We start from the raw sequence: 55,491 nt of genomic DNA, 5'->3' as shown, positions 1-55,491 counted from the left end.
TTTCGGCCAGCGCCTCCGGCGCATTGGCCAGCAGTTGCTCGACCACCTTGTCGCCGGCGCTGTCGAGCTCGGCGAGACTGACCACCTCGTGCACGAGGCCGATGCGGCGCGCCTCCTCGGCGCCAAAGCGTTCGCCGGTCAGCGCGTAGCGGCGCACCTGGCGCACGCCGATGGCGTCGCAGAGCTGCGGGATGATGATCGCCGCCGTCAGGCCCCAGCGCACTTCCGTGATCGAGAACATCGCGTTGTCCGCGGCGATCACGATGTCGCAGGCCGAGATCACGCCGGTGCCGCCGCCGAAACAACCGCCCTGCACCAAGGCCACCGTCGGCACCGGCAGCGTATTGAGCCGCTGCACCGCCTCGAAGGTCGCGCGTGAAGCCGCCTCGTTCTCTTCAGGCGATTGCGGCCGCACGCTGTTGATCCACTTCAGATCCGCGCCGGCCTGAAAATGCCGGCCATTGCCCTTGAGCACGACGACGCGCAGCGGCCTGGTGCCGAGATCGTCCATCGCCGCCAGCACGCCCTGGATCAGAGCGCCGTCATAGGCGTTGTTGACCTCCGGCCGGTTGAGCGTGACGGTGGCGACCCCGCGGTCGCTCAGACTCCACAGGACGGGCTTGGCCGGCATGGACGTTCCTCTCGTTCGGCTGATATTGTGCGGCACTATGGCGTAGCGCACGCCGCGCCATCCATCCCTTTCTGCCGATACCGACCGCGCCAGCCGCATGCCGCGCTGTTGCGCCCCGGCGCAAGGATGTGGAAACTGTCGCTCCATTCGCGAGCGGGACATCCCATGCGCATCTGCATCTTCGGCGCGGGCGCCGTCGGCAGCCATCTGGCATTGCGGCTGGCGCGCGCCGGCAACGAAGTTTCCTGCGTGATGCGCGGGCTGCATCTGGCCGCCGTGCGGCGCGACGGCTTGACGCTGCGCGTGGGCGGCGATGAATTCGGCGCAAAGGTCAAAGCCTCCGACAATCCGGCGGACCTCGGGCCGCAGGACCTTGTCATCAGCACGCTGAAGGCGACCGGCGTCGCCGCGCTCGCGACCGGCCTGAAGCCGATGTTGATGGATGACACCGCCGTGGTGTTCGCCCAGAACGGCATTCCCTGGTGGTATGACATCGGCCTGCCCGCCGGTCATCCCCCGACACCCGATCTGTCCTTCCTCGATCCCGGCGGCGCGTTGCGCGCGGCGATCCCCCGGGAGCGCATCGTCGGCGGCGTGATCTTCTCCTCCAACGAGGTGATTGCGCCCGGCGTGGTGGAGAATCTTTCCCCCGAGCGCAACATGCTCCTGATCGGCGAATGCGACGACCGCGAGGGTGAGCGCATCGCGCGGCTGCGATCCGTGCTGGAAACCGCACAGTTTGCCTCCGCGGCCGTGGCGCAGATCAGGGAGACGATCTGGTCGAAGCTGCTCACCAACATGTCGATGTCGATCATGTGCCTGCTCACCGGCCAGACCGCGCGCGCGGTGCGGGACGATCCGGCACTGAAGGACGTGATCCCGCAGCTGCTCGACGAAGCGAATTCGATTGCGCAGAGCTGCTATCCCGACGTCAAGCGCGTCACGCGCACCGGGCCGGCGCCGAACCACAAGCCGTCGATCCTGCAGGATTACGAGCTCGGCCGCGCCATGGAGATCGACGCGCTGGTGCGGGCACCGGCGGCCTTCGCGCGCAAGGCCGGCCTCGCGACGCCGATGATGAATCTGATGGGCGCGCTCGCCATCCAGCGCGCGCGGGACAAGGGGCTGTATGCGCCCTGACCGGCAGGCAACAGGAAACACGGGGAAGCAAGCATGCAAGTGAAGGGAAAAGTCTGTGTCGTCACCGGCGGCGCCAGCGGCATCGGCGAAGCGGTGGCGCGCGCCTATGCGGCATCAGGCGCGCGCGGCGTCGTGGTCGCGGACCTCAAGACGTCGCGGGAGCGGCTGGCTGCAGTCGCCGGCGATATCGACGGGCTTGCGGTCACCGCCGATGTCGGCCTCGAGGAAGACGTCAAGGCGCTGATCGCGGCGGCCGAGGCCAAATACGGTCCGGTCGATGTCTTCTTCTCCAATGCCGGCCTGTCGCGCAAGGGACAGGAGACGGCGTCCGATGCCGATTGGGACGTGAGCTGGCGCGTGCATGTGATGAGCCATGTGTTCGCCGCGCGCGCGCTGGTGCCCGGCATGCTGGCGCGCGGCTCGGGCTACCTGCTCAACACCGCGTCGGCCGCCGGCCTGCTCGCCTCGCTCAACTCGATGCCTTACGGCGTGACCAAGAGCGCCGCCGTCGCGCTCGCCGAACATCTTGCGATCCAGTATGGCGACCGCGGCATCCGCGTTTCCGTGCTGTGTCCGCAATCGGTGCAGACCGGCATGACCACGCCGGGCCCGAGTGCGGCGCGCGTGGACGGCGTGATGCAGCCGCCGGAGGTCGCGCGCATCGTTCTTGAGGCGATGGACGAGGAGCGCTTCCTGATCCTGTCGCACCAGCAGGTCGACGAATATTTCAAGCGCAAGGCAGCCAACCGCGACCGCTGGCTCTCCGGCATGCGCCGCCTGCGCGACAAGATCTACGGGGCGCGCTCAGCCTAGCCGTCGTCCCGGACGAGCGAGCGAAGCGAGCGCGATCCGGGACCCATAGCCACCGCTGTACATGGCTGAAGAACGCTGGAGCTCCAGCTCACTTCAACAAGCAATCCTGTGGTCATGGGTCCCGGCTTTCGCCGGGACGACTCGCGGAGGCAGTTAGCGCATGACCGCATCCACCCACGTAGCGAAGGCATCGAGAATTTCCGCCAGCACATCGCGGTCGTTGCGGCCCGAGCTCTTCAGCACGTGGAAGGAATGATCGGCGCCCTCGGCCAGATGCATCGTCGCGCGGTTGCCGAGGCCTTTCACGACCGGCTCGAGCAGGCTCACCTCCGCCAACGCATCCCGCGTGCCTTGCAGAAAAAGCATCGGGATTTTGACATCGGCGAGATGCGTTGCCCGGTCGGCCGACGGCTTCCCCGCGGGATGCAATGGGAAGCCGAAGAAGGCCAGCCCCCTCACGCCATCGAGCGGGCTCTTGGCCTGCGCCTGCGAGGTCATCCGGCCGCCGAAGGATTTTCCACCCGCGAACAGCGGCAATCCCGCGCACGCCTTGGCAGCTTCCGCCACCGCCGCGCGTACCGCGGCGTGCGCCAGCGCCGGCGGGTCGGGCCGCTTGCTGCCCTTCTCCATGTAGGGAAACTGATAGCGCAGCGTCGCGATGCCGCGCTCGGCGAGGCCCGCCGCAATGGCTTCCATCGAGGCGTGACGCATGCCGGCGCCGGCGCCATGCGCCAGCACGTAGCAAGCCCGCGCATCGGCGGGCCGCGTCAGCAGTGCCGAGACCTGCCCGGCACTGCCGACCTCGAACTTCAGTTCCTGCGACGATGTCATCCGTCCGTTCGCGGCTGCATCGGCACAGCCGCCCGCCTACGCCCTGATATTGTTGTCGCGGACGACCTTGCCCCAGAAATTGAGCTGCTTTGTGAAGAACGCGTTGAATTCGGCGCCCTCGGCGAGAATCAGCGTCATCATCTGGGTTTCGCGCAGCTTGGTGCTGGCTGCGGGCTCGCTGAGGATTTCACGGATTTCCTTCGCCATCTTGCCCGTGACATCCGCGGGCGTGCCCTTCGGCGCAAACACGCCCCACCAGGCCAGCGTCTCGAAATCGGGGAAGCCGGCTTCGATCGCGGTCTGCACGTCCTTCAGCGCCGGCAGCCGCTCGCGGCCGAGCTGCATGATCGGCCTGAGCTTGCCGCCCTCGAGCTGCGGCGTGATCAGCGCCGCAGAGCCTGCAATGAGATCGACATGGCCGCCGATCACGTCGTTCATGGCGGGGCCGCCGCCGCGATAGGGCACATGCTGCAGGTCGACGCCGGCCTTGCTGCCGAGCAGGGTCATGGCGAGATGGCCGAGCGTGCCGATGCCGACGGAGGCATATTTCACCGAGCCGGGCTTGGCCTTGGCGGCGGCAACGACATCGGCAAACGTCTTGTAGGGCAGATCGGCATTGGCCGCGATCACGTAAGGCGCGGTGCCCACCAGCAGCACCGGTACGAGATCTTTCTCGACGTCGACCGGCGGCTTTTCCAGGATAGTGGGGATCACCGCATGCGAATCGAAGGTGACGAGCCAGGACGATCCGTCCGGCGCGGCTTTCGCGACCTGCGCCGCGCCGAGCGAGCCGGCGGCGCCTGACTTGTTCTCGATGATCACGACGCGGTTGAGCCGTGTTTGCAGCGGCGCCTGCAGCAGCCGCGCCAGCGCGTCGGTGGAACCGCCCGGCGGGAACGGCACCACCAGGGTCATGGTATTGGATTGTGCCCAAACCGGCGCCGGGGCAACAGCCATCGCCGCCGCGCCCGCGAGCACGTCGCGTCGTGTAACCTTCATGGAAGTCTCCTCCTGATACCGCCGCGCTTTTTTGTCTTCGGCGTTAGCTTGTCCCAAAGCCCGAACCCGGCTTCTTGTACTCCGGCCGTGGCGGGCTGAAGATGTCAAGCACACGGGCGCCTTGCGGTCCAGCCCGCATGGTGTGCGGGACATTCCCCGGCGTGCGCCAGAAATCGCCCTTCTTCACCGCGATCTCCTCGTCGCCCTGGACGCGGATGGCCGAGCCTTCCAGCAGCACGCCCCATTGCTCCTCGGGGTGATGATGCAGGGTGCCTTGCGCGTTGGGCGCGATCGTCACCACCGAGAGCATCGCCTGCTCGCCGGCGAAGATGCGGGTCGTCACGCCGGCCGCGAGCTCGCGGAGCAGGCCGTCGGCGGGATTGTCGATATTGTGGAATTCGCTGCGCTGGCTCATCGCTCTTCCTTCTTTGTCCGTTGCTGTCGATCAGGCCTTGCCGTAGCTGCCCTGGTAGCGGCCCTCGCGGATCGAAAGCAGCGTCGCCTCCTCGCGGGCGACCTGCGCCTTGACCGCCTCCAGCAGCGCTGGCGCGGAGCTTTGCGAAAACGACACCACGCCGTCCTCGTCGCCGACCACGATATCGCCGGGCGATATCACGCAGCCCCCGATCGAGACCGGTACGTTGATCTCGCCCGGGCCGCTCTTGTAGGGACCGCGGTGAATAACCGAACGCGCAAAGCACGGGAAGTCTCCGGCGGCAAACGCCGCTACGTCGCGGATCGCGCCGTCGATGACGTAGCCCTCGGCGCCGCGCCATTGCGCGATGTTCTTCATGATCTCGCCGACCAGAGCGCGCGTCTCGTCGCCGCCACCGTCGACCACGATCACGTCACCGGGACCCACCATCTCCAGCGCGCGGTGAATGGCGAGATTGTCGCCCGGACGGGTCTTGACCGTGAAGGCGGTGCCGACCAGCCGGCCCGACCGATGGAACGGTCTTAGCCCAACGGAGCCCGCGAGCCGCGCGAGGTTATCGGAGATGATCGACGTCGGCGCATTCCGAAAGGCCTCGATCAGCGCCGCCGGCGGCTTGGCGACAGTACTCGCCGCAATGGTCACACTCATGCCGATCGATCCCCCTGGACTCCAGGCGCTTGCCGCCCGCGCGTTTCCTTACCGGTCAGGATTGCACGACGAGGGGCCGTTTGCCCATCGCATTCCCGTCAATCAGCCATAACGGAATTGGATGGCGGGAGGCGCCGCGTGCGACGATGTGAAATGCGCGCGAGGCGGAAATGGCGATCCCGGCATGACTCGAACATGCGACCTACGGTTTAGGAAACCGTCGCTCTATCCAGCTGAGCTACGGGACCGCGAACCCGCGTGGGGTTTCAGTGCCTCATACCAGAGCGGGAGGGCAACCGGAAGCCGGACGGAACGTCATAATTCCGCTTGCCGCCGCGGCGGCTCAGGCCAGGAACCGCAGGTCGGGCCTGGCGAACGCGCGGATGTCGGCGGTGCCGTCCTTCCTCGCGGACTTGAGCTCGATCGACAGCGCCAGGCATCGCCGCAGGGCGGCGTCGGCCTGCTTCATCTGGTTCCGCAGTTCGCGCTTGTCGAACAGAGTGAGCGAGGGATCGCCGAGGCGGCGCCATGCGCCGGCCAGCCACCGCTGCAAGGTGGCGATGTGATTCTGGATTTCCGGTTCGGTCATTTCCCGCTCGGCCAGAAGATCAAGGTGCTCGCGCGAATCGTAATGCTGATTCGGCTTTTGCCAAACAAATGATCGCAATCATCCGTAGTGATACGCAATCAACGCAGCGTCTTTTGCAGCGCGGCAGCGATTGCACGCGCGGCCCTGCCGGTTTCGGCGTGACAAGCGAGCCGGGAATGGCGACAATCTCCGTAAGAATACCGGGGGCGATACGCTCACCATTGCAACGCCCCGCCGGAACAACGGCGGGCCATCACAGGGAGAGGAACCCATGAAGCGCAGGACAGTACTCACCGGCCTCGCAGCAACGGCCGCCGCAGGTGCCCTGGGAATGCCGTCGATCCTAAGGGCGCAGGCGCCGGTCACGCTGAACGGCGCCGTGCAGTTCAACGACGACCACGCCTTCACCAAGGCGCTGACCCGGTTCGAGGAACTGGTGAAGAAATATTACGGCCAGCCCGTCAACTTCACCCTGCACAAGAACTCCTCGCTCGGACTGGAGAAGCAGTATTTCGAGTACATGTCGCAGGGCAAGGCCGTGGACTACGGCATCGTCTCGCCGGCGCACATGTCGACCTTCGCCAAGGCCGCGCCCTTCATCGATGCGCCCTTCGTGTTCAAGGGCATCGAGCACATGAACAAGGTGGTGGAAGCCGGCATTCTCGCGCCGGTCGCCGACGAGATCGCGACCAAGGCGGAAGTCGTGCTGATCGGCTATGCCGGCGGCGGCGTGCGCAACATCTTCGCCAACAAGCCGCTGAAGAACCTCGCCGACCTCAAGGGACTGAAGGTGCGCGTGCAGGGCGCGCCGATCTGGTCGAAGACGTTTGCGGCCGTCGGCATGAGCCCGACCGTGATCGCCTATAACGAAGTGTACAACGCCATCCAGAACGGCGTGATCTCGGCCGGCGAGAACGAGGCGGCCGGCGTGGAAGCGATGAAGTTCTACGAAGTGGCGCCGCATCTCAACCTGACCCAGCATGCAGTGTCGATCCGCCCGATCTGCTTCTCGGTGAAGACGCTGAAGACGCTGCCAAAGCCCCTGCAGGACGCGATCATGAAGGCCGGCAAGGAAGCCGGCGATTTCGGCCGCCAGCTGGAATCGAGCGAGGAAGCCGTCAAGCTCGATACCCTGGAAAAGGCGGGCAAGCTCAAGCGCGTGCCGTTCGAGGAGCGTGACGCCATGAAGAAGCTCGCCGATCCCGTGATGGCGACCTACGCCAAGGAAATCGGCGCCGAAGGCATCTACGAGAAGATCAACGTCGCCTGACGTGGGATGAGTTTGGGTTGAACTACCGCGAGATCAGAATTTCACCTCTCCCGTCGGGAGAGGTCGGCGCGCAGCGCCGGGTGAGGGGTTACGGTCTCTCGTTGAGCGCCGCCCCCTCACCCGATTTGCTGCGCAAATCGACCTCTCCCCGCTGGGGAGAGGTGCACCGAGTCCGCCAACGAGCGGCGCTTGCCGCTCCCAGTCTTGCTGCCCGCCCGGAGCGCCAATGACCGACATCCCGACGCCGTCCAGCCCGTCGCTCTGGCGCCGAGTGACGGCCCTCTATGCCAGGCTGCTCGAATTCCTGCTCGCCACCTGCCTGGGCATCCTCATCATCCCCGTCACCCTGCAGATCGTCTCGCGCTACACCGCGCTGATCCCGTCCTACATCTGGACCGAGGAGATGGCGCGCTTCCTGTTCGTCTGGACCATCATGATCGGCGCGATGGTTGGGGTGCGCGAAGCCCTGCATTTCGAGGTCGACGTCTGGCCCGAGCTGTCGCGGCGGGCGGAGGCGGCGGTGCGGATCGCAGGCCGGCTCGGCATCCTGGCGCTGGCGCTGGTGTTCGTGATCGCCGGCATCGAATTCACCCGCTTTGCCTGGAACCGCACGTCGGAGCTCGCCGACCTGCCGCTCTGGCTCATCCACGTCGCCTGGCCGGTGGCCGGATTCACCTGGATCGTGTTCGCGGGCGAACAGATCGTCGATGAGACCAAGATCCTGTTCAGGAGGGCGCCATGACCGGCACCGTGCTCTCCGCGGGCCAGGCCGCCGCCGTCCTGTTCGGCACCTTCGTTGCGCTACTGATCGCGCGCGTGCCGGTTGCCTTTGCGCTCGGGCTTGCCTGCCTGCCGATCCTGCTGATCGAGCCGCGGCTGTCGATGATGATGCTCGCGCAGGAGACCTTCAACGCCTACAACTCCTTCATCCTGCTCGCGGTGCCGTTCTTCCTGCTGACGGCGAACCTGATGAGCATCGGCGGCATCACCGATCGCCTGGTGGCGCTGTCGCGCTCCATCGTCGGGAGCTGGCCGGGGTCGCTGGCGCAGATCAACGTCGTGCTGTCGGTGTTCTTCGCCGGCATCTCCGGCTCCTCGACCGCGGACGCCGCGAGCCAGTCGAAGATCTTCATCGATGCGCAAACCAGGGAAGGCTACGACCTCTCCTTCTCCATCGCGATCACGGCGGTCTCCGCGGTGCTCGCGGTGATCATTCCGCCCTCGATCCTGATGATCGTTTGGGGCGGGCTGATCTCGACCTCGATCGCCGCGATGTATCTCGCCGGCATCGTACCGGGGCTGCTGATCGCGGGCGCGCAGATGGCAACCGTGCACGTCTACGCCGTGCGGCGCGGTTATCCGACCTATCCGCGCGAGACCTGGCGCGAGATGGTGTGTGCGGCCTGGCGGTCGCTGCCGGCCATGATGACGCCGTTCATCATCGTAGGCGGCATCCTGCTCGGCTGGTTCACTGCGACCGAATCCGCTTGTGTGGCCGTGCTCTATTCCATTGCACTGTCGACCTTCTTCTACCGCGAGACGGGCTGGCGCGAACTGTACAAGGCGCTGCTCGATACCGGGCGGCTCGCCGGCGTCGCGCTGTTCTGCGTCGGCACCGCCAGCGCGTTCGGCTGGCTGCTCGCCTACTACAAGATTCCGCAGGAGCTGCTTGCCAACGTCTCGACCTGGGGCATGGGGCCGATCGCGGCAGGCTTCTTCATCGTGTTCTGCTTCCTGGTGGTCGGCTGCTTCCTCGACGCCATCCCCGCCATCATCATCGTCGGCACGGTGCTGGAGCCGCTCTCCAGGTCGGTCGACCTGCACCCCGTGCAGTTCGCCATCATCTCGATCGTCTCGCTGGCCTTCGGCCTGGTGACGCCGCCGTATGGCTTATGCCTGATGATCGCCTGCGCGGTTGCCGGCGTCCGGCTGCGCTATGCGCTGAAGGACACGGTCATCATGCTGATACCGATGATGCTCGTGCTGGCCGCGCTGGTGATCTGGCCGGAAATCTGCCTGTTCCTGCCGCGCCTGATCGTGCCGGAAATGCTGAAATAGCCGCACCCGATTGCGCCAAGGGCTCGCGCGCAAGCGACCTTGTTGCCTGGGGCCTTACGTTGCCGCCTCTCAGGCTTTGGGCAACTATCCATTATACTGGATCGACCTGAAGAGATCGCGATGAGGATCTGCATCATTCCGGGAGTTCTGGCCTCTCTTGCCGCTACCGTCTTCGCCGCGGAAGCCGCGCCGGAACAACTCCGAGGCAAGTCTGTTGTCATCAGCTGGACCGAGCAGCGGCTGGAGCGCAATCCCGGCACCGGCCAGGAACAGACGAAATCCCTTCCGTTCGTATTCACGGCCTATGTGAGCAGCGCCGACCGGGTCTTCAATCGGCTGAGCGTGGGGCGGGGCGGCTCGTCCGACCAGGTTGGCGGCTCGAGGGACGCGACCGGATTTGCACCTCGCGCGGTTGCATTCTCCGGCCAACGGATAACGGCCACCAACACCTTTATCAGCGGTGGTGCCCGTCAGATTTCCGCCAGCTTCGATGCAGCGTTTTCGAGCTGTTCCGCAACCGTCGTCATCGGCAAGGGCGGCGGCAACAAGCCTATCCGGCAACGAACGATCGCCGGCGGGACCGTCGATGTCCTCTCGGTGAACGCCGGAGCAGCCAGCTGCGCCGTATCGCAAGGCAATGCGCTCGGCAATTGATCGTGACGCGAGAGCTACCATCGACTCACCGCGATCTCGGAAATGGTGGGTCGAGGGCTGCCGATCGCAACGCCCGGCGTCAGCCCGTTCCTGCCGCGTCGGTTATGCCGGAGATGCAAGTGAGTCGGAGCGATCGCCGCCCGCACCTCGACCCTTAGCCGCGAACGATAATCATTGTCAGCTTCCGCCTGTCGTCGGACGCGGCGAATGACAGACCTGCGGCGCCGTTCTCTAGACATCAGCGAACATTCACGTTTGAATGGCCGCTTCCAACGCCATCCGGCCAAGAACTGCAGGCGTGCATGCGGCGAAATCCTTTAGAGCAAAGCTGCCATTTCCTTCGAGAAGCATTGCCGCACCGAAGTGCCCTCGGCGAGGCCTGATACCTCCATGCTCGTCCCGAACCACAACGTACCTTTGCCGCAGTGTCTGGTATCCGCGAGGGACAAGGCTGCGGCGCCGATCTCGTGCGAGCCATGCAGTGCCGGGCTGCGCTGCTCGCTGCGCGAGCTGGAGAAGGGACAGTATCTTTTCTTCCAGGGCGATTCGCAGACCTATGTCTATAGAGTGCAAACGGGCGGGCTGGTCGCGTTCCTGAGCCTCGCCAGCGGCCGCCGACAGGTCGTGGATTTTGCGTTGCCGGGCGACCTGATCGGGTTCGGCTCGGATCATCAGTTCCAATTCACGGCCCAGGCCATTGCGCGCACCGAACTGCGCTGCATTCCAAGAGACGAACTCAAGCGCCGCTCGCTGGAGGATCCAAGGCTTGCCTGGACCTTGTACGAGGCCTCCGTCTCCCAACTGCATGACACCTATGAGCAACTCCTGACCACCGGGCAGCGGGCCCCGGAAGAAAAACTGGCGGCCTTTCTCGTTGCGATGGCACGGCGCAACGCGCGCCACGGAGGCGACCCGGCGATCATCCCCCTGCCGATGATGCGCACCGACATTGCCGACTATCTCGGACTGACATCCGAGACCATTTCGCGAACATTCACGCATTTCAGAACGAAGAAATTGATCGAGATCCGCTCGTATCGGCGCATCCGCCTGATCCAGCCGGAGCGGCTCGCGCAGTTGGCGAGTGGAATGCGGCTCCCTCAGACCCGTATCGGCCTGTTGCAGGCAGGACACAGCGCCAACGAGCGCGAGCTAAACTGATTGTAATCAGTTCGTCGCTCGTCGCGACGGTCGATACTTCCCGCAGAGTACCTGGCGGCCCACGCGGCGATCACCGTTCGCAGTGATCGGTGGCGCGGCTGCCCGAGTTGATGACCGAAGGTTCGGGGATGACGACTGGCGCGGTCGATCACAATGCAATCGTGCCGCGATGGTCGGTCGCGCAAGAGCGAATCAGTGACCATCTGGCACTGGTAAAGCCTCGCGTGATGGCGCTCGTGGTGTTCACGGGTGCGGTCGGCTTCGTGCTCGGCCGCGATCCAGTCGACTGGTTGGCGTTGGGCCCGATCCTCGGCGCCATGGCCGCAGGTGCCGGTGCCTGTGGCGCCCTCAACATGTGGTACGATGCCGATATCGACCAGCGGATGACGCGCACCGCATCACGGCCCATCCCGCGCGGCAGCATCGTGCCTGCCCAGGCGCTCGCCCTCGGAATCGTTCTTGCACTGGCGTCGACAACGGCCCTGGCCGTCATGGCAAACGGCCTTGCCGCCGCACTGCTCGCATTGACGATCGCGATCTATGTCCCCCTCTACACCATCTGGCTGAAACGCCGCACGCCGCAGAACATCGTGATCGGCGGGGCCGCGGGGGCGCTGCCGCCCGTGATCGGATGGGCTGCCGCAACCGGAAGCATCGGCCCCGGCGCAATCGCCCTGTTCATGCTGATCTTCTTCTGGACCCCGCCGCACTTCTGGTCGCTCGCCATTTATCGTGCGGACGACTACAGGCTTGCCGGAGTGCCGATGCTGCCGGTGGTCCGGGGCGCGCCGGAGACCTGTCGTCAAATCCTCATCTATGTCCTGCTGCTGGTCCCGATATCGTTCGCGCCGCTGGTGAGCGGCCGGCTTGGCATGACTTACGCCGCCGCTGCCGCAATCTGCGACGCGATCCTGATCTGGCGCGCCACTCTCTTGTTCCGGCTTCGTGCGGCACAGCAGGACCAGTTACGCAAGGCGGCGATGCAGCTGTTCCGGTTCTCGATCCTGTACGTGCTCGCATTGTTTGTGGCCATTCCGGTTTCGGTTCTGGTGTGGTGACGCGATGACCACGACAAGATCGCCGCGGCGCGCAGGGCCGCAATTAACAGACTTGAGGAACTAAGGGCGGGAGAGGAAATATGCAGGAGCACATTGGCGAAGTCACTCACGACCCGCCTCCGCATCACTGGGAGGTGAGCTGGGCGCCGATGGCGGCGGGATTCGGGGTCATGTTCCTCGTCGCGTTGCCGTTCTCCTCCTATTTTGTCTATCACAACCGGCTGCTGGCGGTGCTGTTCGCCGGCATCGGCGCCCCCCTTGTCCTGGCCGGCATCGCCAAGTGGATCCAGGAAGGCGCAAGCCAGAAGATGGCGATCGAGAATGTTTCGCCGATCGGCATCGGCGTCTTCATCATCGGCGAAATCCTGATCTTCATCGGACTGTTTGCAAGCTACTGGACGCTGCGCCTGAGCGCCGCGGGAGCATGGCCGCCGGCGGGCACGCCCCACATCGACAAGCTTCTGCCCCTGGTCATGACGGTCCTGCTCGTCGCATCGAGCCTGACCTATCACGCCGCCGAAGCCAGGCTCGATGCGGATGACAAGGCCGGCTTCATCAAATGGCTCGTTGCCTCGATCGTCCTCGGCGTCCTGTTCATCGGGTGCACGACCTATGAATACAGCCATCTGAGCCAAGCCGGATTCAATCCTGGCACCAACCAGTACTCGGCCGCCTTCTACACGCTGACGGGCTTCCACGCGGCGCATGTCCTCCTGGGCGTGCTGTCCTTTGTATCGATCCTTGTCGCCGTCACGCGGATAAGGATCAACCCGCTCTTCGTCACTGTCGTCGGCATTTACTGGCACTTCGTCGATGTCGTTTGGTTCTTCGTGGCGTCCCAAGTCTACTTCTGGTGAACAGGGATGGCGATGCCGCGTATTGGATGGAAATGCGTCGCGTTCGCGCTCCCGGCGTTGCTTCTCGCGCTGGGAGCCGCGGATGCGGCTACGCCGTATTTCCGCCGCGCGCCATCCGACCTCAATGCCTCGATCCTCCAGATCGACGAAAAGTCATTTCTCGGGCGTTCGATGGACGCCGAAACTCCGCTGATCGATCATACCGGCAGGACCTTCCTCTGGCGCGATATGTTCGGCAAGCCGACGATCCTCGTCCTTGCCTACTACACCTGTGACGGCAGCTGCGCGGTGGTGAACATGGCGCTGCTCGACCTGCTGAAGCAGGCGAAGCGCCTGCAGGCGGGGGTGGATTTCAACGTCGTCACCCTGTCGTTCGACCGTCACGACACGCTCGAGACAACCGGCGCCTTCCGCAAGCATCTCGATCTCACGCGCGAGCTTGCCGCGAACTGGACTTTCGCGACATTCAGCAATGAAGCGGATCTCACGACACAGACCGAGAAGATCGGCTTCAAGTTCTTCTGGTCGCCGGCCGATCGCATCTTCCTGCATCCCGGCGCCTATCTCTTCTTCTCGCCCGAAGGCAAGCTGGCACGCGTCCTCTATCAGCAGGAGATCGAGGGAAAGGACATCGAGCTCGCCGTACTCGATGCGCGCCAGGGACAATTCGCCCCCCGCGAGGTGATCAATTTCGCGCTGAGCCTTTGCTACAGCTACAACTATCAGGACGGTCACTACTCCCTGAACATGCCGCTGCTCATCGGGCTCGGCGCACTGACGAGCGGGCTGGTGACGTTCCTTGTGTTCATCCTGGTCTTCAAAATCACGAGACGCAAACGATTGATTGGAGCTTGAGCATGCGGATCTGGCTTGGCCCTGCCGCGGGGTTTATCGGCACGGTTTCCACCAATGCGGCCCTCGCGGAGGCCGCAAAGGAAACGATCATCAACAACCCGACCACTGCGTGGGACCACGCCTGGACCGAGGTGCTGATAGATCTGTTCATCATTGGCGGCATATTTGCCGCCGTGGCGGTCTATCTGCTGATCCGCTATCGCACGAGGGACCCCGATGCAGTCGGCACCGCGGCGCCGCTCAATCTGGAGAAGGCGCTGGCCTGGGCGCTGGTGCCCGCCGCCATCTTCATGGCCGACGATTTCCTGCTTTCGGCGAAGGGCTGGTCGTTGTGGAACATCCAGCGCACCGTTCCGCAGAATGCAATGGAAGTGAAGGTCACCGCCTATCAATGGTATTTCGAGTTCGACTACGGCAATGGCGTGACCGCGACCGACCTCGTCGTTCCCGTCGGCAAGCCCGTGGTCATGCGCATGACGTCGAATGATGTGATCCATTCCTTCGGGCTGAACGAGTATCGGCTCAAGGAAGACATCGTGCCGGGCCGCATCACGCATTTGTGGTTCTTGCCCGACCGGCCACGCGAGACGGACCTGATCTGCGTCGAATTCTGCGGCAACAGCCATTCCGAGATGACGAGCAAGGTCAAAGCCGTTTCGAAGGCGGATTTCGATGCCTGGATGACCAAGAGCCTGAAGAAGGCGGAAGACCGCCGGCATCTGAAACTTGCGGTTTCGAGCGAAACTGCGCCAGCACAACAGTGATTCCGGGGAGCGCGATGTCAGCAATAGCAGAAATTGAAACAGCAACGGTCAAGTCCGGATTCAGACTGAGCGAGTGGGTCTTCACCACCGATCACAAGCGAATCGGGATTCTGTATCTGATCGGCTCGATGGCCGCCTTCCTGGTCGCGGGCCTGATGGCGCTCGGCATCCGTATCGAGCAAACGGCGATCGGCGAATCCGGTCTGATCAATTACTTCGTCCTGGATTTCTCCAGGTCGATCTCGACCGGCACGGCATACAACGTGGCCCTCTACTTCCACGGCGCGGCGATGATCCTCGCCTTTCTCATCCCGGGCCTCACGGGCTTTGCCGCGAACTATCTGGTGCCGCTGATGCTGGGTGCGCGCGACGTGGCTTTTCCGCGCATCAACGCGCTGAGCCTGTGGCTGTTCTGGGCCGCCATCGTCGTGGCTCTGCTCACCTTCCTGGTACCGGACAAGCCGGACGTGCTGTGGACGGGTTATCCGCCCTATTCGATCACCACGCCCGGCAACACCGCGTTGTACGTCTTTACCGTCCACCTCATCGGCTTCGCCTCCATCCTCGGCGCGGTGAATTTCCTGGTCACGATCATCTACATGCGCGCGCCCGGCATGGGCTGGAACCAGATGAACATGTTCGTCTGGACGACCTTCGGGGCCTTCATGATCCAGATCGTCTTCGTCCCGGTGCTGGCCGCGGCAGTGACGCTCCTGTTGTTCGACAAGTATCTCGGCACCGGATTCTTCGACGCAGCCCGCGGCGGCGATCCGCTGCTGTATCAGAACCTGTTCTGGTTCTATTCGCACCCTGCGGTCTACGTCATCTTCCTCCCTGCCATGGGATTGCTGTACGAGATTGTCGCGACCCAGGCCAAGAACCCGATCTTCAACTACAAGGCCGCCGTCTATGGGGGCATCATCGGCATCCTCGTCATCACAGGCGAGGTCTGGGTACATCATCTCTACATCGCTGGAATGCCGGATTGGCTGCGTATCGGCATGATGGTCACGACCCTGCTGATCTCGGTGCCGGTCGGTCTGATGGTGATCTCGCTGTGGGGCACGCTCTACAAGGGAGCGATCACCTACAACATCGCCATGCGCTATGTGGTCGTGTGCATGTTCCTGATCCTGGTGGGTGGCCTAACCGGAATTCCCCTGGCCATCACGTCGCTGAACCTGCACCTGTCGGAGACGAGCTTCGTCCATGCCCATTTCCACTTCATCATGGGACTGATGGCGACCTACTCGCTGTTCGCCGCGATCTATTTCTGGTTCCCGAAGATGACGGGACGGTCCGCGGATGACGGGATCGCCAAGCTTGCCTTCTGGTGCAACGTCCTGGGCACCCAACTCACCTTCTGGCCGCTGTTCATCATCGGCGTGGAAGGCATGCCGCGCCGCTACTGGGACTACGCGATGTATCCGCAGTTCCAGCCCTATCACAAGGTGGCGACCATCGGCGCGCTGATCACCGCCGTAGGGATCGTGCTGATGATGGCCGGCTGGATCCATGCGGCCATTCGCGGCCGCAAGACGTCGACGAATCCGTGGAAGTCGCGCTCGCTCGAATGGACGAACACCGAGAGCCCTCCCGGACCAGGCAACTTCCCGAAACCGGTTCAAGTAGGCAAGGACTGGACGCCCTATGACTATCATCGCTGAAACCCCGGGCCGAGGCGGCGACCCGGCAGAGACCGCCCGCGCGGACGTCTCGACACGACAGGACGGCAGGCCCGGTTCGAAGGTTTGGACGGCACTCGCCTTCTTCGTCGGACTGGCACTGCTGATGTACGTGAGCATCATGTTCAAGATCATGAAGTTTGGACCGTGACCTGACATGATTGCCCACGCGGACCTGATCCATGTGCTGGCGCTGGTGAATGCGTCGATCTTGGCCACACTTACCCTTGGGTATGTGTGCATTCGCCGGGGGAGCCGCGATGGACATCGCCGGGTGATGTCCATCGCGATCGCTCTCGGGTGCGGCTTCCTGGCGATCTATTTCTACTATCACTTCAGCGCGGGAGTGGCGAAGTTCGGCGGCCAGGGAATGATCCGGCCGGTCTATTTCTCACTCCTCACGGTGCATACCTTGATGGCCGCCATCGCAGGATTGCTGATTCCGGCGGCGTTCTTGCACGCCATTGCCGGCCATTTCGTTCAACACCAGCGTCTGGCGCGATGGGCGTTGCCGATCTGGCTGTTCGTCGCGGCGTCGGGTTTGGCCGTCTACGCCATGGCGGTGCACCTGTTCCCGATTGCAGTCAGCTAGCCTGGACCTGATCATGTCAACGCGGCAGGCGATCCCACTCTCTCCGGTCCGGGCCATGGCCAGGCCAGGCATTGCACGCAAGGCGCTCGCCGCCGCGCTGGTCGCAGCCGGCATTTTCGCCGTGCTGGCCTATCTCGCAACTCCAGGCGTTCCGCGCGGCGTCCGCAATCTGTCGGGTGGTCCAGCGAAACTCAGCGCCTTCGCCGACGAGAATGGCGCCTCAGTTTCGATCGAGGCGTTTCGCGGCAAGGTCCTGGTTCTGAATTTGTGGGCGGCCTGGTGCGTCCCGTGCATCCAGGAAATGCCGTCGCTCGACCGTCTTGCAGCCCGCATGCCTGCAGAATCCTTCGCGATCGTCGCAGTGAACCAGGACAAGGGCAGCGAGGCCACAGCCAGACACGCATTCAAGCGCATGAACCTTCAAACATTGAAGCTCTATCTCGACCCATCCCGTGCGCTTTCGCGCGAGATCGGTACGCGCGGCATGCCGACGACCGTCATTTTCGGTCCGCTGGGAGAGCCGCTCTCCTACCGCGAAGGCGCCGCCGAATGGGACAGCGAGGATTTCGTCCGCTATCTCGAATCGCTGTCCCCACGCGCGCCGGGCCCGAGACGAACCGCGGGAGCATCCGACTGAGACCATCGGACGCCACGGCATGGGTTCGACGCGGCGGCACAAGATCGCGGGCGCTACTGCGCCTCGCTCGGCTTGGCGCCGGACGCTTCCACCAGCTTCGCCACCCGCGGCAAATCCGTGGCGAACAGCTTCGCATGCGCCTCCGCCGACAGCTCCTTGTCCGGATAGGGCACCGTGCCGAGCTGCTTGAACTTGGCGACGACCTCGGGATCGGTGACCGCCTTGCGCAGCGCGTCATTGAGGGCTGCGACGATTTCCTTCGGCGTGCCCTTCACCACGTAAAGCCCGTGCCACATGGTGTAATTGATCTCGGGCATGCCGAGCTCGGCCGTGGTCGGCACGTCCTTCAGTTCGCGGAGCCGCGTTGTCGAGGTGATCGCGATGCCGTGCAGCATCCCGCCCTGCACCTGCTGGATCGCGTTGGTCACCTGGTCCCACAGCAGGTCGATCTGTCCGGCCAGCAGATCGGTGATCGCCGGGTTCGAGCCGCGATAGGCGACGAAGGTCGGCTTGAAGCCGAGCACGTTGCCCATCATCACCCCGCAGAGATGGCTGTTGGTGCCGATGCCGCCATGGGCGAAATTGGCCTTGCCGCCCTGCTCCCTGATCCAGGCCACGAAGTCCGATGGCTTCTGCCCCGGGATCGACTTGCGTCCCACCAGCAGCATCGGCGCGTTGTTGACGAGGCCGACCGGCTCGAAATCCTTCTCCGTGTCGTAGCGCAGATTGGTGAACAGGCTGGGAGCGGCGAGCAGCGCGACGTGGTTGATCAGGACCGCGGTTCCGTTCGGCTCGGAACGCGCGACGCGCTCGTTGGCGCGCGTACCGCCGGCGCCGACCACGTTCTCGATCACCACGGGCTGCCCCAGCGCGCGCGACATTTGGTTGCCGATCAGGCGCGCAACGGTATCGGTGCCGCCGCCGGCCGAATACGGCACAACCAGCGTGACCTGCCGCGTGATCGCCTGCGCCGAGACATCGTCGATGCCCATGACTGACAGCAGCCCTGCCACAAGCCACGCGATACAGCCGCACCGCCAAATCATGGTCGCCCTCCCTGCTTTTCTTTTGGGCGAATCGTATCGTTCCGATGCAGCTCGAGGCAACTGGCAAGACCTGATGATCGCAACCAAATGCAGGCGCGACGTCCGAAAAAGCAAAGCGAATTCAAGCCCTCGCCCGCGCAATCCGGGCAATTCTGGGGTTTGCCGGAAAAATGCCCGGTTCCGGGGTGACAAGCCGCTCGGGAATGGGCGACAATCTCTCGGAAATTGTGGTGTGAGAATTCTACCCTTGGGAACCGCGTCAGGCGCGTTGCTTTCTATTGCCGCGATCGGGGGCCTGCTGGTGCTGGCGCCGCCGAGCGCGCATGCCCAATGGTGGCGCAGCGCGCCGGCCGATTTCGAGGACTGCGCCGCGCTGGCCGAAAAGGCGGCGACCAGGGAAGAGAAAACCGCGAAACTTTCCGAGTGCAACGCCAAGTTCGCCGGCCGCCGCAAGCCAGGCGGCGGCTACACCTATTTCGACTTCATGCAGAACCGCAATTTCGACATTGCGGGACCGAATCCGACGCCGGAAGAGCAGAAGAAGATCGACGAGGAGTACATCGCCTATCTCGAGCGCGAGCGCCGCAACAGCGCTGCCGCCGCGTTCGCGGCGAAGCACCAGGAGCAGAAGCAACAGCAGTTGCAGCGGGTTTCGCTGAAGAGCGACGAAAAGGTGCCGGTTCCGGTGGCAAGCCCCGCAAAGCAGCCCCCGCGCGCCGCGACCGATCCGCCGCGCACGCGCTCGATGAGCGGCTGCGCCAAGGGCACCTTCTCCTGCGACTGGCCGCGGATCTCGGAAGGGATCAACGACATCAAGAAGCTGTTCGGCGCGACGCCGAACAAGGGCAAGAAGAGCTGACGCGGGACGATCTCCTCCACGTCATTCCGGGGCATGACAGTGTGACATCAGTCCGTGATCACCATCGCCCAGAATTTCCGGTACGGTGATTTGGGATTGTCGGCATAGGCGACGCCGACGCGGCGCGCGCCCTTCATCAGCAGGTTCTCGCGATGGCCGCGCGAATCCTCCCACTGCTTCAGCATCTCCTCGAATTTCAGGAAACCGGCGCCGATGTTCTCGGCGGCCAGCCGCCGCTTCAGCGGCGCCACGCGGGTGCCGAAAAAGCCGGCCGCGTTGTGGCTGACCGCGCCTGACTTCGCCATCGCCGTGGCCTGCTTCAGCGCGAGCTCGTTCAGCTTGCCGTCGAGCTTCACCGCCGGCAGGCGATGCTTGCTGCGATAGGCGCTGATCGCGCCGGCATAGTCGGCGGCGCGGACTTCGGCCGCAAAGCCGAGCAGGACGCAAAGCACCAGAAAGAGCCGCATGCCGCGCCGTTACTGCGATGGCGACTTCTTCGGCTTCGGCTTTGGCGGACGCGGCGCCGGCGTGTAGATCCTGTTCGAGCTTGCACGGCTCTCCTGCAGCCGCGCGTCATAACCGGGTGACGGCGTCGCCGTCGGCGGAACGGCATGCGCGGGCGACAAGAGCGCGCCGATCGCGAGCGCCGCAAGCGCTGTCCACATCTGCTTCATGTCGATCCTCCAGTGGGCGGGAGATTCGTCCCGCATCGGCGCAATTTCAAGGCAATTGCGCGGGCATGCCAGTCATCCGGGTACCTCTCGCCCGCGCAACAGGCCGATTGCAGGCGCCGCGCCGGCTACCCAATGAAACGGGTTCCGGCCCTGCCTTGTAACCATCATGGGGCACCGCTATCTTTTCGCCGCGGGGCGGAAGTATTTGCGGGAGACCACCATGGGTTTGCTCGACATCTTGAACGGCATGCAGAACGGCCCGCGCGGCCCCTCCAGGCCAAGCACGGATACCAGCGGCGGCGGCATGTCGCCGATGACGATGGCGATCCTGGCGCTGCTCGCCTGGAAGGCGATGAAGCATTTTGGCGGCAGCAAGCCGGGTACCGCGCCGGGCTCCGCACCGCCGCCGATGCCCTCGCCCAAGACTATCAATGCCGGCATGCCCGGCGGCGCGGGCGGCGGCCTGAGCGATCTCATGAAGGGCGGGCTCGGCGGCCTGCTCGCGGGCGGCGCAGCCGGCAGCATCCTGTCCGGCGGACTCGGCGATCTCGTGAAGCAATTGCAGCAGGGCGGCCAGGGCGAGGTCGCCAATTCATGGGTCGGCAAGGGCCAGAACAAGCCGATCGCGCCCGGCGATCTCGCCAGTGCGCTCGGCGCCGACCAGATCGATGCGATCGCCTCGCAAAGCGGTATGTCGCGCGACGAGTTGCTGCAAGGGCTCAGCCAATACCTGCCCGACGTGGTCGATCAGCTCACGCCGGATGGGCGGCTGCCGGATGAAAAAGAATTGTCGAAATGGATCTAGAGCATGATCCCGACCCGAAGGGCCGCGTTAGCGCAAAGTGGGAACCGGCTTTCGGAAGAGATCATGCTCAAAATATAGGGCGCGGTTTATGAAAAGGGGCTCACCATGAGCGGCATCATCTGGATCATCGTCATCGGCTTCGTCGCCGGCATCATCGCGCGCATGCTATCGCCGGGGCCGAACAACCCGAGCGGGTTCATCCTGACCACGCTGCTCGGCATTGCCGGCGCCTTCCTCGCGACCTGGATCGGTCAGATGGTCGGCTACTATGACACCGGTCCGAGCGCCCAGGGCGCCGGCTTCATCACCGCCACCATCGGCGCGCTGGTGGTGCTGTTCATCTGGAACCGGCTGGTCGCGCGCGGCACGATACCGGACTGGAATAAATGACGGCGTAGCAGTCATCCCGGGGCGATGCGAAAGCATCGAACCCGGGATCTCGAGATTCTCAGGGGCGCAAGGGCGCCCCAGAGTTCACGCTTCGCGTGCCCCGGAATGACAGTCCTCACTGAATCAAATGCATCCCCGCATCCATGCGCACGTACTCCCCGGTCATCTGGCCGGACTGCGGCAGCGCGAGGAAGCAGACCAGCTGCGCAATATCCTCGGCCGTTGACGCCGACTTCAGCGGCACCCGCGCAATCACCATGTCGCGCACCTGCTTGGCGCCGGCCTCGCCGCGGCCCTTGGTGAACCAGGGCGTATCGATATAGCCGGGACACACCGTGTTGACGCGGATCAGCGGCGCCAGCGCGCGCGCCAGGGATTGGGTCATCGTGTTGAGCGCGCCCTTGCTCGCGGCATAGGCCACCGACGAGCCGCCGCCGGAAATGCCGGCCACCGACGAGACGTTGACCACCGCAGACGAACGGCCGCTTGCCTTGGCGCCCGCTTCCAGCAGCGACCGCGCGGCGCGGATCATCTGGAACGGCCCGATGGTGTTGACGGCATAGATGCGCTGAAAATCCTCCGCCGACAGCCCGTCGAGATCGTGATGCGGCACATGTTTCGTGGTGCCGGCATTGTTGACGAGAATGTCGAGCTTGCCCCAGCCGTTCGCAGCGGCCGCGATCTTCTTGCAGTCATCGTCGCGCGAGACGTCGCCCTGCACCACCAGCACCTCGGCGCCGGCCTTGCGGCAGAGATCGGCGGTTTCCTCCGCTTCCTTCTTGCTGTTGGAATAGTTGACGACGATCTTGCCACCGCCGGTGGCCAGAATAGCCGCGGTCGCGGCTCCCAATCCCGAAGCCGACCCCGTCACGATCGCGTACAAGCCATCCCTGGACATTCGTTTCCTCTTGTTGTCTTGAGCTGAATTTCAGCCGGTGGCATACCATACCGCGCGGCAAAGTCAGGGCAAATCGATACTCCGCTCGATGGAATAAGAGCAGCCCCGCGCGGCATATTCCAACGGTGCAAGCGGCCCTGCTTCCGGCGCTTGTCAGGCCTATGGCTTTTCCTCATCATAAAGCGCAAGAAAAGACCGCACCCGGCCGGCGGAAACGCTGGCCGCGGAGCCAATCAACATCGGGGAGCGCCGTGGCGGAGAGTGAGAACATTGTCGTCGAGACCGCGGAGAAGATTTTCGCCGATCTCGCCGACGCCCAGACCATCAATCACGACAAGAAGGGCGCGTGGAAAGCGCCGCTGTGGCAGGCGCTGAGCGAGGCCGGCCTGCCGCTCGCCTGGGTAGCCGAGGATTGCGGCGGCTCCGGCGCGAGCCTGGCCGAGGGTTTCGCCGTGCTGAACGCCGCCGGCCGCCACGCCATCGCAGTCCCCCTGGCCGAAACCATGCTTGCGGGCTGGCTGCTGGAGCAGGCCAAAATCTCCTCGCCCGAAGGCGAGATGACGCTGGCTCCCGCCACGCCAAAGGACCGCATCGCCCTCAACGCCGACGGCACCCTCTCCGGCCGCGCCCGCAGCGTGCCGTTTGCCAAGGCCGCAAAGCACTTCGCGGTGCTGGCCGGCAACTCGATCGCGCTGGTCGATGCCGCCAAATGCCGGATCGAAGCCGGCATCGGCCTTGGCGGCGACAACAGCGACACCGTCGTGTTCGACAAGACCGAGGCGCTGACGGTGAAGCCGGCGCCGAAAGGCTTCGACCAGGCCCAGTTGATGCTGATGGGCGGCGTGGTGCGTAGCTTGCAGATTGCCGGCGCGCTGGAGGCGATGCTGGAGATCAGCGTGCGCTATTCCAACGAGCGCGTCGCCTTCGAGAAGAAGATCTCGAAATTCCAGGCGGTGCAGCACAATCTCGCGAGACTCGCCGGTGAATCCGCCGCCGCGCTTGCCGCTGCAACGTCGGCCGCCGATACCATCGCCAACTCGAAGGGCTTTGACGACGCTTACTTCCTCGAAGCCGCCGCGGCAAAAATCCGCTGCTCGGAAGCGGCCGAAAAGGGTGGCGCCATCGCCCATCAGGTGCACGGCGCGATCGGCTTCACCATCGAGCACATCCTGCATCGCTATTCGCTGCGCGCGCTCGCCTGGCGCGACGATTTCGGCTCGGAAAGCTACTGGGCCGTCGAGCTCGGGAAACTGGTCGCCGACCGCGGCGCCGATGAATTGTGGCCGCTGGTGGCCTCGCGCTGATCCCTGATACGAGACACACAATGACCGCTGCCCTCCGTTTCGATCCGATCCGCCTGCCGGAAAAATGCGAACAGCTGCGCAAGGAAGTGCGCGCCTTCCTGGCCGAGGAAATCGCCGCCGGCACTTTCGATCCGCACCAGCCCAACCGCGAAGACACCGACGCCCCGGAATTCTCCCGCCGCGTCGGCGCCAAGGGCTGGCTCGGCATGACCTGGCCGAAGAAGTACGGCGGGCAGGAACGCTCCTTCCTCGAGCGCTATGTCGTCACCGAGGAAATGCGCGTGGCCAATGCGCCGACGCGCCGCTTCTTCGTCGCCGACCGCCAGAGCGGCCCGGTGTTGCTGAAATACGCGCCCGAGCACGTCAAGATGGACATCCTGCCGCGCATCTGCCGCGGCGAGATCTGCTTTGCCATCGGCATGAGCGAGCCGAATTCCGGCTCCGACCTGTTCGCGGCGAAGACCCGCGCCACCAAGACCGACGGCGGCTATCTCATCAACGGCACCAAGATCTGGACCTCGTCGGCGCATATCGCCGACTACATGATCGCCATCTTCCGCACCTCGCCGCCGACCAAGGAAAACCGCCGCCACGGTCTCACCCAGTTCCTGGTCAAGATGAAGCAGCCGGGCATCCAGGTGAACCCGATCGGCCAGATCACCGGGCAGTATGAATTCAACGAGGTCGTCTTCACCGACTATTTCGTGCCCGACGATCACGTGCTCGGCGAGGTCGACGGCGCCTGGAAGCAGGCGACCTCGGAGCTCGCCTACGAACGTTCCGGCCCCGAGCGTTTCCTGGAAACCTATTATGTGCTGACCGAACTGGTCCGCGCCGTCGGCAAGAATCCGGATACGCGTTCCGCCGAAGGCATCGGCCGGCTGGTGGCGCAGGTGCACACCATGCGCCGGATGTCGGTCTCGGTGGCCGGCATGCTGCAGGCCGGCAAGGAGCCGGTGGTGGAGGCCTCGATCGTCAAGGATATCGGCACGATCTGGGAGCAGCAGTTGCCGCACCGCGTGCGCGATCTTGCCGCCTTTGTCGAGGAGACAGCGACCAACCGCGAGACGCTGGAAAAGCAGCTCTCGTTTGCGATCAAGACCGCACCGAAGCTCACCATCCAGGGCGGCACCACCGAGGTGCTGCGCGGCATCATCGCCCGCGGACTTGGTTTGCGCTAATTCAACGAGGAAACGTCATGACCAAATACACGGATGTCGGCGTCGAGAAGCACGGCCATGTCGGCCTGATCGAAATCAGGAAGCCGCCGCTGAATTTCTTCGACGTGTCGCTGATCAACCAGATCGCGGACGCGCTTGAAGAGTTCGATCGCGATGTCGAAATCCGCGCCTCGGTGCTGGCGGCTTCCGGCAAGGCATTCTGCGCCGGCGCCGATTTTTCCGATCCGAAGCGCAAGGAACAGGAAGAACAGGCGGAGCGCGATCCGGCGGCGAACCTGCCGATCAACCATCTCTATGTGCAGGCGGTGCGCATCTTCCGCAACAAGAAGCCGATCGTCGCGGCCGTGCATGGTGCCGCCATCGGCGGCGGCCTCGGCCTTGCCGTCTCCGCCGACTTCCGCGTCACCTGCCCGGAAGCGCGGTTTGCCGCCAACTTCACCAAGCTCGGCTTCCATCCCGGCTTCGGCCTCACCACCACGCTGCCGGAGCTGGTCGGCAGGAACAACGCCGAGCTGATTTTCTACACCAGCCGCCGCGTCACCGGCGAGGAAGCCACGAAGATGGGCCTTGCCAATGTCTGCGTGCCGCAGGACCAGGTGCGGGCTGAAGCGATGAAGCTGGCCAACGAGATCGCCGAATGCTCGCCGCTCGGCCTGATCTCCACCCGCGCCACCATGCGCGCCGGCCTCGCCGACCGCGTGCTCGCCGCCACCAACCATGAGCTGGCGGAACAGACCAAGCTGCGCGCCACGGAAGACTTCAAGGAAGGCGTCAAGGCCACCGCCGAACGCCGCGTGGCGAACTTCAAGGGGCGTTAGGTCCACGCAGCATACCGGGCATCCTCCGCCGGCTGCTGAGCAGCCGGTTCCCGGTCTTGCCGTGCGAGGATGAGGTGCCGCCGCGCGCTAATCATGCGCCGCGCGTCTTGCGTCAATTTTACGACAATCGGGCATTCTCTTCACAACGCCGGCGGCAGCGGGTCAATGCGCCGCGGAAAGTCCGGCCGCGAAAACGCTTGCAACTTTAGATGTTTCACAAGAGGATACGCTCGTTCATTTTGGCGCGCCCCGCCGGGGCCGGATTTTCATCGTCATTTTTGCGTGCTGCCTATTGAAGGAGCTGGCCATGAGTTCGTCCAGGCTTGAGCGACTGCGCACCTACAATGCATTCATCCGCGGCCTGGATCCGGAACTCGCCCAGGAAGGCGTCGATGTGGCGCGGAGCACTCCGGTCCCGGAGTCGGCGGGGCCCGCGGAGCCGGGCGCGTCGGACGTGGTCCAGGAAAGCATTATCCTCAGGACCACGCGCCCGGTGCTGGAAATTCGCGAGAACGAGACTGTCCTCAAATTCGAGGACCAGGCTGACAGCGCGATCTGGACCGACCGCCTGACCAAGGCAAAGCCATTTCTCGACAAGGCCATACGCGCCGTCGGCCGCATCAATCTGCAGGGAGCGCGCCTCGACTGGGTAGGCACCGGCTGGCTCGTCGCCCCCAACATCATGGTCACCAATCGTCACGTCGCACGCGAGTTTGCCGCCCGAAGAGGTGACGGATACACCTTCCAGGTCGGTCTTGACGGCCCGATCGGCGCGGATGCCGATTTCCTCCAGGAGATCCGCAATCCGGCCAGGCTGGTCTTCAAGCTGGTCCGGCCGTTGTACATCGAGGACGAGCCCGGCCCCGACGTGTCGTTTTTCGAGATCGAGGTCACCAGCGGCAACGCCAGGCTGGCGGATCCCATCGCGCTCGCAACTGAAATCGCGGCCACCCAGAACGTGGCCACCATCGGCTATCCCGCCTATGACAGCCGGATTCCCGAGCCGAGCCTGATGGAAGAAATCTTCGGCAAGACCTACAACAAGAAGCGGCTTGCGCCGGGGGGCATCACCGAAGTCAGGCCGACGCTCCTGCTGCACAATTGCACCACGCTGGGCGGCAATTCCGGCTCGGCCGTCGTCGATCTCGACAGCGGCAAGGCGCTCGGACTGCATTTCAGCGGCAGCTTCCTCGCAACCAACTATGCGGTACCCGCCGACGTCGTGAAGCGCCTGCTCGACAAGGTGCGCAGCGGGCGCACCGGCCGTGTCGAGGCGCCGAGGCCAGCGCCACTTGCCGCCGCCCCGGCGGCCGGCCGCGTCCCTGCCCCGAGAATCGCGCGAAGCGCCGGTGGCAGCACCAGCATCACCATTCCCCTGACGGTGACGGTATCGCTGGGAGACGCGGCTGCGCCCGCCCCCCGCAACGTCAGGGCAATGCCTGCCGTGCCGGCCGATGGCGGCGACGGCGCGGTGGGAGGCGACGAAGCCGTTGCCGAGGACTATCGCGATCGCGAAGGCTACCAGCCTGACTTTCTCGGAGACGGCAGTTCCAAGGTCGGCCTGCCCTCGGTAACGCGGGCTGCGGACGATGTGCTCGAATTCGCGTTCGAAGGCGATACGCTGACCGAGCTGAAATATCTGCACTATTCGGTCGTGATGAGTCGCAGCCGCCGGATGTGCTTCTTCAGCGCCGTGAACATCGACGGCAATCTGTCGAAGAAGAGCGCACGCGTCGGCTGGAAATGGGATCCCCGCATTCCCAAGGCGCAGCAGATCATGAACGAATGCTACGGCAGTCCGCCGAAATTCAGCCGCGGTCACATGACCCGGCGGGAGGATCCCGGCTGGGGAAGGACCGCGAGCACGGCCAAGAAGGGCAACGAGGATTCGATGCACGTCACCAACACGACGCCGCAAATGCAGGCGTTCAACGCGCCGATCTGGCTGGCGCTGGAGGACTACGCGCTGCAGCATGCGCGTGAGGACGAAATGAAGATTTCGGTGTTCACGGGCCCTTACTTCGACAGGCGCGATCCGGAGATGTACGGCGTGCGTATCCCGCTGGCGTTCTGGAAGATCATCGCGTTCATCCACGACGAAACCGGCAAGCTGTGCGCGACCGGCTACGAAATGAACCAGGAGTCCAATCTCCAGCCGGAGGAGGAGTTCGTGTTCGGCCAGTTTGTCTCGCCTCAGCTCAAGGTCGCGACCCAGGTTTCGATCCGGTCGATCGAAGCGCGCAGCGGCATCAGCTTCGGCCGGCTGGCGAGCGTCGATCCGCTGGCCGGCGGCGAGGAAGGACTTGGCGAAGGGCTCGCGATCTCCCTGGAAGCGCTGGAGCAGATCAGGTTCGTGCGCTGAGAGGCGATGCAAGATGCCCGTCGTCGATGAATCGCCGTTTCCCTTTGCAAAGCCCATGGCGCTGGAGCTGGTCCGCGTCATGGCGGGAATATTCCGGACCGAACGGGAGGCGGTGACGTTCACCGCGCCGTTCGGGATCGATGAACTCGACGTTCCGCCCGGGCTGAGCCCGATAGATCTCTGGTATCACCTGCTCCGCAAGCTCGCGGTGGCTGGCGCCGTACGCCGGGTCGTTGGTGCGACGCGCGAAAAATTTCCCAACAATCCGCACGCCTCGTTTCTCGATGCATTGCTTGCCGACAGGCTCGCACCCGTCAGCGCGGAGCCGATGCCCGGGGAAGGGACTCCCGGTGCCGTGTTCAACGACAGCGTCACCGAACCGGAAGCATTGCTGTTCTTCGACGACCTGACCATTCCTGTGGGCCACGTCGTGAACCTGATCGCCACCCTGACAAAGGTGACGGCGATGGCCCCTGCCGTGTGCCTGCTGCGGGTCCAGAATCCGTTTGGATCGTATTTCGGCACCGGCTTTCGCATCGGCGAGCGGCTGATTCTCACCAACCATCATGTGCTGTTTCCGCGCGACACTGTCGCCACCAGCGTGCAGGCGGATTTCGGGTTCGACGTCGCGGCCGACGGCGCGGCGCTTGCCGTAACTTCGCTTGCGGGGATCGTGGGCACGATCAAGGGTGAGGCGCAGGATGACTGGGCCGTGATCGAGGTCGCCGATATGCGCCCGGAATGGCCGAAACTGCCGCTCGAAGCAGCGCCTGCTCCGCAAATCGGCGACCTTGCCTATATCCTGCAGCATCCGGGCGGCCACCAAAAGCGACTCGGCTTCGTCCGCAACACGATCAGCAACGTCAATGACGGCGTGGTCCGCTACCTCACCGATACGGAACCCGGTTCGTCGGGCGCACCCGTCTTCGATACGGCAGGAAGGCTGATTGCGCTGCACCATGCAGGAGGCCGTCCGGTCGAGATCGCCGGCAAGCCGCCCGTGGCAAAGAACGAAGGGATTCGTATCAGCCGCGTTGCCGAGCGATTGAGGAGCAGCGGCATTCTTGCTTAAATTGCAGGTGTCGCAGATCCGCAACCGAAATTGCCTGTTCGGACGATAGCGGAAACAATGCCTGATCCGCGGGCATGGATCGCGCGATCGGGGCTGATGTGAGGGCGAGCAAGATGTCGATCATCGACAAGTCTCCATTTCCCTTTTCCGAGCCGGACGGCGAAAAGCTAACGCGCGTAATGGCCGGCATTTATACGGACTACGACGATGCGGTGACGTTTGCTGGAAAATTCGAGGTCGATGCATTGGGCATTCCGGCCGGTCTGGCACCGCTGGATATATGGCGCGAGCTGCTCGAGCGCCTCGCGCGATCGGGCAAGGTTCGCGCAGCGGTCGAGGCCACGCGCAAGAAATGGCCGGGCAACGAGCATGCACCGTTCCTGGATGCCTTGCTGGCACAGAAGCCCAGCCGCATCCAGATCGTACTCGACAGCAGGCCGTTTGGCTGGCTGAAGACAAGCGGTCAGTTCCTGGCGGCACAAGCGAAGTTCTTCGCAGGGCTTCTGGTTTGCATGATCCTGGTTGCCGTGTTCTTCATCCTGGTTCCCGACGATGAAATCGCCATAAAGCCCGTCGATGAGGGCGGCGCGCGTGCGCGATTCGTCAACCTGCAATATGAACCGCGAAAGGGCGGTCCCTCCGGTCAAAGAAAGCTGTTGCAGGCTCCGGACGAGGATGGATTCTTCCGGATTCAGCATGGCGACATAGCCGAGCCACCCCAGATCGAACTTGTTCTCGACGAAGCCAGCCTGCCGCCGCGATGGGTAGGCAACAGCAAGGAGACGGTGCTCAAGGTCGTGAAGGTCAACTACGAAGAAGTCGGAGTTCCACTCTGGAACAAGACCCGCAAATTGTTCTTGTATGTGAAGCTTCAGTCCTATTGAGGCAACGTTCGAAGGAGACCCGCAATGAGACCGCAGGTATTCGTTATCGTCGTCTCTCTGGCTGCAATCGAGCCGGCGACAGCAGGCGGCCTGCTGGACAAGGTGCAGGACAACATCAAGGGTCTGGTTGCGAAAGATCTAGACGCCAGGACCGGCGCGCGCGACATCATCAAACAGCAATATGAACTTTCGCCGGTTCCGGAACAAACTGCGGTAACTGACGCGTTGCTCCAGAAGGTACAGTCGTCCCCCAACTCCGACGACAGGGCGGGGGCTGCCATTGCCTTGTCGAAGTTGACGTCGCCCTGGGTGGCCAGCGATCACGACAATAAGCTGAAGGCCCTCTACCAAACGTACCTGGACACGCAAGATCCTAGCTTGCGTCGATCTATCGACGACGCGCTTTCGAACGCGAAGGGCCTGTATCTCGACGCCATCAACGATTTCAACAGCGACAACGTCGCGAATCCCGCAGGAACCGCCGCAAAATTCCAGCGCATGCCCGACAACTTCCCGAAAAGCCGCTACGCGGCCAGTTCTGCCTACTACCTAGGGCAATATTGGACGCGCGTCGGGTTCATCCGGTCGAATTTTGCGGACAACATTCCCAAGTCCGACACCGCGTTCACAAGCTTCATCCAGCGTTCAAACAACGGAGATTTTGCAAGCCAGAATTTCCTGACCGACGCCTATTTCTTCAAGGCGCTGAACAGGATTCTCGTCGGCAAGGAGAATGAGACGCTGGCGCAGCTTGCCGACATGAAGGGGGGGCTCGGCACGCGCAATCCCAACATTTACGTCTATCAGCTGTTCTACAAGACCAGGGACAAGACGACCGAGGTCGACCGGTATATCCCCGCGCAAACCCTCATCGAAGCCACCGTGAAATTCATTCAGGCCAACCCCGGCCGGCTTCCGGAAGCGCAGAGCGAGTTGGCAAAGCAATTGCAGTCGCTGACCAAGAGCTGAGCACGGAGCGAACCGGAGACGGCGCACTCCCTCCCGATCCGGACCGGCGACGACGGGTTCAAGCGGCCAATCTGAACGTTACCCCGCACAGATCGAACGCATCGCCGTCGACCTTGCATCCCCTGGCTTTCGCGGCTTCGCGCACTTTGGCGACATCGGCGACGCGGAACGTCAGTCCCGTCATCAGGTCGACCGGCCCCTTGACGAAGCGGAACGTCGCATTCGGCAATTTGAGGACCGGGCCGTCCGCGCCCCTGGTCACGGCCACGCCGACGATCCTGCCCCAATGCTCGGCCAACGCCTGCGGATCGGGGCCCTGCATCTCGACCTCGGTCAGCGCGACCGTCGTATCCTTGCGGATGTGCTTCTGCCAGTCCGGCCCGGCCGGCGGATAGGTCCCGAGCACGTCGTCGCTGCCGTCGGTGTGGTTGAACTCGATGAAGGCGGCGCGGCAGTCGCGCGGGTGCAACTGCACGCCGTGATAAGGCACGTGCGTGATGACGTTTGCCGTGCGCACGCCCATCGCATTGGCTTTGGCGCCGCGCGCGTCCGGGTCTTCGCAGCAGAAGATCGCCATGTAGCCGCCGCGATTTCCCGTCTTGTCCAGGAAGCGGCCGGCAGCCGTACCTTCCTTCGTCGGCGCGACCACCTCCAGCAGGATGGTGTCGACCGGCAGCAGCGCGTTCTCCAGCCCGTATTTCGCGACGTTGCCGTCGCGATAGCAGATGGAGAGGCCCATAATGGCGGCGATGTCGGAGATCACGGGCTCCAGATGCGGCGCCACCAGGCAGATCTGCCGCAGGCGCATGTACTCCGCCATCGTCACGCTCCCTGGAATGCCGGCTTGCGCTTCTCGACGAATGCCTTGGCTGCCTCCTTGTGATCGGCGGTTTCGCCGGCGCGGGTGTGATGGAATGCTTCGCCGTCGAAGCAGGCCTCCAGCGACATGCTCTCGGCATTGTTGATGTTGCGCTTGATGAAGCCAAGCGCAATCGACGGCCCATGTGCCAGCGACATCGCCAGCTCCCGCGCGGCTTCCTCAATTTCCGCGTCCGGCACGACTTTGGTCACCATGCCGAGATTGAAGGCCTCCTGCGCGGTCAGGACCGGCGACAGCAGATAGAGCTCGCGCGCTTTGGCGCTGCCGAGCAGCTGGGTCAGGAAATAGGTGCCGCCGTAATCGCCGGAGAAGCCTACCTTGGCGAAGGCGGTGGTGATCTTGCAGGAGGCGCTCGCCACCCTGAGGTCGCAGGACAGCGCAATCGACAGTCCCGCGCCTGCCGCCGCACCGTCGAGTTGCGCCACCACGGGCTTCGGCATCTGGTGCAGGATGCGCGAGACCTCCATGCCCTTGCGCAGGTTTGCCAGCTTGGCCTCGAACGGCAGCGGCGCGCGCCCCTCCGCCATCGACTTGACGTCGCCGCCGACGCAGAAGGTGCCGCCTGCGCCCTTGATCAGCACCGCGCGCACCTCGTGGTCGTCGGCCGCGCGGCGCGCCGCCTCGACCAGTCCGTGTGTCATGTCGGGATTGAGCGCGTTGCGCCGCTCCGGACGGTTCATGGTGATGGTCAGCAAACCCTTGTCGAGATTCTGGAGGACCATTTCGTTTGCGCTCATGGTGTGGCTTTCGTTGTTGCAGGAAATTCGTCTTTCGTCATCGCGAGCGACTTGTCCGCCGTAGCTCGAAGAGCGAAGGCGGAAGCGAAGCAATCCATCTTGCCGCAAGGAAGTATGGATTGCTTCGTCGCTTCGCTCCTCGCAATGACGGTCGGGCGGGTCGCCCTGATGCTATTTCTTCACCAGCGGACAGCGCGACAGCTCCAGCGGCTGGAACGCCTGGTCGCCTGGAACCGTGCCGACCAGCTTGTAGTAATCCCAGCGCGCCTTGGACTCGGACGGCTTCTTGACGTCGAACAGGTACATGTCGTGCACCATGCGGCCGTCCGCGCGGATCTTGCCGTTCTTGGCGAACATGTCGTTGATCGGCGTTTCCTTCATCGTCTTGATGACGGCATCGGCCTCCGTGGTGCCGGCGGCCTTCACCGCTTTCAGATAATGCGTCACCGAGGAATAGACGCCGGCCTGCGCGGTGGTCGGCGGCCGCTTGACGCGCTCCATGAAGCGCTTCGAGAACGCGCGCGTCTCGTCGTTGAGATCCCAGTAGAAGGCCTCCGACAGCAGCAGGCCCTGCGCGGTCTCGAGGCCAATGCTGTCGATGTCGGTGATGAAGACGAGCAGCGGCGAGGCCTTCTGGCCGCCCTTCATCAGGCCGAACTCGGCGGCCTGCTTGATCGCGTTGATGGTGTCGCCGCCGGCATTGGCAAGGCCGATCACCTTGGCCTTCGAGGCCTGCGCCTGCAGCAGGAAGGACGAAAAGTCGGACGTGTTGAGGGGATGGCGCACGCTGCCCAGCACCTTGCCGCCGTTCTTGGTCACGACGTTGGTGGTGTCCTTTTCCAGCGCCTGTCCGAAGGCATAGTCGGCGGTCAGGAAGAACCAGGTGTCGAGGCCGGACTTCACCGCCGCAAGCCCGGTCACATTGGCCTGCCCGAAGGTGTCGTAGGTGTAGTGCACGGTATAGGTACCGCAGGCCTCGTTGGTGAGCGCGATGGTGGCGGGGCCGTTGAAGATGACGATCTTCTTCCGCGCCTTGGCGATCTCGCCGGCGGCGAGCGCGGTGGCGGATGCCGCGACGTCGAACAGCATCTCGACGCCCTGGTTGTCGAGCATGTCGCGCGCGAGGTTGGCGGCGACGTCGGCCTTGTTGAGGTGGTCGGCGACGACGATCTCGACCTTGCGGCCCAGCACCTCGCCGCCAAAATCTTCCACCGCCATTTTCGCCGCGGTCTCGCTGCCGGTGCCGGTGATGTCGGCATAGAGACCGGACATATCGAGGATGCCGCCGAGCTTGAGCGGCGCCTTGGTCTGCCCCAGCGCCGCTGTTGCCGACATCGCCAGCGCGCAGGCGAAGGCGCCCGCAAGAATCCGTTTCATGAAAGCCTCCCTTTTTCTTGATTTTCTTGCCGCTTGGCGTTGCGGCTTCGCGTTGCCGCGATCATGCCGCATGGTTCTGGGGGCAGCAACCCACGCACCTGCGCATGCCGTCATGCGTGCAGCCGCTATTTCCGCTTAGCGGAATGGATGGGCGGGGCTTCATCCTTCGAGACGCGGCTAGCGCCGCTCCTCAGGATGAGGTCTTCCGCCCGAGCAAGCTGCCAAACCTCTTCGCACAAGCAGCCAGACCCTCATGGTGAGGAGCGGCGCAGCCGCGTCTCGAACCATGAGGCCATAGGCGCATCAGCCTAGGTCAGCAGCCCCTTCCCCGGCACGTGGTTGATCTCCAGGCGAATGCCGTCGGGATCCTCGAACAGCATCGAGTAATAGCCGGGCGCCCACTGATCCTCGCGCGGCGCGCGCACGATCCTGGTCCCGATCGAGGCGAGAAACGCGTGCAGTTCGTCGACATCGGCGCGCTCGCGGGCGCGGAAGCAGAGGTGGTGCAGCCCGATGCGGTTCTGGTCGAAGGCCGCGCCCGCGTTCTCCGGCGACGGCGCGCGAATGGCAACCGCGGTGCGGCCGCCGACGCAATAGAAAACCTGGTCGGAATCGATCATCGGCTTCATCCCGAGAAACGGCAGCAGCTTGCGATAGAATTCGCGCGCGCGCTCGAAATTCGCTGCAGTCAGGAAAATATGCGCGATGCCGTTGATCTCCATCGTCTCCCCCTTCGATGCAATTTGGGATAGCTTTGCCCGCCAGTATCGCCAGCATACAGGAACAGACCGTACCTCGTGCGAATCCGAGCCGCCCTCCTCGCAGTGCTGGCATGCGCAACGTCAGCCGCAGACGCAGCCGGCGCTGCGCCCTGCGCCTTCGAGGTGCAAGGCGAAGGCCGCGTCGCCTCCGTGATCGATGCGCGCAGCCTGCGCCTCGCCGACGGCCGCGAGGTCAGGCTCGCCGGCATCGAGCCGGTTTCGGCGGAAGCGGCCAAACGCACCGCCGCGTTGTCGGCGATCGTGGCCGGCCACGACATCACGCTGCGCGCCGATGACGACGCGCCGGATCGCTATGGCCGCCAGGTCGCCTTCGTGTTCGTCGCGGGCGAGGAACATCCGGTGCAGGCGGCACTGCTGGCACAGGGCGAAGCGTTTGCCGCCGCCGACATCCCGGACAAGGCGTGCGCGGCCGCCCTGCTGGCGGCCGAATCGGCCGGGCGTGCGGCCAAAATGGGCATCTGGGCCAGTGGTTCGGCCACAAAAAACGCGGAAAGTACCGGCGATATCCTGGCTGGGAATGGGCGCTTTATGCTGGTGGAAGGCAGGGTTCTGTCGGTCCGGCAGGCCGGGGCAACGACTTACCTCAACTTCGGCCGCAACTGGACACGGGATTTCGCTGTGACTATTTCACGGCGCATGTTACCGTCTCTCGAGGCGGCCGGGATGGCGCCTAAGTCCCTCGAGAATCGACGGATTCGGGTTCGCGGCTTCATCGAGACGCGGACCGGGCCCAGAATCGAATTGCTCCGGGCGGGGCAACTGGAACTGCTTGTGAACTAGACGGCATGACCCCGAAAAGTGGATACCGGTTTTCGGACAAGATCATGCCCAAATAACAAGAGCGGTTGTGGTGACAGGGACGCGACGGCAAATGGGACGAAAAGGCCGCAGCCTTTGGGCGGCGTCCGCGCTGGTGTGCGCCGCGGTCGGCCTGTCGGCGTGCGGCGACATGAGCCGTTTTTCGACCCCGGGGCCGACGCTGTCGGGGACACCGTCGAAGCCCAACCGCACCGTGGCGCAGACGCCGGCCTCCGAGCGCGAGCACGAGCGCATCCTCGCCTCCTATGGCGGCGTCTATGACGACCCGAGGCTCGAGGCGCTGATCGGCAAGACGGTGGACCGGCTGGTGGCGGCTTCCGACCGCCCCGAACAGGCCTATCGCGTCACCATCCTCAATTCCGGCGCGGTCAATGCCTTCGCGCTGCCGACCGGCCAGCTCTATGTCACGCGCGGCCTCGTCGCGCTGGCGAGCGACACGTCCGAACTGTCTTCCGTGCTCAGCCACGAGATGGCGCATGTGCTGGCCAAGCATGCGGCGATCCGCGAGGACCAGGCGCGGCAGGCGGCGGTGGTGACGCGCGTCGTCACCGACATGAGCAACGATCCCGATCTCACGGCGCTGGCGCTCGCCAAGACGAAGCTGACGATGGCGAGCTTCTCGCGCGCCCAGGAATTCGAGGCCGACGGCATCGGCGTCGGCATTTCCGCCCGCGCGCAGTTCGATCCCTATGGCGCCTCGCGCTTCCTGTCCGCGATGGAGCGCAATGCCGCGCTGAAGGCCGGCAAGACCTCGCTCGATCCGCGCGCGCAGGACTTCCTGTCGTCGCATCCGGCAACGCCCGAGCGCGTGCAGAACGCGCGGGCCAGCGCCCGGCAATACACCTCGCCGCAGGGCGGCGAGCGCGACCGCGAAGCCTATCTCTCGGCGATCGACAACATCGTCTATGGCGAGGACCCCAGCGAGGGTTTCGTGCGCGGCCGCCGCTTCCTGCATCCGAAGCTCGGCTTCACCTTCGCCGCGCCCGAGACCTTCACGCTCGACAACACCGCACAGGCGGTGATCGGCGTGCGCGAGGGCGGCACGCAGGCGATGCGCTTCGACGTGGTGCGCGTGCCGGCGGAACAATCGCTTTCCGCCTATCTCGTTTCCGGCTGGATGGAGAATGTCGACAAGGCCTCGACCGAGGAACTGACGCTCAACGGCTTCCCCGCGGCGTCGGCCACCGCTCATGGCGACCAGTGGCACTTCAAGGTCTATGTGCTGCGCTTCGGCGCCGACGTCTACCGCTTCATCTTCGCCTCGCGGCAGAAATCGACGGAGAGCGAGCGTAACGCGCGCGAGACCGTCAACTCCTTCCGCCGCCTGACCCTGGAGGAAATCCAGGCCGCGCGTCCCCTGCGCATCAAGGTCATCACCGTGCAGCCCGGCGACACCGTGGAGTCGCTCGCCCACCGCATGAGCGGCGTCGATCGCCCGACCGAGCGCTTCCGCATCCTCAACGGCCTCGATGCCCACGCGCAGGTCAAGGTGCGCGACAAGGTGAAGATCGTGGTGGATTGATCTTCGTAGGATGGGTAGAGCGAAGCGAAACCCATCGACTTCCATCCGCGCCGCCAAGTGATGGGTTTCGCTTCGCTCTACCCATCCTACGTTCTGACACACGCCTCACGGATCGATCAGCACACCCGGATTCAACATCCCCTTCGGATCGAGCTCGCGCTTGGCGCCGCGCAGCGCTCGGGCGAACAGCTCGGGCCGTTGCCTGTCGTAGAACGGCCGGTGGAAGCGGCCGACGGCGTGGTGGTGGGTGGTGGTGCCGCCATGCTCCACGGTCGCAGCCGTGCAGGTCGACAGCACCTCCATGAACTGGTCGAGCATGATCCGCTTGTCGAGCAGGCCTCCGAACGTGAAATACAGGCATGGGCCGTCGGGATAGACATGCGTGAAACGGCAGGTGACGGTGCCTTCGCGCCCGGTCACCCGCTTGATGGTGTCGTGGGTGATTTTCGTGATCTTGCCGTGGAAGTCGCGGAAGCGTTCCCACGTCATCGATGTCTCGAACGTCGATGACAGGATGCCGCGCGCCACGGCGTGCTCGCTGTAATGGGGTGCGCGGATGAACTTGTTGCGCCAGGCGCCGGCAGCGCCCGAGCGGTGCGAGTTCTCGTCCTCCAGCGCAGCCGCATCCGGCACACCGCCGCAGTCACGGCAGATCTCGAGCGCGCGGGCCATCCAGGCATCGAGCGGATGATCTGATGACTCGAAGGTCAGCATCAACACCGCCTCTTCATTCTCCCAGGGGATGTCGGGCAGCGCCTCGCGCGCTTCCAGCAGCCGGCAGTTGGCGGGATAGAGGCCGGCCTGGGTAATGCCGCGCACGGCATCGGCGCCGGCATAGAAATCCCGGAAGCGCACGCTGGTTGCCGCGCGAAAACCCGGCTTCTTGCGCAGCCGCATCCAGGCTTCGGTGATGATGCCCAGAATGCCCTCCGAGCCGATGAACATGCGGTCGGGGCTGGGGCCGGCACCGGAGCCCGGCAGACGGCGCGTCTCCAGCGTACCGACCGGCGTCACGACGCGCGTGCTTTCGACGAAATCGTCGATGTGGGTGTAGAGTGTCGCGTAATGGCCGCCCGAGCGGGTCGCAATCCAGCCGCCCAGCGTGGAGCAGCGGTAAGCCTGCATGTAATGACGCATCGTGAACGGCGTATCGCGCAATTGTTCCTCGATGTGCGGCCCGTATACCCCGCCCTGGATGCGCGCGGCCTGGCTGACGGGATCGACTTCCAGCACCTTGTCCATGTGACGCATGGAAATCGTCACGACCTTCTCGAAGGCAGCAGAGGGTTCGATGCCCTTCACCACCGACGAGCCGCCGCCATAGGGGATGGCCTTGGCACCGGTCTGGTCGCACCAGTCGAGGACGCGGACGATGTCCTCTTCGCTTTCGGGGAAGGCGACCGCGTCGGGCGGATTGGGAACGGAGCGCATGAACATCCGGCAGGTGTCGAACCACGCCTTGCCGTAGGAATGCTCCAGCCGGGTGAGCTGGTCGGTGCGAACGATCGATTGCAGCGCCGCGGGCACGGCGACGCGCGATGCGCGTAGCGAAATCTGGTCCGCCTTCGGCGGCGGCGTGACGTCGAAGCCGGACACCCCGTATCGCCGAGCGATGCCCGCTTCCCAGGGCTTGATCTCCTCCGGCGTCAGATCTTCGTCGGCGTAGCCCCACGCATAGAATTTCTTCTGCCGCCTCATCGTCGGATCCCCCGATGAACCCTGCACCGGGCGCGATGGTAGCGGCTATCGCGACAGGCCGGAAGCGGAACGCGTTCCGCTCACGCGACGGCGATGCGGCGAGAGGGCGTCGGCAATATCTTGCGCATCAGCAGACTGCCGCCCCGGTGCGGCAGCCTGGGAGCGACAGCCAGCTCGGCGATCCCGACCTCGACAAATCCGTGACGCTTGTACAGCCGGATCGCCGCGACATTGTCGACCCACACGTGCAGGCTCAGGCGGGATAATCCGGCTTCCTGGCTCGCAGCCTCGGTCAGGGCGATCAAATGCGTCCCGACACCGTTGCCGCGATAGTTGCCGGCAACGGCAATGGCATTGAGGAACATGCTGCCCCGGTCGCGCAACCGCAGCATCGGTCCGATGTGATCGAACCGGTCCGACACCAGGGAAAGAAAGGTTTCTTCCGCGAGCGAGTCGGCCGGGAAGAAGTTCGCCACCCCCACTATCCCGGCCGATGCGCTGCTCGCGACCAGGCAGTTCTCGTAAGACAGCGGACCGCCGCTCATGCCCACGCCCGCAGCGACGATATCGGAGGCAGTGACGAATGGAATCAGGTCGTCGAAGAGAAACTCGTAGAGACCGCCTCCGGCCTGGCAGATCAGGTCGGCAATCGCGCGGTTGTCGTCCGGCACCGCAGGCCGGTAGACGAGTTGTTCGTCGCTTGGCGAGAACTCGCGTGAGATCTTATCCATGGCGGCCAGAGATCTGTCAGCGAAAAATGGAGCAATCGTCGGCCTGCGCGGGCGAGTCGCCTGCAAGCAACAGCCCGGCGTCGCCGCCGGGCCTACTCAGTATTCTTCATTCGTCGCTCCAGGGCCAGCGCCAGTGGCGCCATCCCCACCTGCGCGGGCCTGCCGCCTCGAGCATCGCCTTCTGCTTGTCGTCGAGCGCGTCGTAGAATGCCTGGAAGGCGGGCCGCACGGTCTTGATCGCCTGCTGCATCGCCTCGAGCCGCTTTTCGGCCAGTGCCAGCCGCTCGGTCGGCTTGGAAGGCGGCGTGGCCGGGCAATCCTTGGTGATGATTTCCGCCGCTTTCGCCGACGCGGTCTTGAGATCGTTGAGCAGGCTTTTCTGCGCGTCAGTCGGCTTGAGGGTGTCCTGGAACTGGGAAATGCGCCATTCGGCAAATCCGGCCATGCGCGGGTTGCAGAAGAAGCCGAAGCCGCGCCCTCCCATCATTCCCGGGCCCATCATCATGCCGGGTCCCATCATGCCCGGTCCCCCTCCGGGCCCGCCGGGACCGGGTTGGGCGGCTGCGATCGAGCCGGATGCTGTCGCCATCAGTAGAGCTGCAATCACGGACTTTGCTTGATTTCGCATCGCGACGCCTCCTTGAGGTTGAGCGCAGCAGGCTATGCCGGCGCAAACCGTGGCGTTCTGATCTGGGTCAAGCCGGTCGAGGCAGCCGATCTCGCCGTCCTTTCCGATCGGCGGCGCCCGCGGCATACCGATCCGGGTTGGCGATGCGATGTTGATATGTGTCAAAGGGCCCTTTCGCCCCGGTGCTCCAATGCAGCCATTCAAAGGCAGAAGGGGACCTCTGCCATGGAACGCAGCGACGACATCTGGTTCACGGCATCTGTCGCCTGGCTTTGCACATCCGTGCTTGGCGCGTGCGCAGTTTTCGTACTGGGCTGAAGCTGGAGGACAGGGCGGCTGGGCTGCCGGTCCGATGATGCTGCCCGTTGCCCGGCGTTCCCCATGGAAGGTGGGATGCGCCGGTTCCGCGGGGGACACTGGTGTTCCGGCTGATTGAATCGCAGATGCCCTGCCGGGCTGCAGGCTCCCACAGGGCAAACAAAAAGCCCGGCATCACTGCCGGGCTTTTCGTTTCAGGTATTGCTTTCGCCATTCTTTCAGGCTGCCTCGTCCTCGACGGCGGCATCGTCACCCTCCGCGTCGAGATCCTCGCCGTCGGCATCGCCCTCGGCGGAACCTTCGGCTTCGGTCTTGGCGCCGCGGCGCGGGCTCTTGGCGAGCTGGCTCTCGATTTCCTTGACCGCTTCGGTCTCGGTCGAGTGCTGAACCACCGCGATCTCGCGGGACAGGCGATCGAGCGCCGCTTCATAGAGCTGGCGTTCGCTGTAGGACTGCTCGGGCTGCGATTCGGAACGGTAGAGGTCGCGCACGACTTCCGCGATCGCGACGATGTCACCGGAATTGATCTTGGCTTCGTATTCCTGGGCGCGGCGCGACCACATGGTGCGCTTGACCCGGGCACGGCCCTTCAGCGTCTCCAGCGCCTTCTTGACCAGCGCGGGATCGGACAGCTTGCGCATGCCGACATTGGCGACCTTGGCGGTCGGCACGCGCAGCGTCATCTTGTCCTTGATGAAGTTGATGACGAACAGCTCGAGCCGGGCGCCCGCGATCTCCTGCTCCTCGATGGCGAGGATCTGGCCGACGCCATGCGCCGGATAGACCACGAATTCGTTGGTCTTGAAGCCCTGGCGCTGGGTCAGCGGCTTCTTCTCTTCCACGCGCGGCGGAACCGCCGGCTTCGCGGCAGCCTTCGGAAGGACAGCCTTGGGGGCGGCGGCAACCGGCTTCGCGGCGGCAGCGGCAGGCTTCACAGCAGGGGTCTTGGCGACAGTTTTCGCGGCAACTTTAGCGGTAGGCGCCTTCGAAGCAGACGACTTCGAACCAGCCGCTTTCGCGACAGTCTTGGCATTCTTGGATGGCATTGCACTTCTTTTATTGGAGGACTTCGCAGCCGCGGCCTTTTTCGGCTCCTTCACGGACGCCTTGGCACGGCCCTTGGATGCGCTGCGGCTCGCCGCAGCGGCTTTCTTGGTGGTCTTGGAAGCACTCTGTTTACGCGTTTTCTGTGACACAGCCTGCGCGCGGGAAACTGCCACGCCCCTGTTGCAAGGTTTTTGACGGGAACCCATAGGGGCCAAGCGGGGCTGACGGGTTCGGCTTGAATGTGCCCAATATAGCACATTTTCCGCAAAAATCAATGATTTACGCCCGATTCCGGGCGCATCCGGGGCGGTTTTGACACTCTGTTACGGAATTAGGGTTAAGCGGACCCCTTTTATTAGGGCCGATTCGGACCTACCTGGGGATTTGGGGCAACCCGCGAATCAGTCGCCGGTGCCGGGGCCCGGAGAAAAATATTTCTCGAATTTGCCTTCCATGCCCTCGAATTCCTTCGCGTCGGCAGGCTGGTCCTTCTTCTGGGTGATGTTCGGCCAGCTCTTGGCGTATTCGGCGTTGACCTCGAGCCACTTCTCCAGCCCCGGCTCGGTGTCGGGCTTGATGGCGTCGGCCGGGCATTCCGGCTCGCACACGCCGCAGTCGATGCATTCGTCCGGATGGATCACCAGCATGTTCTCGCCCTCGTAGAAACAATCGACGGGGCAGACCTCGACGCAATCGGTGTACTTGCACTTGATGCAGGCTTCAGTGACGACGTAAGTCATCCAAGGCTCCGGAACGGTCTTGTTTTGATGGCAGTTTTCCCGGGGTTGCGTAGCGCAGGACGTGCGCTGCCGCAAGGGAAGCGGGGGTGCGAAATCGGCCCGTTTCGCGCATCCCTGCCCATCTCAGATAGCTACTTCGGACCGGCTTGCAAATCCTCGTACAGCGCGCGCGCCGCGGTCGCATCGCCGCGCCGCTCGGAGAAGCCGACCACCTTCATCAGGCGCACGCCGCGATCGAGCGCGATGGTGATGACGTCGCCCGGCTTCACCGCATGGCCCGGCGATTTCTCGCGCACGCCGTTGATGCGGACATGGCCGCTCTCGACCAGCGCTGCGGCACTGGTGCGGGCCTTGACCACCCGCGCATGCCACAGCCATTTGTCGAGACGCTGTCTGTCCAATCGCGATCTCTGCGCGACGCGCTTTTGTTTGACGCGTTTTCTTGACGCGAACCGGCGCCACTTCGCTTGAAAACGCTATGTTAGTCCTTACGCGCGAGCTGCTCCTTGAGCGCCGCGAGCTTGGCAAAGGGCGAGTTCGGATCGGCCGCGCGATTGTCGCGTGGATTGGCCGATGTCGCATATTGGCGATGCGAGGGGCCGGACTCGCGGTCGCGGCGTCCGCCCTTGTCGCGGTCGCGGCCGCCGCGCTCGGGCCGGTCCTTGCGCTCGAACTTGTCGCGCCGCTCGTCCTTGCCCTTACCCTTGCCTTCAAAGCGCTCGCCGCGTTCCTCGCGCTTGCCTTCACGTCCATCCTGGCGCGGCGCGCCCTCACCGCCTTCGCGCGGCTTCCTGAAATCGCGGTGACGGTCGCGGCGGCCGCGATGCTCGGCAGGTTTTTCGCCATCGGCCGGCTGGGCGGCGGCATCGCCCGTGGCGGCCTGCGCGCCATCGGCCTTGCGCTGATCGCGGTGGCGGGGACGGTGGCGCTCTTGACGCGGGCGGCGCTCCTCGTGACGGCCGCCGGGGCGCCAGACTTCGACCAGCACAGGCTCGGCGGCGGCCTCGGGTGCGGCAGCAACGGCTTCAGCGGAGGGAGTTTCTGCAACGGCGGCCTCTGCGGGCGCCGCTTCGCCGGCGGGAACTTCAGCCGCAGTTTCCGCCGGAACGCTTTCGCTGGCGGCAGCCTCCGTCGACGCCGTCTCGGCAGTCGCTTCAGCGGCGACAGGTTCCGGCGCAGCTTCAGCAGCAGACGCTTCCACGACTGGCGCGGGCTCGGGCGCAACTGGCGCCTCGGCTTCCGCCGGCGCGGGCTCGGCCGCAGGCGGAGCCACCGCATTGTCGTTGGCGGCAGCGCCCATGTTGAGTTCCGGCAGCAGCGCGGCCGAGGGAGATGCCTCGACTTCCGCCGCGGCTTCCACCGGCGGCGTCTCGGCGGACACCGTCTCCACCTTCTCGGCCGGCTTTTCCGCGAGCGGCGGGCGGCGGTCCATGCGGTAGCCGAGCGCGCGCAGGATCGAGGCGAAGTCTTCGCCGGCGGAACCCGTCAGCGAAGTCATCGCCTGCGTCACCACGAAACCGCGGCCGTCGAACGCACCGGCGGGCTTTTCGCCCGGGGAAGTTTCCTTCCAGGCCAGCGCCGGGCGGATCAGGTCCGCCAGCCGCTCCAGGATGTCGACGCGCACCGCGCGCTCGCCGCACTGGCGATAGCCGAGCATGCGATAGGCATCGCGCGGCAGGGTCTTGTCGACCGGGAACGAGGTACGTCCCGAGCTTGCCAGATGCTGCGCACCCGACAGCGCGGAGAGATCGACATTGCTCTGCTTCTCCGCCCACAGCAGCGAGGCCAGCGAGCGCGCCGCGGGCTTCAGCAGCCCCGGGAAATAGATGTGATAGGCGCCGAAGCGCACGCCGTATTTGCGCAACAGCGCGCGCGAGGGCTGGTCGAGATCCTTCATCTCGGCCGAAATCCTGTTGCGCTCGAGCACGCCGAGCGCCTCCACCAGCTGGAACGCGATGCCGCGCGCAATGCCGGTGACGTCCTCCGCCTTCGACAACGCAAACAGCGGCCCGAGCAGCTTTTCGATATGCGTCTTCAGCCAGAGATCGAGCCGGGTCTGCACGGCCTCGCGCGGCGCGCCGGTCAGCCGCTCGTCGGAGACGATGCGGATGCGCGGATGCAGCGCATCGTCGGCCGCCACCAGCTTGGCCACGGCGTCGCCGGTCCAGCGGATGGTGCCGTCGGAGGTCAGGATGAACTGGTCGTCGGCGGCCGCCGCCAGCTTCTCGGCCCGCGCATCGATCTCGCGCGCCAGCACCTGCTGCGCAGCCGCCTGCAAGGCCTTGGCGTCGGAACCTGCTTCCGCCGCGTCAGGCGCAAAAGTAAAGCCGTCGAGGCGGCCGATGGTGTGGCCCTCGACGATCACTTCGCCGGTCTTGCCGATCTCAGTATTCAAACCCGTATTCTCCCGCAGGCGGCGCATCAATACACTGGTACGGCGGTCAACGAAACGCTCCGTAAGCCGTTCATGCAGCGCATCTGACAATTTATTTTCGATCTCCCGCGTCACGCCCTGCCAGTGCTCGGGGTCGGCCAGCCAGTCCGGCCGGTTAGCCACGAAAGTCCAGGTGCGGATCTGCGCGATCCGGCCCGACAGCGTGTCGATATCGCCGTCGGTGCGGTCGGCCTGGTCGACCTGGGCGGCATACCAGGCGTCGGGAATGCGGCCTTTCCGCATCAGGTCGCCGAAGATCGTGGTCACGAGCTCGGCATGCGCGGCCGGCGATATCTTGCGGTAATCGGGAATGGCGCAGGCGTCCCATAGCCGCTCGACGGCGGCGGCGCCATGCGCGAGATCGCGCACCTCGCCGTCGCGCGCGGCATGGTCGAGCACGCGCATGTCCTCGGCGATCGGCGCCCGCGTCAGTGCCTCGTGATTGGGCGGCAGCGCCAGCGACACCTGCAGCGAACCGAGCGAGGAGAAATCCAGCCGCGCATTGCGCCATTGCAGCGTCTTCACGCTGTCGAAGGAATGGTTCTGCAGTGCGTTGACCAGTTCCGGCTCGAACGGCGCGCAGCGCCCTGTTGTCCCAAACGTGCCGTTGCGCGTCGCGCGTCCTGCGCGTCCGGCGATCTGCGCGAACTCGGCCGGCGTCAGCCGGCGGAACTGGTAGCCGTCATATTTGCGGTCGCTGGCAAAGGCGACGTGATCGACATCGAGATTGAGCCCCATGCCGACCGCGTCGGTGGCGACGAGATAATCGACGTCGCCGTTCTGGAACATCTCCACTTGCGCATTGCGCGTGCGGGGCGACAGCGAGCCCAGCACCACGGCCGCGCCGCCATGCTGCCGGCGGATCAGCTCGGCGATCGCGTAGACTTCGTCCGACGAGAACGCGACGATGGCGGTGCGCCGCGGCTGCCGCGTGATCTTGCGGTCGCCGGCGAATTCCAGCGTCGAGAGCCGCGGCCGCGTGACGATGGACGCGCCGGGCAGCAGCTTTTCGATGATCGGCCGCATGGTGGCGGCACCGAGCAACAGCGTCTCGTCGCGCCCGCGCCGGTTGAGGATGCGGTCGGTGAAGACATGGCCGCGCTCGAGATCGGCGGCGATCTGGACTTCGTCGACGGCGAGGAACGACACGTCGATATCGCGCGGCATCGCCTCCACGGTCGACACCCAGAAGCGCGGCGATTTCGGCTTGATCTTCTCCTCGCCCGTGATCAGCGCGACGGCGTCGCTGCCGACGCGGGCTGCGATCTTGTTGTAGACCTCGCGCGCCAGCAGGCGCAGCGGCAATCCGATCAGCCCGGAGGAATGGCCGAGCATCCGTTCGATGGCCAGATGCGTCTTGCCGGTATTGGTCGGACCCAGCACGGCGGTAACGCCGGCGCCGGGCGCCCGTTCATGACTGAGCGAGGCGTGAGAAGGAGAGAAGGCCATATGTTGTAAGGGGTTTCTGTCTCACTTTGCGACGCCTTCTACCTGGCGGGCGCCGCGCTTTTAAGGCTTGCGAACGAGTCTGGAACGAAAGGCGCCCGAATCGCTGACTCCCGCTGGCTCCGGCTTCGTTCACCGCAACATCTCGCGTGGAGGTGCAGGTGGCGATACTAGATCAAGTTTGGGAGGGCCGAACAAGGCGTGTTTTCGGGCGGCGATTCCTTAAATTTTGCGCGCGCCCGAGTCGAATCAGAACCGGGCGGGAGTCAATGGGGATTCAGGGCTCCTTGAGCGCCGCTCTCACTACTCGTCATGCCCGGGCTTGACCCGGGCATCCACGTCTTCCTTGCTGTTGAGCCAAAGGCGTGGATGGCCGGGTCAAGCCCGGCCATGACGGTGAATGTCACTGCGTCTTCGCCACCCGCGGCGGCAGCGCGGTGGTGTTGAACTGCGTGGCCTCCAGCACGGCGGGGCCGAACGGCGTCGGGATCACGGTACGGAACGGCACCAGGATGCGCGTGCCTGCGATCGGCACCAGTGTGACCTCCATGCGCCGCTCGTTGGCGAGGTGCTTGATCACGGGCCGGTCGGGGATGTAGCCCGCAACCGGCGTGAAGTAGAGGGAGCAGACCACGGCGGGGCCGTGATAGCCCTTGTCCGCCTTCACCGTTTCCATGCGCTTGAAATCGAGCTTGATGTCGTAGCGCAGCCTGCCGTCGAACACGGATGTGCCGCTGCGGCAGACCTCGGGGCTCAACAGTTCGACATTGGCGGGCACGCGCACCAGCGAGCTGGTCATGGGATCGACCACGCCCTTCTTGTGCGCGTCTGTGACGACGATGCGGTCGGCATCGACCGGCGGCTCCGGCACGATGGAGAACTCCCGCACATTGCCGCCGCCGAGCAGGATATTGATGGTCTCGGATTTCTTGGAGCTGACGGTTGCCGTGTAGTTTCCCGGCACCAGCGCGCCATTGACGACGCGGCCCTGCACGGAACCCGAGCCGGTGCCGCTAGAGAACGCCTTCAGGAGCCCCGCGGTCGCGCCCTGCGCGGAGGCGGAATAGAAGTCGTCGCCGATCTCGATGCCCCAAGTGCCCCGGCCGACCGCAATCCCGGCGAGCGAGGCCTCGTAATGCGCCTCGAGCTTGCCCTGCGCCGCCGCCGGCGGCGCCAGCAGCAGGAGCCCGGCCGCGCAGGCAGCCGCACACCAAGCGGCAGCCGGGCGCGGCAGTTTGGCGCGGGTCGGAATCGGCAAGGATGGGTCCTGTTCTGGGCGCGAGCTAACGGTCATCTAAGCAGCAAAACCGGACGGGCAACTCTCTAAAATATGGACCCCTTCCATGTCGGCGCCGATTGCGCCGTTTATATGGTGGGTTAAGGCCCTGAAATTCCAAGGAAACCGCCTCCCTGCCCTGCATTTTCGCGGCCAAAAACCTTGACGCCGCGTGCCCCGCCCCCTATACGTCCGCCCGTTCCTGGAAATGGACGAGATTTTGGACCCCCGCGGGCGCGACGCGCGCGCTGTAACGGGCGGGGATGGAAGAGGATTTTCCGATCATGTCGCGGCGCTGTGAACTGACGGCCAAGGCCCCGCAGGTGGGCCACAAGGTGAGCCACTCGAACATCAAGACCAAGCGGCGTTTCCTGCCGAATTTGTGCAATGTCACCTTCATCTCGGACGCGCTCGGCCGCAACGTGCGCCTGCGCGTTTCGACCAATGCGCTGAAGAGCGTCGACCACAATGGCGGCCTCGATGCGTATCTGCTGAAGGCCCGCGCCACCGCGCTGTCGCCGCGGGCGCTGGAGCTGAAGCGCGCCATCGAGAAGAAGCTCGGCGACCAGCCGGCGAAGCAGGCGAGCTGAGCGGATTTTGGTTGGGGCTGACTGGGGCGAGTAAGCGTCCAGTGGCGTGAGAGATTAGGCGTCAGAGTTGAGTTTGTAGCGGCCGGGTCGGAAACGACCCGGCCGTTTTTTTGTTGCTCAGGGCCGGACGATCCTAGCAATGGGTCTCAGCCGCCCACTATCGTCGGCTTTGCTCAATGATTAAGTTCCTAACCCGTGGAGCCGATCAACACCCGCCGCCCGACAACATCTAATCGCTTAGGTTGCAGTAATGCCCCGCCGGCATTACTTTGAACGTCAAATCCAACCGTTGGGAGACGACGTGAAACCAAGAGTTTTCATTGGCTCATCAGTTGAACAATTAGAGCTGGCTTATGCCACACAGGAAGCCCTCGAATATAGCGTCGAATCCACAGTTTGGACCCAAGACGTTTTCAAGCTTTCCCGCGGATCGCTTGCGTCTCTGATTGACCAACTAGATGAGAGTGATTTCGGAATTTTTGTACTCGCACCTGATGATGTCACCACTATCCGAGACGCGGAAAAACGCACTATCCGCGACAACGTTGTTTTTGAGTTAGGGTTGTTTATAGGTCGCCTCGGTAGCGACCGATGCTTTCTAATCGTACCAAGAGGATTGGACGACCTGCACCTTCCTACCGATTTGGTAGGCGTAACGCCAGCAACCTACGATCCCGACCGGCAGGATGCCAATCTAAATGCCGCACTCGGTCCGGCGTGTAGTCGTATTCGAAAAGCGATCTTGAAGGCTGGTCGCCTGCAGCCAACCGAGGCAGTCGGAACCGAAGCAGAAGAAATTGTCGAACCTTTATGCAGCGATCCGGTCGACTGTCAGGCTCTGATCCAATCGTGGATGGGCGAACGGAATTCCGGCCAGAACCAAAGCGTCATTCGCTACGCAGATGTGGACCGAGAGCTTCGCTTGGTTCCGGGCTCTGCTAGACGCTTTATTCAAGCTGCCGCCAAATGGTGGGGCTATGAGCCGCTTTTGGAAGGCAAAGATACTATCACGTTTAAGCAAACGCACGAATACTAACCAGCCTCACCGTTGAAGCAGCATGTCCCAGCGAGATTCCAACAGCAAGCCGCTAAATTTTAGAGACATCGCATTCGGCTACTCAAGTGCGGAGGCCGAGCGATCGAATGACCCAGGCCTTCTGCTTGAAGGTCATATCGACTTTAAAGCATCGAGCGAAGAGGCGCTGCATGGAGCAAAATACTTGTTTCTCGGCTACAAGGGAGCGGGAAAGTCGTCGATAGCCGAGCGAATTGCTCTGACTCATTCAAGCAGATCGGATTTCGTAAAGTCACTTTCTCTTGCCGAGTTCCCTTTCACACCTTTCTCAAGAGTCATTCGAGGAGATGCGGAGCCAGAAGCAAAATTTCCTACGGCGTGGTCATGGATCATATTGATCTATGTCCTTGAATCGATGGCTCGCGACAAAGATATTCGCCTCACCGATCGCAACGCTTTCGAAGATTCAATAAAGGCATTTCGAGAAATGGGGCTTTCACCAGCAGCGGAGCCTGGAGGAATTGTCCGTATGAGCGCAAAGAACAATTTTCGTCTTTCTTTGCCAGGCAAGTTAGCGGAGTTCTCATGGTCTGGCTCCGAAACCAAACCCGCCTCTGACATTCCAGACTTCGTGGAAAGTTTGAAAGGCCTCGTAAGAGGCGTGCGTGGCGACAACATGCATTATCTCTTGATCGACGGACTTGATGACGTCCTTACAACGCGCGAGGTTCAGTACAAATCTCTTGCAGCTCTGATTTTCGAAGTGGGTCGGCTGAACCTGGATTTCAAGAACAATCGGGTACCCGTGAAGATAATCCTGCTTTGTCGAACCGACCTTTATGAGCGGATACCGGGCGCCAATAAGAACAAGACTCGCCAAGACCACGCAGTTGAGTTGGATTGGTATCACGATCCTCGCGAACCAAGACAATCCGCGCTGATAGAGATTGCCAACGTTCGGGCATCTAGAAGTTTGAAGGTGAGAACAGACCTGTTCGATACTTTCTTTCCAACTGAGATCGACAATACTGACGTACGCCGGTACTTGCTGGAGATGACACGGCACACACCGCGTGATTTCCTACGATTGCTGTTTCACATACAAGAATTTTCGAGCGTGGGGCGGCTGTCCGTTGGTGCCATAAAATCAGGTCTGCGCGACTATTCGATAAAGTACTTCTTGCCCGAAATACAAGATGAACTTAGCGGTTACGCTACTCCGGATGAAATCTCGCGCATGATAAGCGCGCTGGGTCGGCTAAGGAAGCGAGACTTCAAGTTAGCCGAATTGATCGACGCATCTGGGACATCCAACAAATCTCTACCTGCCGAACGCGTTCACGAGATTGTGGAAGCCTTGTTCAATTGCAGCGCGCTTGGAAACATTCAGCACAGACGGGGTGGAACGACCTACTACACTTTCAAGTATCGAAATCGTCATTCGTCATTTAACGAGGGCGAGAGCATCATGCTTCATAGAGGGCTTTGGAAGTCTTTGAACGTTATCTAGATTAGTGGTCGACTTCTCCTATTTGTTTGAGTGAACTCTTCCTCCGAACGCCAATAGCGGTCCCACCAGCATCGCGGCTATAGGCTTTGCGGTGACGCTATTCGTGCTCATGATCGCAATCATATCGACGGTGCTCGCTACTCGGCTTGCGCCCACGCGGACGGACCGGGCTGGTACTAACCTCTGATTGGGCAGCAGTACTGGATCTCGCCGCGCCGACAATGCGCATCTGATCGACGACGCAAAGACAAGGAACGGCTCGCACAGGCGGCAATAATGCCGCGCGGGGCGGTTTTCTTCAAATACAACTACAGGTACCATGCCAATATCCGGTTGAGCCCACCGGGGGAGGGTGCCGCAGTGAGATTGCTTCGTCGCTCGCGGCTCCCTCTCTGACGAGCAGGTAGAAGGGGGGAGAGATGACCGACTTCATCGGCCGCAACATCGTCATCCTGTGCGACGGCACGGGCAACGAGATCAGCGAGAACATCTCCAATGTGCTGAAGCTGTATCGCTGCCTGCGCAAGACGCCGAAGACACAGCCGCGCCAGCTCGTCTATTACGATCCCGGGGTCGGCACGCTGTCGCGGCCGGACGTCTGGCACAGGCTGCGGCAGGATTTCAACGCCATCCTGGGGCTCGCCACCGGCTACGGGCTCGACGACAACGTGATCGCGGCCTACGAATTCCTGGTCGACAACTGGATGGAGGGCGACCGCATCTATCTGTTCGGATTCTCGCGCGGCGCCTATACGGTGCGGGTGCTGGCGGGGCTGATCCACAAAATTGGCCTGATCACGCCGGAGCAGGTCAATCTCGCCGGCTCCGGGCTGATCGCCTACAAGCAGTTCTCCTCCGACACGCCGTCGCAGGGGCTCGACCTGCGCGTCCTCACCGATGCCGGCGCCGCCGGCGACGACGACGGGCCGCTGCCGGTCAACAAGTTCGACAACGCCGCGCAGTTCGCGCGCATCACCTCCTCGCGCGCGCCCACCATCCATTTCACCGGCGTGTGGGACACGGTGGCGAGCGTGATCGTGCCGCGCGCGGACCGCTTCTATTTGCCCTCGCTGGAGGAGCTCGCCTTCACCATTGCGAACCCCAGCGTGAAGATCTTCCGCCAGGCGATCTCGATCGACGAGCGGCGCTGCATGTTCCGCCTCAAGCGATGGGACGACCCGCAGACTTACCTGAGCAATCCCTGGAAGGACCCGGAGAAGGGCGAGGCGCAGGACATATTGCAGGTGTGGTTCGCCGGCGTGCATGCCGATATCGGCGGCGGCTATCCGGAGGCACGGAGCCAGGTCTCGAAATATCCGCTGATCTGGATGATCGGCGAGGCCGTCAAGGCCGGCCTCACCGTCAACACCCAGCGCGTCAACCAGCTCGCCTGGGGCCGCCAGCGCAAGGGCAGCCCGTTCCAGTATGTCGCGCCCGACTACAAGGCGGATGCGCACAACTCGATGAACCTCGCCTGGCGCCTGCTCGAATGCGTGCCGAAGGCTGCGAAGTACAAGGAATGGCCGGAGCGGAAAACGCTGCTCGGCTTCTACATCCCCTGCTGCGAGCCGCGCGTCATCCCCGAAGGCGCCGTGATCCACGAATCCGTGCTCAAGCGCATCGAAGCGCGCGAGGACTACCGGCCGGTCAACATGCCCCGGACGTACAGGATCTTCGACTTGCCGACGCCGCCGCCGGAGCAAGATGCGTAGGGCGGATTAGCGTAGCGTAATCCGCCGACCGGCGGCGGGTTACGCCTTGCGGCTAACCCGCCCTACGGAGCTACGCGGTTTCCCACCACCACCCACCCCTCCGTTTTCGATTTTCCGTAACAATTCGTGATTTCCATTTTTCGGAAATCTGTGCCACAACCCGCTCACCCCGCGCCCCGGTAGGGGCGGATCATGATCGTCACGGTACGTTTGGGTGCGGGTTGCGATGGACGCTTGCGGCGTCGGGTGTTCTTCACCTGACGAAAACGCCGCAGCGTACGGCGAAATCGTGTGGTCCTGGCGCCGCGACCCTGGCGCTACGTTGGCGGGGAGATTTCTCCGCCGGCAACGGGGGCAAGACAGGCCGTTCCCCGGGGAGAGTACGTATAAGCCGTAAGCCCATTGCGCGGGGAAGGCCGGGTTGTCCCGGCTGTACCTGTCAAACCCGTGTGCATTTCTGTAGCACTTCTTCGCACACGGTTCTGCGGGTGCCGCCGGCACCCGGCCTTCCCTGCGCCCTCCACGCTTCGCGAGGGCCGACGAAACAAGCCCCGGGCAAAAAACCCGCCGCGGGAACGTGAAGCCGTGTCGTCGCGCAGGCTGTCTGAAAAAAGAAATGAAAGTGCTTCCGCGTCTCTCCTTCCCCTCTCCCCTTGTGGGAGAAGGTGGCGCGCATCGACAGATGCGCGACGGATGAGGGGTCTCTATCCGCAAACACGAACGCTACGGCAGAGACTCAATCCGCGGAAACAGACCCCTCACCCCGCTTCGCGTTCCGCGAAGCGACCCTCTCCCACAAGGGGAGAGGGTGATTGCACCATCACACCAGCGCGTAGGCCTGCGCGGCGCGGGCGTGGGTGACGCCGGTGGAGGTCAGATTCCAGCCGATCGCCGCCATGGTGACGATGTCGCTGCCCGACATCTTCTCGATCAGGCCGGGATAGGAGAAGCCGAACGGATCGGGACCCATGCTGGCGTTCCAGTCGCCATAGTCGCCGGCGGTGCCGTCGGAGGCGTTGAAGCCGCCGAGATTGGTGAGGCCGTTGTCGATCGAGAAGTAGGCGACGTCGCCGCTCTGCTGGCTCAGCGCGCGGATCGGCGAGCCGGCCTGCGGATTGGCGTTGTTGGTGGAGGTGTAGCGATAGAGGTCGAGCGCGGTATAGACGCCGCTACCGAACGCGTTGCCGACCGAGCCGACGCGACCCATCACCTCGGTGAACTCGTGCTGGAAGGCGCCGATCGCGTCGAACTTGCCGGCCACCGGCTTCTGGTTGAACTGGAAGGCGATCGCGCTGGACAGGCCGACATAGCCGTCGAGCTGCGCGCTCGCACCGGAAAGCCCGAGCGCCTTGGCTTCCGCGCGCGCGATCGCGAAGCTGCCGGAGGTCGGGTTATTGGCAGCAAGGCTCGCGGCGGCCTTCGCCTGCACCGTCGAATTGCCGGCGTAGCTCTTGATCGCGTTGGTGAGGGTGGCGTAGCTCACGGCGCCGGAGAAGGTGCCGCTCGAGGCGGCCGCACCCGGCGAGATCGCGCTGCCGCCGACTTCGCCATAGCCCATCTGGATGTTGATCACGACCTTGTTGGACAGCTCCGCCGAAAGTCCCGCCGCCGCGGCAATCGCCGCGTTCCTGAAACCGGCCGGCGCGTTCGCGACGCTGGCGCCCCAGGAGAGATTGAACTGCAGCCCGTTCGCCGAGCCGACCAGCGTGGTGGTGGAGAGCTGCGGGGCGCTGAAGGAGGAGATCTGGTCGACAGAGAGGCTGGCGCCCTGATAGGCCAGCAGCGTCGCGGTCTGCGAGGCCGAGAATTTCTGCAGGGTGGCGTTGGCAAGTCCGCTCACCGTGCCGGCGCTGAGGGCGCTGACCTGGGCGGTCGACAGGCCGGAGAGCTGGCTCTGCGACAGCGAGTTGAATTGCGCGGCGCTGAGTTTCGCGATCGCGGTGCCGAGTCCGGAGAGCTGGCTGCTGGTGAACGAGTTTGCCTTGAGCGCCGAAAGGTTGGCCTGGCTCAGCCCGTTGAGCTGGCTCGCGCCGAGCGCCTGCGTCTGCGCCGTGGAAAAGCCGCCGATCTGCGCAGTGGAGAGGCCGTTGAGCGCATCGACCGAGAGCGCCCTGATCTGGCCGGCGGAGAAACCGCCGATGGCGGACTGCGACAGGCCCGACAGCGCGGAGGCGGAAAGTGCGGCCGCCTGCGGATTGGAAAGCGAGCTCACCACCGTGGCGGCGACGTTGCCGGTCTGCGATCCCGTGAAGACGCCGATCTGGCTGGTGGAGAAGGAGCGGAACTGCGCGACGGAGAAATTGCCGACGGTCGTCGCAGAGAGGCCCGCGAGCTGCGAGGTGGTCAGCGCGCTCGCATCCAGCGAACGCAGCGCGGCCTGCGAGAGCCCGTTGAGCTGGGTCACCGTCAGCGCCTTGGTCTGGGCCGAGGTCAGCGCGCCCCTGTTCGCCGAGATCAGCGCATCGGCCTGGCTCGCCGAGAAGCGGCCAATGGCGGCAGTGGAGAGGCCGCGCACCTGGTTTGCCGTCAGCGCGGTGACGTTGAGCGCGTTGAGGTCGGTGGAATCGAGCGCGTTGAGCTGCTGCGCGGTGAAGGCGCGGACCTGGTTCGGCGACAGGCCGGAAACCTGGTTGGCGGTGAGGAACGAGGTCTGCGTGCCGGTCAGCGCGAGGAAGGTGTTGTAGGAGATTGCGTTGAGCTGCTGGGCGGAGAACGACTTGATCGCCGAAGGCGACAGCAGGTTGAGCTGCGCGGCGGTGAGGCCGGAAACCTGCGATGCGCTCATCGACTTGATGTCGGCGCTGGTGAAGCGCGACACCGCCGACAGCGACAGCCTTGCGATCTGGCTGGCGGACAGCCCTGCGACTGCGGACGTCATGATGAGTTCTTCATCCCCCGGGCGAACCAGGGCCGCATTCTTGCAGCCGTATCGCCCGGGAAAAGGCTAGCCGGAACCTGGTTAATTTCAGGTCATTGGAACTTTATGAATAAAGGCAGGAATTGATTAACCATACCGCGACGTTAAGGCGAGATGCCGCACTTCTCTTCCCTTCTCCCCTTGTGGGAGAAGGTGGCGCGCATCGACAGATGCGCGACGGATGAGGGGTCTGTCTCCGGGGATAGAGACCCCTCACCCCGCTTCGCTTACGCGAAGCGACCCTCTCCCACAGGGGGCCTGTTGCGTAATTCGGCGATTGTGATTCTCTGAGACGTGGCCTTGGGAGATCGCGATGGCAGTGAAGCAGACCGGACAACCGAGCTTTATGGAAGTGCTATTGCCGAAGGGGGC

55 protein-coding genes and 1 tRNA gene (1 of these 56 only partly in view) are annotated in these 55,491 nt (G+C 63.9%); 32 read left to right on the top strand and 24 right to left on the bottom strand.

Annotated features, from left to right (window positions below; genetic code table 11):
- Positions 1-631 carry the 5' portion of an enoyl-CoA hydratase-related protein gene (locus tag HZB49_RS11505; protein ID WP_291611309.1) on the bottom strand. Its footprint begins 167 nt before the window's first position, so 631 of the gene's 798 nt are visible here — the first part of the coding sequence; the start codon lies at positions 629-631; its stop codon lies off the left edge, out of view.
- A 165-nt stretch (positions 632-796) separates the two neighbouring features.
- Here HZB49_RS11505 and HZB49_RS11500 point away from each other — a divergent pair, with 165 nt between their 5' ends.
- Positions 797-1,771, top strand: a complete 975-nt coding sequence (locus HZB49_RS11500) for a ketopantoate reductase family protein (RefSeq protein WP_291611307.1) — start codon at positions 797-799, stop codon at positions 1,769-1,771.
- A 33-nt stretch (positions 1,772-1,804) separates the two neighbouring features.
- On the top strand, positions 1,805-2,584 hold the full coding sequence (locus HZB49_RS11495; protein WP_291611305.1) for an SDR family oxidoreductase: 780 nt from the start codon (positions 1,805-1,807) through the stop codon (positions 2,582-2,584).
- Between the two features lie 153 nt (positions 2,585-2,737).
- Here the strand turns inward: HZB49_RS11495 and HZB49_RS11490 are convergent, their stop codons facing one another.
- From HZB49_RS11490 to HZB49_RS11465, 6 genes are all read right to left on the bottom strand, one after another.
- Positions 2,738-3,415: an alpha/beta family hydrolase gene (locus HZB49_RS11490; protein ID WP_291611303.1), complete on the bottom strand. Its 678-nt coding sequence runs from the start codon at positions 3,413-3,415 to the stop codon at positions 2,738-2,740.
- 36 nt (positions 3,416-3,451) lie between these two features.
- Positions 3,452-4,414, bottom strand: a complete 963-nt coding sequence (locus HZB49_RS11485; RefSeq protein ID WP_291611301.1) for a tripartite tricarboxylate transporter substrate-binding protein — start codon at positions 4,412-4,414, stop codon at positions 3,452-3,454.
- Between the two features lie 43 nt (positions 4,415-4,457).
- Complete coding sequence (locus tag HZB49_RS11480) at positions 4,458-4,829, bottom strand: cupin domain-containing protein (RefSeq protein ID WP_291611300.1); 372 nt, start codon at positions 4,827-4,829, stop codon at positions 4,458-4,460.
- 30 nt (positions 4,830-4,859) lie between these two features.
- Positions 4,860-5,498, bottom strand: coding sequence for an RraA family protein (locus HZB49_RS11475; protein ID WP_291611298.1), 639 nt, complete (start codon positions 5,496-5,498; stop codon positions 4,860-4,862).
- Positions 5,499-5,669: 171 nt separating this feature from the next.
- Positions 5,670-5,746, bottom strand: a tRNA-Arg gene (locus tag HZB49_RS11470).
- Between the two features lie 95 nt (positions 5,747-5,841).
- Positions 5,842-6,087 carry a hypothetical protein gene (locus HZB49_RS11465; RefSeq protein ID WP_291611296.1) on the bottom strand — a complete coding sequence of 82 codons (246 nt, stop codon included), beginning with the start codon at positions 6,085-6,087 and terminating at the stop codon, positions 5,842-5,844.
- A gap of 271 nt (positions 6,088-6,358) precedes the next feature.
- Between HZB49_RS11465 and HZB49_RS11460 the strand changes: the two genes are divergently transcribed.
- The 13 genes from HZB49_RS11460 to HZB49_RS11400 all read left to right on the top strand — a co-directional run bounded on the left by HZB49_RS11460 (position 6,359) and on the right by HZB49_RS11400 (position 17,678).
- Complete coding sequence (locus HZB49_RS11460; protein ID WP_291611294.1) at positions 6,359-7,357, top strand: TRAP transporter substrate-binding protein; 999 nt, start codon at positions 6,359-6,361, stop codon at positions 7,355-7,357.
- Between the two features lie 226 nt (positions 7,358-7,583).
- Positions 7,584-8,099: a TRAP transporter small permease gene (locus HZB49_RS11455; RefSeq protein WP_291611292.1), complete on the top strand. Its 516-nt coding sequence runs from the start codon at positions 7,584-7,586 to the stop codon at positions 8,097-8,099.
- Complete coding sequence (locus HZB49_RS11450) at positions 8,096-9,415, top strand: TRAP transporter large permease (protein ID WP_291611290.1); 1,320 nt, start codon at positions 8,096-8,098, stop codon at positions 9,413-9,415. The genes HZB49_RS11455 and HZB49_RS11450 overlap by 4 nt, the downstream gene beginning before the upstream one ends.
- 39 nt (positions 9,416-9,454) lie before the next feature.
- A complete protein-coding gene (locus tag HZB49_RS11445) occupies positions 9,455-10,069 on the top strand; it encodes a hypothetical protein (protein ID WP_291611288.1) in 615 nt (204 codons plus the stop codon).
- A gap of 390 nt (positions 10,070-10,459) precedes the next feature.
- Positions 10,460-11,230, top strand: coding sequence for a helix-turn-helix domain-containing protein (locus HZB49_RS11440; RefSeq protein WP_291611286.1), 771 nt, complete (start codon positions 10,460-10,462; stop codon positions 11,228-11,230).
- A gap of 128 nt (positions 11,231-11,358) precedes the next feature.
- A complete protein-coding gene (locus tag HZB49_RS11435) occupies positions 11,359-12,288 on the top strand; it encodes a heme o synthase (RefSeq protein WP_291611480.1) in 930 nt (309 codons plus the stop codon).
- An 80-nt stretch (positions 12,289-12,368) separates the two neighbouring features.
- A complete protein-coding gene (locus HZB49_RS11430; RefSeq protein WP_291611285.1) occupies positions 12,369-13,145 on the top strand; it encodes a heme-copper oxidase subunit III in 777 nt (258 codons plus the stop codon).
- A 12-nt stretch (positions 13,146-13,157) separates the two neighbouring features.
- Positions 13,158-14,000, top strand: a complete 843-nt coding sequence (locus HZB49_RS11425; RefSeq protein ID WP_291611283.1) for an SCO family protein — start codon at positions 13,158-13,160, stop codon at positions 13,998-14,000.
- 2 nt (positions 14,001-14,002) lie between these two features.
- Complete coding sequence (gene coxB / locus HZB49_RS11420) at positions 14,003-14,764, top strand: cytochrome c oxidase subunit II (protein WP_291611281.1); 762 nt, start codon at positions 14,003-14,005, stop codon at positions 14,762-14,764.
- A 14-nt stretch (positions 14,765-14,778) separates the two neighbouring features.
- On the top strand, positions 14,779-16,431 hold the full coding sequence (locus HZB49_RS11415) for a cbb3-type cytochrome c oxidase subunit I (protein WP_291611279.1): 1,653 nt from the start codon (positions 14,779-14,781) through the stop codon (positions 16,429-16,431).
- Positions 16,415-16,600 carry a hypothetical protein gene (locus HZB49_RS11410; protein WP_291611277.1) on the top strand — a complete coding sequence of 62 codons (186 nt, stop codon included), beginning with the start codon at positions 16,415-16,417 and terminating at the stop codon, positions 16,598-16,600. Before HZB49_RS11415 ends, HZB49_RS11410 begins: the two co-directional genes overlap by 17 nt.
- Positions 16,601-16,606: 6 nt before the next feature.
- Positions 16,607-17,041: a DUF420 domain-containing protein gene (locus tag HZB49_RS11405; protein WP_291611275.1), complete on the top strand. Its 435-nt coding sequence runs from the start codon at positions 16,607-16,609 to the stop codon at positions 17,039-17,041.
- Positions 17,042-17,096: 55 nt separating this feature from the next.
- The gene (locus HZB49_RS11400; RefSeq protein ID WP_291611273.1) at positions 17,097-17,678 is read left to right on the top strand and encodes a TlpA disulfide reductase family protein; all 582 of its coding nucleotides are present in this window, start codon (positions 17,097-17,099) and stop codon (positions 17,676-17,678) included.
- 53 nt (positions 17,679-17,731) lie between these two features.
- Here the strand turns inward: HZB49_RS11400 and HZB49_RS11395 are convergent, their stop codons facing one another.
- A complete protein-coding gene (locus HZB49_RS11395) occupies positions 17,732-18,670 on the bottom strand; it encodes a tripartite tricarboxylate transporter substrate-binding protein (protein ID WP_291611271.1) in 939 nt (312 codons plus the stop codon).
- Positions 18,671-18,971: 301 nt separating this feature from the next.
- Between HZB49_RS11395 and HZB49_RS11390 the strand changes: the two genes are divergently transcribed.
- Positions 18,972-19,583: a hypothetical protein gene (locus HZB49_RS11390; protein ID WP_291611269.1), complete on the top strand. Its 612-nt coding sequence runs from the start codon at positions 18,972-18,974 to the stop codon at positions 19,581-19,583.
- A 47-nt stretch (positions 19,584-19,630) separates the two neighbouring features.
- Here HZB49_RS11390 and HZB49_RS11385 read toward each other — a convergent pair whose 3' ends face one another.
- Both HZB49_RS11385 and HZB49_RS11380 read right to left on the bottom strand, forming a co-directional pair.
- On the bottom strand, positions 19,631-20,050 hold the full coding sequence (locus HZB49_RS11385) for a CAP domain-containing protein (RefSeq protein ID WP_291611268.1): 420 nt from the start codon (positions 20,048-20,050) through the stop codon (positions 19,631-19,633).
- Positions 20,051-20,059: 9 nt separating this feature from the next.
- Complete coding sequence (locus HZB49_RS11380; RefSeq protein ID WP_291611266.1) at positions 20,060-20,257, bottom strand: hypothetical protein; 198 nt, start codon at positions 20,255-20,257, stop codon at positions 20,060-20,062.
- Positions 20,258-20,477: 220 nt separating this feature from the next.
- Here HZB49_RS11380 and HZB49_RS11375 point away from each other — a divergent pair, with 220 nt between their 5' ends.
- Positions 20,478-21,062 carry a YidB family protein gene (locus tag HZB49_RS11375; RefSeq protein ID WP_291611264.1) on the top strand — a complete coding sequence of 195 codons (585 nt, stop codon included), beginning with the start codon at positions 20,478-20,480 and terminating at the stop codon, positions 21,060-21,062.
- Between the two features lie 105 nt (positions 21,063-21,167).
- Positions 21,168-21,452, top strand: coding sequence for a GlsB/YeaQ/YmgE family stress response membrane protein (locus tag HZB49_RS11370; protein ID WP_291611262.1), 285 nt, complete (start codon positions 21,168-21,170; stop codon positions 21,450-21,452).
- A 115-nt stretch (positions 21,453-21,567) separates the two neighbouring features.
- Here HZB49_RS11370 and HZB49_RS11365 read toward each other — a convergent pair whose 3' ends face one another.
- Positions 21,568-22,350 carry an SDR family oxidoreductase gene (locus HZB49_RS11365; RefSeq protein ID WP_291611260.1) on the bottom strand — a complete coding sequence of 261 codons (783 nt, stop codon included), beginning with the start codon at positions 22,348-22,350 and terminating at the stop codon, positions 21,568-21,570.
- Between the two features lie 251 nt (positions 22,351-22,601).
- Between HZB49_RS11365 and HZB49_RS11360 the strand changes: the two genes are divergently transcribed.
- From HZB49_RS11360 to HZB49_RS11330, 7 genes are all read left to right on the top strand, one after another.
- Positions 22,602-23,654 carry an acyl-CoA dehydrogenase family protein gene (locus HZB49_RS11360; RefSeq protein ID WP_291611258.1) on the top strand — a complete coding sequence of 351 codons (1,053 nt, stop codon included), beginning with the start codon at positions 22,602-22,604 and terminating at the stop codon, positions 23,652-23,654.
- A gap of 20 nt (positions 23,655-23,674) precedes the next feature.
- Complete coding sequence (locus HZB49_RS11355) at positions 23,675-24,835, top strand: acyl-CoA dehydrogenase family protein (RefSeq protein ID WP_291611256.1); 1,161 nt, start codon at positions 23,675-23,677, stop codon at positions 24,833-24,835.
- Positions 24,836-24,852: 17 nt separating this feature from the next.
- A complete protein-coding gene (locus HZB49_RS11350; RefSeq protein WP_291611254.1) occupies positions 24,853-25,653 on the top strand; it encodes an enoyl-CoA hydratase/isomerase family protein in 801 nt (266 codons plus the stop codon).
- Positions 25,654-25,960: 307 nt separating this feature from the next.
- Positions 25,961-28,015, top strand: a complete 2,055-nt coding sequence (locus tag HZB49_RS11345; protein WP_291611251.1) for a DNA/RNA non-specific endonuclease — start codon at positions 25,961-25,963, stop codon at positions 28,013-28,015.
- A gap of 13 nt (positions 28,016-28,028) precedes the next feature.
- Complete coding sequence (locus HZB49_RS11340; protein ID WP_291611250.1) at positions 28,029-29,087, top strand: trypsin-like peptidase domain-containing protein; 1,059 nt, start codon at positions 28,029-28,031, stop codon at positions 29,085-29,087.
- 113 nt (positions 29,088-29,200) lie between these two features.
- On the top strand, positions 29,201-29,971 hold the full coding sequence (locus HZB49_RS11335; protein ID WP_291611248.1) for an effector-associated domain EAD1-containing protein: 771 nt from the start codon (positions 29,201-29,203) through the stop codon (positions 29,969-29,971).
- A gap of 24 nt (positions 29,972-29,995) precedes the next feature.
- Positions 29,996-30,940 carry a hypothetical protein gene (locus tag HZB49_RS11330; protein WP_291611246.1) on the top strand — a complete coding sequence of 315 codons (945 nt, stop codon included), beginning with the start codon at positions 29,996-29,998 and terminating at the stop codon, positions 30,938-30,940.
- Between the two features lie 58 nt (positions 30,941-30,998).
- On the opposite strand, the gene HZB49_RS11325 is transcribed toward HZB49_RS11330, so the two are convergent.
- From HZB49_RS11325 to HZB49_RS11310, 4 genes are all read right to left on the bottom strand, one after another.
- On the bottom strand, positions 30,999-31,760 hold the full coding sequence (locus HZB49_RS11325; protein ID WP_291611244.1) for a hypothetical protein: 762 nt from the start codon (positions 31,758-31,760) through the stop codon (positions 30,999-31,001).
- A 2-nt stretch (positions 31,761-31,762) separates the two neighbouring features.
- A complete protein-coding gene (locus tag HZB49_RS11320; protein ID WP_291611242.1) occupies positions 31,763-32,557 on the bottom strand; it encodes an enoyl-CoA hydratase in 795 nt (264 codons plus the stop codon).
- 171 nt (positions 32,558-32,728) lie between these two features.
- Positions 32,729-33,934, bottom strand: a complete 1,206-nt coding sequence (locus HZB49_RS11315) for an ABC transporter substrate-binding protein (RefSeq protein WP_291611240.1) — start codon at positions 33,932-33,934, stop codon at positions 32,729-32,731.
- 308 nt (positions 33,935-34,242) lie between these two features.
- Entirely contained in the window at positions 34,243-34,656 is a 414-nt protein-coding gene (locus HZB49_RS11310; RefSeq protein WP_291611238.1) for a VOC family protein, read from the bottom strand.
- Between the two features lie 189 nt (positions 34,657-34,845).
- Between HZB49_RS11310 and HZB49_RS11305 the strand changes: the two genes are divergently transcribed.
- Positions 34,846-35,496, top strand: coding sequence for a thermonuclease family protein (locus tag HZB49_RS11305; protein WP_365857493.1), 651 nt, complete (start codon positions 34,846-34,848; stop codon positions 35,494-35,496).
- Positions 35,497-35,587: 91 nt separating this feature from the next.
- Positions 35,588-37,057: a M48 family metalloprotease gene (locus HZB49_RS11300; protein WP_291611237.1), complete on the top strand. Its 1,470-nt coding sequence runs from the start codon at positions 35,588-35,590 to the stop codon at positions 37,055-37,057.
- A gap of 105 nt (positions 37,058-37,162) precedes the next feature.
- Here the strand turns inward: HZB49_RS11300 and HZB49_RS11295 are convergent, their stop codons facing one another.
- From HZB49_RS11295 to HZB49_RS11280, 4 genes are all read right to left on the bottom strand, one after another.
- Positions 37,163-38,755 (bottom strand): FAD-binding oxidoreductase, encoded by a 1,593-nt coding sequence (locus HZB49_RS11295; protein WP_291611236.1) that lies wholly within the window; start codon positions 38,753-38,755, stop codon positions 37,163-37,165.
- A gap of 80 nt (positions 38,756-38,835) precedes the next feature.
- Positions 38,836-39,552, bottom strand: coding sequence for a GNAT family N-acetyltransferase (locus tag HZB49_RS11290; protein WP_291611235.1), 717 nt, complete (start codon positions 39,550-39,552; stop codon positions 38,836-38,838).
- Between the two features lie 40 nt (positions 39,553-39,592).
- Entirely contained in the window at positions 39,593-40,114 is a 522-nt protein-coding gene (locus tag HZB49_RS11285; RefSeq protein ID WP_291611233.1) for a Spy/CpxP family protein refolding chaperone, read from the bottom strand.
- Between the two features lie 536 nt (positions 40,115-40,650).
- Positions 40,651-41,478: a CarD family transcriptional regulator gene (locus HZB49_RS11280; RefSeq protein ID WP_291611231.1), complete on the bottom strand. Its 828-nt coding sequence runs from the start codon at positions 41,476-41,478 to the stop codon at positions 40,651-40,653.
- Here HZB49_RS11280 and HZB49_RS11275 point away from each other — a divergent pair.
- Positions 41,378-41,674: a hypothetical protein gene (locus HZB49_RS11275; RefSeq protein ID WP_291611492.1), complete on the top strand. Its 297-nt coding sequence runs from the start codon at positions 41,378-41,380 to the stop codon at positions 41,672-41,674. The two genes, HZB49_RS11280 and HZB49_RS11275, sit on opposite strands and share 101 nt — an antisense overlap.
- Positions 41,675-41,880: 206 nt before the next feature.
- On the opposite strand, the gene fdxA is transcribed toward HZB49_RS11275, so the two are convergent.
- The 4 genes from fdxA to HZB49_RS11255 form a co-directional block, all read right to left on the bottom strand.
- Positions 41,881-42,219, bottom strand: coding sequence for a ferredoxin FdxA (gene fdxA, locus HZB49_RS11270; RefSeq protein WP_291611229.1), 339 nt, complete (start codon positions 42,217-42,219; stop codon positions 41,881-41,883).
- Between the two features lie 131 nt (positions 42,220-42,350).
- Complete coding sequence (locus tag HZB49_RS11265) at positions 42,351-42,620, bottom strand: RNA-binding S4 domain-containing protein (protein ID WP_291611227.1); 270 nt, start codon at positions 42,618-42,620, stop codon at positions 42,351-42,353.
- Between the two features lie 80 nt (positions 42,621-42,700).
- Positions 42,701-46,102: a helicase-related protein gene (locus HZB49_RS11260; RefSeq protein ID WP_291611225.1), complete on the bottom strand. Its 3,402-nt coding sequence runs from the start codon at positions 46,100-46,102 to the stop codon at positions 42,701-42,703.
- Between the two features lie 400 nt (positions 46,103-46,502).
- Positions 46,503-47,279, bottom strand: coding sequence for a DUF3108 domain-containing protein (locus HZB49_RS11255; protein WP_291611476.1), 777 nt, complete (start codon positions 47,277-47,279; stop codon positions 46,503-46,505).
- A gap of 380 nt (positions 47,280-47,659) precedes the next feature.
- Between HZB49_RS11255 and rpmB the strand changes: the two genes are divergently transcribed.
- The 4 genes from rpmB to HZB49_RS11235 all read left to right on the top strand — a co-directional run bounded on the left by rpmB (position 47,660) and on the right by HZB49_RS11235 (position 52,202).
- Positions 47,660-47,965 (top strand): 50S ribosomal protein L28, encoded by a 306-nt coding sequence (gene rpmB, locus HZB49_RS11250; RefSeq protein WP_291611223.1) that lies wholly within the window; start codon positions 47,660-47,662, stop codon positions 47,963-47,965.
- A 301-nt stretch (positions 47,966-48,266) separates the two neighbouring features.
- Entirely contained in the window at positions 48,267-49,001 is a 735-nt protein-coding gene (locus HZB49_RS11245) for a nucleotide-binding protein (RefSeq protein ID WP_291611221.1), read from the top strand.
- Between the two features lie 22 nt (positions 49,002-49,023).
- A complete protein-coding gene (locus tag HZB49_RS11240) occupies positions 49,024-50,490 on the top strand; it encodes a hypothetical protein (RefSeq protein WP_291611219.1) in 1,467 nt (488 codons plus the stop codon).
- Between the two features lie 419 nt (positions 50,491-50,909).
- Positions 50,910-52,202: a DUF2235 domain-containing protein gene (locus HZB49_RS11235; RefSeq protein WP_291611217.1), complete on the top strand. Its 1,293-nt coding sequence runs from the start codon at positions 50,910-50,912 to the stop codon at positions 52,200-52,202.
- Positions 52,203-53,022: 820 nt separating this feature from the next.
- Here HZB49_RS11235 and HZB49_RS11230 read toward each other — a convergent pair.
- Positions 53,023-55,080, bottom strand: coding sequence for an NF038122 family metalloprotease (locus tag HZB49_RS11230; protein WP_291611215.1), 2,058 nt, complete (start codon positions 55,078-55,080; stop codon positions 53,023-53,025).
- Between the last annotated feature and the right edge of the window lie 411 nt (positions 55,081-55,491).

The sequence above is a fragment of the Bradyrhizobium sp. genome, from assembly GCF_016219575.1.
GTDB lineage: Bacteria > Pseudomonadota > Alphaproteobacteria > Rhizobiales > Xanthobacteraceae > Bradyrhizobium.
Note: the sequence above shows the minus strand (reverse complement) of the source record. Positions and strands in the feature narration are given on the sequence as shown.

What these genes read in the sequence shown, in the direction of transcription:
- HZB49_RS11500 (WP_291611307.1), top strand. Translation starts at nt 797, where the DNA reads ATGCGCATCTGCATCTTCGGCGCGGGCGCCGTCGGCAGCCATCTGGCA.
- HZB49_RS11495 (WP_291611305.1), top strand. Translation starts at nt 1,805, where the DNA reads ATGCAAGTGAAGGGAAAAGTCTGTGTCGTCACCGGCGGCGCCAGCGGC.
- HZB49_RS11490 (WP_291611303.1), bottom strand. Translation starts at nt 3,415, where the DNA reads ATGACATCGTCGCAGGAACTGAAGTTCGAGGTCGGCAGTGCCGGGCAG.
- HZB49_RS11485 (WP_291611301.1), bottom strand. Translation starts at nt 4,414, where the DNA reads ATGAAGGTTACACGACGCGACGTGCTCGCGGGCGCGGCGGCGATGGCT.
- HZB49_RS11480 (WP_291611300.1), bottom strand. Translation starts at nt 4,829, where the DNA reads ATGAGCCAGCGCAGCGAATTCCACAATATCGACAATCCCGCCGACGGC.
- HZB49_RS11475 (WP_291611298.1), bottom strand. Translation starts at nt 5,498, where the DNA reads ATGAGTGTGACCATTGCGGCGAGTACTGTCGCCAAGCCGCCGGCGGCG.
- HZB49_RS11465 (WP_291611296.1), bottom strand. Translation starts at nt 6,087, where the DNA reads ATGACCGAACCGGAAATCCAGAATCACATCGCCACCTTGCAGCGGTGG.
- HZB49_RS11460 (WP_291611294.1), top strand. Translation starts at nt 6,359, where the DNA reads ATGAAGCGCAGGACAGTACTCACCGGCCTCGCAGCAACGGCCGCCGCA.
- HZB49_RS11455 (WP_291611292.1), top strand. Translation starts at nt 7,584, where the DNA reads ATGACCGACATCCCGACGCCGTCCAGCCCGTCGCTCTGGCGCCGAGTG.
- HZB49_RS11450 (WP_291611290.1), top strand. Translation starts at nt 8,096, where the DNA reads ATGACCGGCACCGTGCTCTCCGCGGGCCAGGCCGCCGCCGTCCTGTTC.
- HZB49_RS11440 (WP_291611286.1), top strand. Translation starts at nt 10,460, where the DNA reads ATGCTCGTCCCGAACCACAACGTACCTTTGCCGCAGTGTCTGGTATCC.
- HZB49_RS11435 (WP_291611480.1), top strand. Translation starts at nt 11,359, where the DNA reads ATGACGACTGGCGCGGTCGATCACAATGCAATCGTGCCGCGATGGTCG.
- HZB49_RS11430 (WP_291611285.1), top strand. Translation starts at nt 12,369, where the DNA reads ATGCAGGAGCACATTGGCGAAGTCACTCACGACCCGCCTCCGCATCAC.
- HZB49_RS11425 (WP_291611283.1), top strand. Translation starts at nt 13,158, where the DNA reads ATGCCGCGTATTGGATGGAAATGCGTCGCGTTCGCGCTCCCGGCGTTG.
- coxB (WP_291611281.1), top strand. Translation starts at nt 14,003, where the DNA reads ATGCGGATCTGGCTTGGCCCTGCCGCGGGGTTTATCGGCACGGTTTCC.
- HZB49_RS11415 (WP_291611279.1), top strand. Translation starts at nt 14,779, where the DNA reads ATGTCAGCAATAGCAGAAATTGAAACAGCAACGGTCAAGTCCGGATTC.
- HZB49_RS11410 (WP_291611277.1), top strand. Translation starts at nt 16,415, where the DNA reads ATGACTATCATCGCTGAAACCCCGGGCCGAGGCGGCGACCCGGCAGAG.
- HZB49_RS11405 (WP_291611275.1), top strand. Translation starts at nt 16,607, where the DNA reads ATGATTGCCCACGCGGACCTGATCCATGTGCTGGCGCTGGTGAATGCG.
- HZB49_RS11400 (WP_291611273.1), top strand. Translation starts at nt 17,097, where the DNA reads ATGGCCAGGCCAGGCATTGCACGCAAGGCGCTCGCCGCCGCGCTGGTC.
- HZB49_RS11395 (WP_291611271.1), bottom strand. Translation starts at nt 18,670, where the DNA reads ATGGGCATCGACGATGTCTCGGCGCAGGCGATCACGCGGCAGGTCACG.
- HZB49_RS11385 (WP_291611268.1), bottom strand. Translation starts at nt 20,050, where the DNA reads ATGCGGCTCTTTCTGGTGCTTTGCGTCCTGCTCGGCTTTGCGGCCGAA.
- HZB49_RS11380 (WP_291611266.1), bottom strand. Translation starts at nt 20,257, where the DNA reads ATGAAGCAGATGTGGACAGCGCTTGCGGCGCTCGCGATCGGCGCGCTC.
- HZB49_RS11375 (WP_291611264.1), top strand. Translation starts at nt 20,478, where the DNA reads ATGGGTTTGCTCGACATCTTGAACGGCATGCAGAACGGCCCGCGCGGC.
- HZB49_RS11370 (WP_291611262.1), top strand. Translation starts at nt 21,168, where the DNA reads ATGAGCGGCATCATCTGGATCATCGTCATCGGCTTCGTCGCCGGCATC.
- HZB49_RS11365 (WP_291611260.1), bottom strand. Translation starts at nt 22,350, where the DNA reads ATGTCCAGGGATGGCTTGTACGCGATCGTGACGGGGTCGGCTTCGGGA.
- HZB49_RS11355 (WP_291611256.1), top strand. Translation starts at nt 23,675, where the DNA reads ATGACCGCTGCCCTCCGTTTCGATCCGATCCGCCTGCCGGAAAAATGC.
- HZB49_RS11350 (WP_291611254.1), top strand. Translation starts at nt 24,853, where the DNA reads ATGACCAAATACACGGATGTCGGCGTCGAGAAGCACGGCCATGTCGGC.
- HZB49_RS11345 (WP_291611251.1), top strand. Translation starts at nt 25,961, where the DNA reads ATGAGTTCGTCCAGGCTTGAGCGACTGCGCACCTACAATGCATTCATC.
- HZB49_RS11340 (WP_291611250.1), top strand. Translation starts at nt 28,029, where the DNA reads ATGCCCGTCGTCGATGAATCGCCGTTTCCCTTTGCAAAGCCCATGGCG.
- HZB49_RS11335 (WP_291611248.1), top strand. Translation starts at nt 29,201, where the DNA reads ATGTCGATCATCGACAAGTCTCCATTTCCCTTTTCCGAGCCGGACGGC.
- HZB49_RS11330 (WP_291611246.1), top strand. Translation starts at nt 29,996, where the DNA reads ATGAGACCGCAGGTATTCGTTATCGTCGTCTCTCTGGCTGCAATCGAG.
- HZB49_RS11325 (WP_291611244.1), bottom strand. Translation starts at nt 31,760, where the DNA reads ATGGCGGAGTACATGCGCCTGCGGCAGATCTGCCTGGTGGCGCCGCAT.
- HZB49_RS11320 (WP_291611242.1), bottom strand. Translation starts at nt 32,557, where the DNA reads ATGAGCGCAAACGAAATGGTCCTCCAGAATCTCGACAAGGGTTTGCTG.
- HZB49_RS11315 (WP_291611240.1), bottom strand. Translation starts at nt 33,934, where the DNA reads ATGAAACGGATTCTTGCGGGCGCCTTCGCCTGCGCGCTGGCGATGTCG.
- HZB49_RS11310 (WP_291611238.1), bottom strand. Translation starts at nt 34,656, where the DNA reads ATGGAGATCAACGGCATCGCGCATATTTTCCTGACTGCAGCGAATTTC.
- HZB49_RS11300 (WP_291611237.1), top strand. Translation starts at nt 35,588, where the DNA reads ATGGGACGAAAAGGCCGCAGCCTTTGGGCGGCGTCCGCGCTGGTGTGC.
- HZB49_RS11295 (WP_291611236.1), bottom strand. Translation starts at nt 38,755, where the DNA reads ATGAGGCGGCAGAAGAAATTCTATGCGTGGGGCTACGCCGACGAAGAT.
- HZB49_RS11285 (WP_291611233.1), bottom strand. Translation starts at nt 40,114, where the DNA reads ATGCGAAATCAAGCAAAGTCCGTGATTGCAGCTCTACTGATGGCGACA.
- HZB49_RS11280 (WP_291611231.1), bottom strand. Translation starts at nt 41,478, where the DNA reads ATGCCATCCAAGAATGCCAAGACTGTCGCGAAAGCGGCTGGTTCGAAG.
- fdxA (WP_291611229.1), bottom strand. Translation starts at nt 42,219, where the DNA reads ATGACTTACGTCGTCACTGAAGCCTGCATCAAGTGCAAGTACACCGAT.
- HZB49_RS11260 (WP_291611225.1), bottom strand. Translation starts at nt 46,102, where the DNA reads ATGGCCTTCTCTCCTTCTCACGCCTCGCTCAGTCATGAACGGGCGCCC.
- rpmB (WP_291611223.1), top strand. Translation starts at nt 47,660, where the DNA reads ATGTCGCGGCGCTGTGAACTGACGGCCAAGGCCCCGCAGGTGGGCCAC.
- HZB49_RS11240 (WP_291611219.1), top strand. Translation starts at nt 49,024, where the DNA reads ATGTCCCAGCGAGATTCCAACAGCAAGCCGCTAAATTTTAGAGACATC.
- HZB49_RS11235 (WP_291611217.1), top strand. Translation starts at nt 50,910, where the DNA reads ATGACCGACTTCATCGGCCGCAACATCGTCATCCTGTGCGACGGCACG.
- HZB49_RS11230 (WP_291611215.1), bottom strand. Translation starts at nt 55,080, where the DNA reads ATGACGTCCGCAGTCGCAGGGCTGTCCGCCAGCCAGATCGCAAGGCTG.